Source organism: Actinomadura sp. DC4, from assembly GCF_030406325.1.
In the GTDB taxonomy this organism is placed as follows: domain Bacteria; phylum Actinomycetota; class Actinomycetes; order Streptosporangiales; family Streptosporangiaceae; genus Actinoallomurus.
Genome location: NZ_JAUEQY010000049.1, coordinates 1 through 57,671, shown reverse-complemented (window position 1 = coordinate 57,671; position 57,671 = coordinate 1). Strand labels below are relative to the sequence as shown.

Annotated in this window: 30 protein-coding genes (1 of these 30 running past the window's edge); 10 read left to right on the top strand and 20 right to left on the bottom strand. The window is 70.3% G+C overall.

The features are described from left to right. The 3 genes from QWU11_RS44495 to eccD (QWU11_RS44485) form a co-directional block, all read right to left on the bottom strand. Positions 1-114, bottom strand: partial view of a hypothetical protein gene (locus QWU11_RS44495; protein ID WP_290120647.1) — the beginning only. It extends 201 nt beyond the left edge of the window; only the first 114 of its 315 coding nucleotides appear in the window; its start codon is at positions 112-114; its stop codon lies off the left edge, out of view. Between the two features lie 62 nt (positions 115-176). Beyond that, on the bottom strand, positions 177-1,583 hold the full coding sequence (gene eccB, locus QWU11_RS44490; RefSeq protein ID WP_290120646.1) for a type VII secretion protein EccB: 1,407 nt from the start codon (positions 1,581-1,583) through the stop codon (positions 177-179). 36 nt (positions 1,584-1,619) lie between these two features. Then, positions 1,620-3,011 carry a type VII secretion integral membrane protein EccD gene (gene eccD, locus QWU11_RS44485; protein WP_290120645.1) on the bottom strand — a complete coding sequence of 464 codons (1,392 nt, stop codon included), beginning with the start codon at positions 3,009-3,011 and terminating at the stop codon, positions 1,620-1,622. Between the two features lie 121 nt (positions 3,012-3,132). Here eccD (QWU11_RS44485) and QWU11_RS44480 point away from each other — a divergent pair, with 121 nt between their 5' ends. After that, the gene (locus QWU11_RS44480; protein ID WP_290120644.1) at positions 3,133-5,913 is read left to right on the top strand and encodes a BTAD domain-containing putative transcriptional regulator; all 2,781 of its coding nucleotides are present in this window, start codon (positions 3,133-3,135) and stop codon (positions 5,911-5,913) included. A 21-nt stretch (positions 5,914-5,934) separates the two neighbouring features. Here the strand turns inward: QWU11_RS44480 and QWU11_RS44475 are convergent, their stop codons facing one another. After that, positions 5,935-7,485: an adenylate/guanylate cyclase domain-containing protein gene (locus QWU11_RS44475; RefSeq protein ID WP_290120643.1), complete on the bottom strand. Its 1,551-nt coding sequence runs from the start codon at positions 7,483-7,485 to the stop codon at positions 5,935-5,937. A 113-nt stretch (positions 7,486-7,598) separates the two neighbouring features. Here QWU11_RS44475 and QWU11_RS44470 point away from each other — a divergent pair, with 113 nt between their 5' ends. Then, the gene (locus tag QWU11_RS44470) at positions 7,599-9,077 is read left to right on the top strand and encodes a ricin-type beta-trefoil lectin domain protein (RefSeq protein WP_290120642.1); all 1,479 of its coding nucleotides are present in this window, start codon (positions 7,599-7,601) and stop codon (positions 9,075-9,077) included. Positions 9,078-9,095: 18 nt separating this feature from the next. Here the strand turns inward: QWU11_RS44470 and QWU11_RS44465 are convergent, their stop codons facing one another. Further along, positions 9,096-10,292, bottom strand: coding sequence for a cytochrome P450 (locus tag QWU11_RS44465; protein ID WP_290120641.1), 1,197 nt, complete (start codon positions 10,290-10,292; stop codon positions 9,096-9,098). Positions 10,293-10,398: 106 nt separating this feature from the next. Continuing rightward, positions 10,399-11,367, bottom strand: coding sequence for a hypothetical protein (locus QWU11_RS44460; protein WP_290120640.1), 969 nt, complete (start codon positions 11,365-11,367; stop codon positions 10,399-10,401). Positions 11,368-11,646: 279 nt separating this feature from the next. On the opposite strand from QWU11_RS44460, the gene QWU11_RS44455 reads away from it, so the two are divergent. Beyond that, positions 11,647-12,825, top strand: a complete 1,179-nt coding sequence (locus QWU11_RS44455; RefSeq protein WP_290120639.1) for a cytochrome P450 — start codon at positions 11,647-11,649, stop codon at positions 12,823-12,825. A gap of 38 nt (positions 12,826-12,863) precedes the next feature. Further along, positions 12,864-13,799, top strand: coding sequence for an alpha/beta hydrolase (locus QWU11_RS44450; RefSeq protein WP_290120638.1), 936 nt, complete (start codon positions 12,864-12,866; stop codon positions 13,797-13,799). A 248-nt stretch (positions 13,800-14,047) separates the two neighbouring features. Here the strand turns inward: QWU11_RS44450 and QWU11_RS44445 are convergent, their stop codons facing one another. Next, a complete protein-coding gene (locus QWU11_RS44445; RefSeq protein WP_290120637.1) occupies positions 14,048-14,983 on the bottom strand; it encodes a hypothetical protein in 936 nt (311 codons plus the stop codon). After that, positions 14,980-15,696: a class I SAM-dependent methyltransferase gene (locus QWU11_RS44440; protein WP_290120636.1), complete on the bottom strand. Its 717-nt coding sequence runs from the start codon at positions 15,694-15,696 to the stop codon at positions 14,980-14,982. Before QWU11_RS44440 ends, QWU11_RS44445 begins: the two co-directional genes overlap by 4 nt. 411 nt (positions 15,697-16,107) lie before the next feature. Between QWU11_RS44440 and QWU11_RS44435 the strand changes: the two genes are divergently transcribed. Next, complete coding sequence (locus tag QWU11_RS44435) at positions 16,108-17,178, top strand: cytochrome P450 (RefSeq protein ID WP_290120635.1); 1,071 nt, start codon at positions 16,108-16,110, stop codon at positions 17,176-17,178. Here QWU11_RS44435 and QWU11_RS44430 read toward each other — a convergent pair. Together QWU11_RS44430 and QWU11_RS44425 are read right to left on the bottom strand one after the other, a co-directional pair. Next, positions 17,175-18,074 (bottom strand): SAM-dependent methyltransferase, encoded by a 900-nt coding sequence (locus tag QWU11_RS44430; protein ID WP_290120634.1) that lies wholly within the window; start codon positions 18,072-18,074, stop codon positions 17,175-17,177. The genes QWU11_RS44435 and QWU11_RS44430 overlap by 4 nt on opposite strands. A gap of 101 nt (positions 18,075-18,175) precedes the next feature. Then, entirely contained in the window at positions 18,176-19,051 is an 876-nt protein-coding gene (locus QWU11_RS44425) for an alpha/beta fold hydrolase (protein WP_290120633.1), read from the bottom strand. Between QWU11_RS44425 and QWU11_RS44420 the strand changes: the two genes are divergently transcribed. The 5 genes from QWU11_RS44420 (at position 19,050) to QWU11_RS44400 (ending at position 25,747) form a co-directional block, all read left to right on the top strand. Next, on the top strand, positions 19,050-19,205 hold the full coding sequence (locus QWU11_RS44420; RefSeq protein ID WP_290120632.1) for a hypothetical protein: 156 nt from the start codon (positions 19,050-19,052) through the stop codon (positions 19,203-19,205). The two genes, QWU11_RS44425 and QWU11_RS44420, sit on opposite strands and share 2 nt — an antisense overlap. Positions 19,206-19,468: 263 nt before the next feature. Next, entirely contained in the window at positions 19,469-22,378 is a 2,910-nt protein-coding gene (locus tag QWU11_RS44415; protein ID WP_290120631.1) for a LuxR family transcriptional regulator, read from the top strand. 95 nt (positions 22,379-22,473) lie between these two features. Continuing rightward, positions 22,474-23,163: an alpha/beta hydrolase gene (locus QWU11_RS44410; RefSeq protein ID WP_290120630.1), complete on the top strand. Its 690-nt coding sequence runs from the start codon at positions 22,474-22,476 to the stop codon at positions 23,161-23,163. Positions 23,164-23,250: 87 nt separating this feature from the next. Further along, positions 23,251-24,879 (top strand): IS701 family transposase, encoded by a 1,629-nt coding sequence (locus QWU11_RS44405; protein ID WP_290120629.1) that lies wholly within the window; start codon positions 23,251-23,253, stop codon positions 24,877-24,879. A gap of 544 nt (positions 24,880-25,423) precedes the next feature. Next, positions 25,424-25,747 (top strand): hypothetical protein, encoded by a 324-nt coding sequence (locus QWU11_RS44400; protein ID WP_290120628.1) that lies wholly within the window; start codon positions 25,424-25,426, stop codon positions 25,745-25,747. Positions 25,748-26,242: 495 nt separating this feature from the next. Here QWU11_RS44400 and QWU11_RS44395 read toward each other — a convergent pair whose 3' ends face one another. The 10 genes from QWU11_RS44395 to eccD (QWU11_RS44350) all read right to left on the bottom strand — a co-directional run bounded on the left by QWU11_RS44395 (position 26,243) and on the right by eccD (QWU11_RS44350) (position 57,416). Continuing rightward, complete coding sequence (locus QWU11_RS44395; protein WP_290120627.1) at positions 26,243-29,119, bottom strand: toxin glutamine deamidase domain-containing protein; 2,877 nt, start codon at positions 29,117-29,119, stop codon at positions 26,243-26,245. Continuing rightward, the gene (locus QWU11_RS44390; RefSeq protein ID WP_290120626.1) at positions 29,116-50,298 is read right to left on the bottom strand and encodes a hypothetical protein; all 21,183 of its coding nucleotides are present in this window, start codon (positions 50,296-50,298) and stop codon (positions 29,116-29,118) included. The genes QWU11_RS44395 and QWU11_RS44390 overlap by 4 nt, the downstream gene beginning before the upstream one ends. A gap of 4 nt (positions 50,299-50,302) precedes the next feature. After that, positions 50,303-50,641, bottom strand: coding sequence for a hypothetical protein (locus QWU11_RS44385; RefSeq protein WP_290120625.1), 339 nt, complete (start codon positions 50,639-50,641; stop codon positions 50,303-50,305). Then, positions 50,634-51,041, bottom strand: coding sequence for a YbaB/EbfC family nucleoid-associated protein (locus QWU11_RS44380; RefSeq protein ID WP_290120624.1), 408 nt, complete (start codon positions 51,039-51,041; stop codon positions 50,634-50,636). The genes QWU11_RS44385 and QWU11_RS44380 overlap by 8 nt, the downstream gene beginning before the upstream one ends. A 66-nt stretch (positions 51,042-51,107) precedes the next feature. Beyond that, positions 51,108-53,294, bottom strand: a complete 2,187-nt coding sequence (locus QWU11_RS44375; RefSeq protein ID WP_290120623.1) for a hypothetical protein — start codon at positions 53,292-53,294, stop codon at positions 51,108-51,110. A gap of 50 nt (positions 53,295-53,344) precedes the next feature. Next, positions 53,345-53,737: a hypothetical protein gene (locus QWU11_RS44370; protein WP_290120622.1), complete on the bottom strand. Its 393-nt coding sequence runs from the start codon at positions 53,735-53,737 to the stop codon at positions 53,345-53,347. 115 nt (positions 53,738-53,852) lie between these two features. After that, positions 53,853-54,143 carry a hypothetical protein gene (locus QWU11_RS44365; RefSeq protein WP_290120621.1) on the bottom strand — a complete coding sequence of 97 codons (291 nt, stop codon included), beginning with the start codon at positions 54,141-54,143 and terminating at the stop codon, positions 53,853-53,855. 26 nt (positions 54,144-54,169) lie between these two features. Next, positions 54,170-54,484 (bottom strand): hypothetical protein, encoded by a 315-nt coding sequence (locus QWU11_RS44360; RefSeq protein WP_290120620.1) that lies wholly within the window; start codon positions 54,482-54,484, stop codon positions 54,170-54,172. A gap of 61 nt (positions 54,485-54,545) precedes the next feature. Further along, positions 54,546-55,958 (bottom strand): type VII secretion protein EccB, encoded by a 1,413-nt coding sequence (gene eccB, locus QWU11_RS44355; protein ID WP_290120619.1) that lies wholly within the window; start codon positions 55,956-55,958, stop codon positions 54,546-54,548. Between the two features lie 51 nt (positions 55,959-56,009). Next, entirely contained in the window at positions 56,010-57,416 is a 1,407-nt protein-coding gene (gene eccD / locus QWU11_RS44350) for a type VII secretion integral membrane protein EccD (protein WP_290120618.1), read from the bottom strand. Positions 57,417-57,671 lie beyond the last annotated feature (255 nt).

Here is a 57,671-nt window from a genome sequence, read left to right as displayed (position 1 = left end):
GTTGAGCTGGTTCATCTCGTTGATCGCGTCCTGGGTCTTGGTGATGATCTGGACCAGGTCCGGGTCGCTGAAGTGGAACGTCGAGGGGTCGAAGGCTCCGAACTGACCCGCCATGGGGTTCTCCTGTCGGTGAGAGGTCGTGCTGATCAGGTGGTACGCGTGCGGGAGGGGCGTGACTAGCCGGCATCACCTCCCGTCCCGAGGGCGTGGAGCACGGGTCCGGTGGGGAGCAGCGCCAGCAGGTCGGCCGGCACCGCGGTGGCGGAGGAGATCGGGTGGCCGAGGGCGGTCGCCGCGGCTTCGTCCTGGACGGGGAACCTGGTGCCGTCCTCGGTGACCAGGAAGAGCCCTGCGCCGGGCACTCCGGGGGCGGGCAGCGTACGGGCGAGCAGGCCGGCCCCCGGAGCGACGGTGATCTGGTCGGCGATCCGGTTCGCGGCCGGGTTCGCCTCGGCCGCCGCCGTGGGCACGGCGTTCGCGGCGACGGGCGCGCCGGGCACCGTGACGAGCGAGGTCGTGACGTGGGCTCCGCCCGGGACCGTCCGGACGCATGGCATCCGGCCGCCGCTCGTGGCGTCGAGGCGTGGCGGCGCGGCGGGCAGTCCCGCCTGCCAGTCCGGGGCGGGCAAGGCCCTGGTCGAGGCGAGGGCGGCGGGGCCGAGGTCGCGGGCGGTGGCGCGGCCGCCGGGGTAGGCCCTGGCGGTCGCGGGGTCGCCGAGGATGAGCGAGGCCGCGGTCTGGCTGATCGGCCGCAACCCGCCGGGGGCGAGCAGGTAGAACCGCCGGCTCCCGTCCGTACCGCGTGCGGCGAAGACCTCGCCGACTCTGGACGGCGATCCGTCGAGGGCCGGTCCGGGCGTCCCGAGGCCGGGCGTCGCCGGGGCGGGAAGGTCCGGCCCCGCGGGCAGGGTGTCGATCCAGGCGTCCCGCACGCCGATCGCGGCGTCGTCGGGCATCCCCAGGGAGCGCGTCACCCATGGTTCGGTGACCCGCAGCCGCCGGCCGTCCGCGACCAGGTACGTCGTGCCGTCCGGGGTCCGTACGAGCACCGCCTGCCCCGGTGGCAGCGGCCGTTCCCCCTCCGCCGGGCCGATGACGAGGGACAGCGCGGGGCGGGAGCCGATCGAACCGGCGCAGGCGAGCCACGGGGCGGCCGGCCCGGCCGGATCGGGCAGGGAGTCGGGGGCGCCGTCGATGCCGACCGGCCCGCCGCGCGGCATGTCCTTCAGCGCCTTCGTCGCCACGGTGCGTACGGCCGGCCTGGCGCCGAGGAGGAGCCGGGCGGAGGCGTAGTTGAGGACCGGGTGGAGACGCCCGCCCGCCAGGACGTACCGGGTGCCCGTCCCCCGGTCGAGGATCAGCGTGCCGGGCGCGCGCCAGCCCGCGGCGCTGCCGGGTGAGATCAGGGCGAACACCGCGAACCCGGTGACGGCCAGCGCGGCCACGAGCGCGCCGATGATCAGTCCTCCCCACGACCGGCGCAGCGGTGGAACGGCGAGGTCCGGCTCGGCGCGCAGCAGCGCGGAGACGAGCCGCCCGACCATGAACCCATGCGCGTTTACCTGGTCACGACGGTTGTGCATCACGTATCTCCGATCTCCGCCGAGGCCCCGGCCCGCTCACGCCCAGCCGGTGCGGGCCCGGGCGTAGAGGCCGGCGACGGCGAGCACGAGGGGGATGACCGCGATGGCGGTGGCGGTGTGGGACAGGTCCGCGATCCGCCCCCAGTGCGGCAGCACCCGCCGTCCCGGCAGCACCCGGGCGATGGCGAGCAGCGGGCCGGCGGCGAGCAGCAGCCCGGCCACGGCCGCCGGCCGTACGGCGGCGGGCTGGTCGAGGGTCAGGTCGACCAGGACGGCGGCCAGGCCGGCCACGCCGGGCACGAACACCGCGAGCCGGGCCCGTACGCCGAGCAGGTCACGGCCGTGCAGGAGCGACAGCACCGAGGCGACGACGGCGAGGGCCCGCGCGCTGACGCCCGGGGTCGTCCCGAGCACCAGCAGACAGCCGGCCGCGACGGCGCCGAGCCCGGCGTACAGCGACCCGATGTGCTCGTGCGCGCGGGCGGTGCGGTCGAGCACGACACGGCTGGGTTCGGGGTCGATGCCCTGCTGGAACTCGTCCGCGCTGGTCGGCAGCGGGACGATCCGCAGGCCGGCGAGCCTCGACGCGATGACCGGGACCGCGGCGCCGACCGCCAGCACGACCGCCAGCACGACCGCCGCCGCGCCGGCCGTGGTCACGACGCCGAGACAGACCAGGAGCCCGGCCAGGCCCATGAGGACGGACGCGAGCGCCGCCGCGACGAAGCCGGTGAGCGCGCCGCCCACCGCCGGCCTCGCGAGCGCGGCGACGGTGGCCGCCCACGCCCCCGCCGCCAGCAGACCGGACGCGCTGACCGGGCCGTCCCCGGCCACCGGCAGTACGAGTCCGGCCACGCCGGCGAAGGCGACCGACCCGCTCGCGAGCAGGATGCCGGCGGCGCGGTCGCCGAGCGCATGGGATGCGGCGGCCGCGCCGAGCAGCAGGACGAGACTCGCGGCACCGGCCACCAGGGCGGCCTCCGGTCCCGTACCGCTCAGTGGGGCGACCGCGGCCCCCAGCCCGAGCACCACGCCGACCAGCGCGAGCAGGAACCGGCGCGTGGTCTCGGGCCGCCACCGGTCGGTGCGCGCCGCCGTCGCCGTGGCCACGCCGTCGACCAGGTCGTCGAAGTCGACCGGCGGGAGCTGGTCGGCACGCGGTCGCAGCTGAAGGACGTCGCCGTCGCACAGCCCGAGCGCGGCCGTACCGAGGTCCTCGTCGAGCGGGAGGTCGCCCAGCCGCTGCAGCACCCATCCGTCGTGCGTGAAACCCGAGGTGGCCAGCTCGGGGTCGAGGTGATCCAGGAACGTCGGGAGCAGGTCGGCCACCGGCACGTGCGCGGGCACCGCCAGCTCGATCCGGGAGGCCGGACCGCAAATCATCAGCCGGCACATCTCGCCGGATCCCAGCGTCTGCGGAATTGACATGACCCAGATGACGGGACCCGGCCGTCGCGGGGTTCACTGGCGAGGTCCGTCCCGGGCGCTCGTGGCGGATGCGTCGATACACTCGACGCGGCTTCGCGCGAGAGGTCGGAGACGGGAACACATGCGGATACGGTTGCTGGGCCCGATCGAGCTTCGCGGCGATGACGGGACCCGTGTCGCGGTGTCCGGGCCGAAGCGCCGCGCCGTTCTGGCCCTGCTCTCGCTCGAACTCGGCCGGGCGGTGCCCCTGGGCCGGTTCTTCGAACTGCTGTGGGGCGACCTCCCGCCCGCACAGGCCCGGCCCGCGCTGCAGGGGCATGTCGCCGCGCTCCGCAAGGCCTTCGACGGGTCGTCGTTCACCCTGCTCACCCGCTCGCCCGGCTACGAGCTCACCGGCAGCGCGGACGCCGTCGACGCGCTGCGCTTCGACGCCCTCACCGCCCAGGCGGCCCGGCTCGACGACGCGGGCGCGGTGGCCGTGCTGGAGGAGGCGCTCGGGCTGTGGAACGGCTCGGCCCTCGCCGACCTGCCCGACACCGAGCTGCGCGCCGCGCTCGCCGACCGCCTCGACGGCGCCCGCACCCGCGCCATGCGCGACTGGGCCGAACGCCGGCTGCGCCTGGGCCAGGGACCGGTGGCGATCCCTGCGCTCGAACAGAACCTACGAGCGGACGGCCTCAACGAGCCGATGGCCGCGCTGCTCATGCGCTGTCTCCACCAGGCCGGCCGGACCGCCGACGCGGTCGCCGTCCACCAGCACACACAGGCCAGACTCGACGAGGACCTCGGCGTCCCGCCCGGACCCGTCCTCCAGGAGGCGCTCGCGTTCGTCACCGCCCGGGACCGCGAGCCCGTGTCGGGCCCAGCCGAAAAGGCGGCTCCTGCCTCGGCGGCGATCCCACGGGTCCGCGGCAGTGGGCTCCCCCGCCCCCCGGCCGGCTTCGTCGGACGGATCGAGGAGTCACGCTGGCTCGACCGCGAGTGCGGACCCGACCGGACGGGCGGCGGCCTGGCCGTCGTGGTCGGACCGGCGGGCGCGGGCAAGTCCGCCACCGTCATCCGCTGGGCGCACACCGCCACCTCCGGTTTCGCCGACGGCCACCTCTTCGCCGACCTGCGCGGCTTCGACCCGGCCGGCCCGGGCGATCCGGCCGAGGCCCTCGGCTCCTTCCTGCGGACGCTCGGCGTACCCGAGAACGCCATCCCCGAGGACCCCGGCGCCCGATGCGACCTGTTCCGTGAACAGACGCGAGAGCGCCGGCTGCTCGTGATCCTCGACGGCGCGCGCGCCGCCCAGGACGTCATGCCCCTGCTGCCGGCCGGGCCCGGCTGCGCCACCGTCATCACCAGCCGCAACCGGCTGGAGGACCTGCTCGTCACCGACGCCGCGGCCTCGCTGCAGCTCGGCGCCCTGCCCTCCGGCGACGCGCTCGGGCTGCTCCGGCGGCTGCTGACCGAAGACCGCGTGGCCGCCGAGGAGGAGGCCGCCGGACGCCTGGTCGAGCTGTGCGAGCGGCTCCCCCTGGCGCTCCGGATCGCCGCGGCGCGTCTGGTGGCCCGGCCGGCCTGGGCGCTCGCGGACCTGGTCGAGGAGCTGGCCGACGAGCGCAACCGGCTGCCGACCCTCGACACTCAGGGCGCCATGAGCGTTCGCGGCGCGCTCAGCATGACCCACCGCCACCTGCCGCTGCCGGCCGCACGGCTCCTCGCGCTGCTGGCCGTCCATCCGGGAACCGAGGTGGACCTGTCCTCCGCGGCGGCGCTGCTCGACGCGGACCTCCCCCGCGCCCGGCAGGCGCTGGGCTCGCTGGCCGCCTATCACCTGCTCACCGAGAGCGCGCCCGGCCGGTACGCCCGGCACGACCTGATCCGCCTGTACGGAGAGGAGCTCCTGTCCGAGCTGGGCGCCGGGACGCGCGCCGACGCGCTCGCCCGGCTGCTCGACCACCACCTGGCGGCGACCCACGCCGCCGTACGCCGGGTGCAGCCGTTCTACGCGGCGTCCCGGCCGCTCGCGTACGAGCCGCGCTCGCTCACGCCGACGCCCGACGTACGGTCGGCCCTGGCCTGGTTCCGCGCCCAGGAGCCGGTGATCCGCGGTCTGGTCGCCCTGGCGGCCGAGGGCGGCGAGCACGAACGCGCCTGGCGGCTCGCGTGGTCCGCCAACCCCCTCTACTACGGTGCGGGACAGCTCACCGACCGGCTGCGCTGTCTGCGGGCGGGGCTGCGCGCGGCCCGGCTCAGCGGTACCGCCCGCGCCCTCGCCGCGATGGAGGCGGCCACCGCGAGCGCGCTCAGCGGGAGCGGCCGCCTCACGGAGGCGCTGGAGCTCGTCGCCCGTGCGCTGGCGCGCACCGGGCCGGACGACGGTGACCTGTACGTCTATGTCCTGGGTGTGCAGGCCCTCGCCACGGGCCTCTCCGGCGACCTCACGACGGCCGGCCGGATCTCCGAGACGGCCCTCGACCTGATCCGTACGGGCGGCTTCCAGCAGCACGCGGACTCGGCGCTGAGCAACGCCGCCGCGCTGAAGGGCATGGCGGGCGAGGCCGAGGCGGCCCTGCGCTACGCGCGCGAGGCCCGCGAGCTGCTCAGCGAGCATCCCGCCGCCACGTTCGGGCTATCGGCCATGGTCAACGAGGCGCAGGCACTCCATGTCCTGGGCCGCTCGCGGGAGGCCGGAGAGGTCTGGCGCGAGGCGCTCGAACTCTGCCGGACGGTCGGCTCGCTGCAGATGCACGCGCTCGCCGAGCACCAGTACGCGCAGTTCAACCTGGAGCTCGGCCGGACCGATGACGCGATCCAGCATCTGCGGGCCGCGATCGAGCTGTACTCCTCCCGCGGTGAGTCCGCCCTGGCCGAACGCCTCGGCCGTCAGCTCTCGGCGCTCGAACACGGGTGAGGTGTTCTCCCGCCTCGCCCGTCACTCGTCCGTGGCGGTGCGGGGTACGGCCAGGCGCGTGGGCTCGATCCGGCCGCGCACGGTCGTCTCCCCGTGCGACCGCCAGCGGGCGGCCTCCGCCTCATCGGCCGCGTCCAGGGCGTCGCCCGAGGCCAGGACCCGTCCCGGGAACTCCTTGGCGAGTTCGCTCAGCCGGGCGGCCTCGTTGACCGGGTCGCCGATGACGGTGTACTCGAACCGTTTCTCGGCTCCGATGTGGCCCGCGACCGCTCCCCCGGCCGACACCCCGACCGCGGCGTGCACCTCGGGCACCTCACGTTCGAGCCGCCGGGCCAGCTCGCGGGCCGCGGACAGGGCGGCGGTACGGGCGTCCGGCAGGTCCACCGGAGCGCCGAAGACGGCCAGTGCCGCGTCGCCTTCGAACTTGTTGATCCAGCCGCCGTACCGGCCGACCACGCTGACGACGACCGCGAAGAAGTCGTTGAGGACCGAGACCACCTCCATGGGCGGTCGTGTGGCGGCCAGGCGGGTGGACCCGACGAGGTCCACGAAGATGACGGCGACCTGGCGGAGCTCGCCGCCCAGTTCGACGCCGCGTTCCAGAGCGATCCTGGCGACGTCCTCGCCGACCTGCCGGCCGAACAGGTCCTGCAGCCGCGCCCGCTCCCGCAACCCGGCGACCATGTGGTTGAAGCCCGCCTGCAACTGGCCGATCTCGCTGCCGTCATAGACCGGCACCTCGGCCCGCAGGTCCTGCCGTTCGACCCGGGCGAGGGCCCGGCGGAGCGAGTCGATCGGGTCGGCCATCGCTCGCGCGGCCAGAAGGGTGACCGACAGGCCGACGGCCAGGGCGATGCCGCCGAGGACCAGCATCACCCACATCAGCTGGCGCGCCGACACGTGTCCGGTGGCCGCCGCGACCCCGCCGGTGACGACCACTCCCAGAACCGGCACCCCGCTGCCCAGCACCCAGGCCAGGACGGAACGGCCGACCACGCTGGGCGTGCCCGCCCGCGACGGAACCTCCGTGCTCAGGACGTCGGCCACGGCCGCTCTGAAGATCCGCTCGGTCAGCAGGTAGACGATGGTGCAGGTGGTCAGCCCCGCGAGAAGGACGGTCAGGCCGAGCTTGAACGCCAGCAGCGGCGAGAAGAAGACATTGACGGCCGCCCAGCAGACGCTCGCCGCCCCCCACAGCGCGCCGTGCACCCGCATCATCCGCAGCGGGGCACGCAGCACCAGACGCTGCTCGTCCTCGTCCAGCGGCCGCTCGGTGCGGAACAACGCGCGGACGGGCGCGAAGGAACGCCCTCCCGCGCCGACGCCCACCAGGATCGCCGCCGACGCGTAGACGAAGAACAACACCTCGTTCAGCCCGCGGACCGAGTGCCCGGCCGGCCCGCCCGGATCGGGGATGACGACCACCGCCAGCAGGTACACCACCAGCGCGCCGCCGACGTTGGACAGGACGGCCGCCGGATACAGCAACCAGACCACGCGCCGCGCGATCTGGGCACGGCTCGCCCGCGGGGACCCGTCGAACAACCGCCGCAGCACGCCCGTCTCGGTCATGACCGACGACCCTACTGGCCGGTTCTCGTCCGGCCGCCCGTTGAGACGGAACGCCGGTGACAGCCGTGTCATTACTGATCGAGATTCGCCCGGCGACTCCGGAGGTACCGACGATGATCAACGGTGACTTACTCGCGATCGCTCCGACGACGCCGCAGGATCCGGACCGCGTCGGGCCCTTCCGGCTGGTCGGCCGGCTCGGCGCGAGCGGGATGGGCGTCGTCTACGCGGGGTTGGACGCCGGGGGCCGCCGTGCCGCGGTCAGGCCGGTCCGCCCCGAGCTCGCGTCCGACCCGGACTTCCGCCACCGGTTCTCCCGCGAGGTGTCGCTCCTGCACCGGGTGTCCGGCCGGTGCGTCGCCCGCGTCGTGGCGGCCGACCCGAGCGGCTCGCCGCCGTGGTTCGCCACCGAGTACGTCCCCGGACCGACGCTCGGGCGGCGCGTCGAACGCCTCGGGCCCCTGTCCGGGGACGAGTTGTACGGGCTGGCCGCCGGGCTGGCCGAGGCTCTCGTTTCCCTGCACTCGCGGGCGGTCGTACACCGTGACCTCAGACCGGCGAACCTGATCCTGGCCCCGGACGGGCCGAAGGTGGTGGACCTCGGCATCGCCCTCGACGAGACCTCGATGACCCGGACCGGTGTCAGCAGGGGCTCCCCGGGCTGGATCAGCCCCGAGCGCTGTCGCGGCGAGGAGGTCGGCCCGGCCGCCGACGTGTACGCCTGGGGGCTGATCGTCTGCTACGCGGCGACCGGCCGCCCGCCGTACGGCGACGGCCGCCCCGAGGTCGTCGCCGCACGCGTGCTGAACACCTCGCCCGACCTGGCCGGGGTCCCGGATCACCACCGGGAGACGGTCGAGCGGGCTCTGTCCACGGACCCGGACGACCGGCCGACCGCGCCGGAGCTGCTCGCGGTCCTCACCGCGCCGCTCGGCCGCGGTGACCCGGTGAGGGTCGCGACGAGATTCCTCGACCGCACCTGGGTCATGCCGCCCGTGCACGACGATCCCGCCTGGACGGTGCCCGTACGCCGTACGCCGCGGGAGAAGGCGTACCTGGCCGGCGGCGGGACCGCCCTGGCGGTGGCGACCGTCCTGGCCGCCGCCCTGCTCGGCTACCTGCCCTCCCATGTGTTCGGCGCGCACGCGCCGGCGCCGTCCGGGGCGAAGCCGCCGACCGGCGACCAGGCTCCGCCGGTGTCGGACTCCGGGCCGGTCACCTCCGGGATCGGTGGGAAGTGCCTGGACGTGAGAGGCGGCGGCAGGACGAACGGCACGGCGGTGCGGACACACGCCTGCGACTCCACCGGCGCGCAGGTGTGGACTCTGCCCGGCGACAGGACGCTGAGGGCGTTCGGGAAGTGCCTGGACGTGTCGAACGGCGGCACGGCGGACGGCACCAGGATCCAGCTGTACGGCTGCAACGGCTCCGCCGCCCAGCAGTGGATCTACGGCGCGCCCACCGGGTCACTGACCAACGTCAGGTCGGGGAAGTGCCTGGACGTCACCGGCAGCGACCCGGCCGACGACACCCGGCTGCAGATCTACTCCTGCAACGGGACCGCCGCCCAGCGGTGGACGCTGCCGAACTGACGGTCGCACGGACCGTGGTCAGCGGATGCCGATCGTCAGCCGCACCGGGCCCCGCGCGACCCAGCCCCTCCCCCAGTCGATGTCGAAGACGTCCCAGTCGGGGATCTCGTCCAGGACCCGGTTGAGCCAGATCGCCATTTCGAGTCGCGCCAGGTTGATGCCCAGGCAGTGGTGCATGCCGAAACCGAAGCCGAGATGGGAGCGCGGCGTACGGCGGACGTCCAGGACGTCGGGGTTCTCCCACCGCGCCGGGTCCCTGTTCGCCGCGCCCTGCAACACCAGAATCGTCTCGCCGTCCGGGATCCGCACTCCCGAGATCAGTCCTTTTCCATCGCGCGCCACCCGCCAGCCGACGTGGATCACCGACATCCAGCGGTGGATCTCCTCCAGAGCACGCGGAATGAGGTCGCGGTTCTCCCGCAGAAGGCGTCGCTGATCCGGGAATCGCGCCAGCGCGTACAACGTCGTCGCCATGAGTTTGGCGGTCGTCTCGTTGCCGGCGAACACCAGCTGCGCGGCCGAGGCCGTCATCTCCTGGGCGGTCATCTTGTCCGACAGCGGCGAGTCGACCATCTGGCTGACGAGGTCGGCGGGACAGCCCGACTTACGGCCCCAGGACATCATGGCGCCGAGGTACTCGTTGAGGGCGGCGGTGGCCTCCATGCCCAGGCGCAGGTTCTCAGCGCCCTGCGGGCTGGCGTCCGTCGCCCCCTCGGCGGCCTTGACCATGCCATCGCTCCAGTCGCTGAACTGCGGATGATCCGTCGTCGGAATGCCGAGCAGACGGGCGATGACCAGGGTGGGGACCGGCCGGGTCATCTCCGCCACCATGTCGACCCGCTCGCCCGAACGCAGGCGTTCGGCCACCGTCCCCAGGCACGTGTCGACCACCTCGGTGATCATGTCCCGCTGTGGGGCGATGCCGCGCCGGGTGAAGTTCTCCGCCCAGATGCTGCGGGTCTCGTCGTGGCGGTCGACGTCCATGCTCATGATCGTTTCGCCGCCGAACATCGAGCGGAAGAACTCCGGCGGAGAGAAGTACGCGTGGGAGTCCGAGAACACCGTCAGGCACTCGTCGTAGTGCGAGACGATGTACTGCTGAAGGTCCTCGTGATAGACGACCCGGCCTAATTCCTGCAAAGCGTGCAGCGACGGATAAGGGTCGTCGATAAAGCCTTGTTGCTGGAAGTCGACCCTGGTCCCGGGTACGTCCATCGCGAGCTCCCTTCGTGACCCCGCAGGGCCGGATAAAGCCGTTGTCTTCATCGTTCGCGGTGACCGGCCCCATGTCACCGGCCACCGCGAACCTCGGCGACGCTTTCTACTTCGCGGTGCCGGTGTGCCAGAGCACCGCGCCGCCCTGGGTGATCGCCATGTCGCCGTTGGCCCGGAGAACGAGGACGGCCCCGTCGTGGCCGTCGGTGCGCGTGCTCCACAGCGTCGCGTTCGTGCTGGAGTACAGCACGAGATTCCCGTCGGCCTGGAAGACGACGTGAGTGCCCGAGGCGTGCGTGCCGGTCGACCAGACGACCTTGCCGTGCTCGTCGCTGAGCACGAGGTCGCCGTCGGTGCGCAGCGACAGGCGCATGCGGTTGCTGTGCACGTTCTGGCCCGGCTGGAGGACGTACGTGCCCTGGATCGAACGCGCCTGCCAGTTCGGGGTGGCCGGCTTCGCCTCCTCCTGGGGGGCCGGCCGTGCTCGCCGGACCGGTTTCGCCTCCGCCGTCACGTGGTTTCGCTTCGGTTCGGGAGTGGCGCTCGGACTGGAGTCGGAGCCGGAGCCGGTGTCCGCCGGGCTCCGCGCCGGATCGGGCTCTCCGCCGGATGCCGGGTCCGCCTTCGGCGGATCGGACGGCGACCCCCAGGGATCGGGCGAGTCCGCCGGGGCCGGGACCACGGGAGACGCCGGCTGAGACGGCAGCGTGGGCGGCTGCTGAGACGAGCCCTGGCCCCTCCATCCGGGCGCGGGAATGACCACCTCCTTCTTGTCGGTCGCGGTGTTGCCGCCCGCCGGCTTCTGATGCGTCTTGGCCGGCGACGACGCGGACTCACTGGTCAAATGCGCCTGGGGAGCCACCATCGCGAACGGCGCGGCGGCCAGGGCCACCACGCCCGTCGCCGTGACGACCGCGATGCCCGTCCGCCGGCGCCGGTTGCCGGGCGCGGCCGGTTCCCGCGGCTGCGTCTCCTCCCGGAGCACGGTGATGGGCGCCGCGTCCAGCACGCCGCCGCTCGCGCTGGGCGCGGCCAGGGCGTTCTCCTCGCCGGGGGCCGGTTCATGCACGGACACGGACACCACCTCCGTACTCGCCATATCGCCTGGTCACCTTTGTCATGCCGTCCTTTCGATCACCGTCGGCACCGGCAACGGTGTGCCGGAGTACGGGGCCGTCCCGCCGGAGTCCGTCCTTGACGAACTCCTCCATGGGTACTTACGGCCGGTACTCCCCGCCGGGACCAATCCGTATTTGTGCGGCAGAGCGGCGGCACCGCGAACCCTTCCGGTCCTCCGGCACGTATTCAGAACATGAGACCTCAATGTCCCGTTCTCGACCTCACAGCCCGTGCTGTGCACGCGGAGGCCGCCGCGTTGCGCGCCCAGGGGCCGGCGGTGCTCGTCGAGCTCCCCGGGCCCGTCTACGCGTGGTCGGTCACCCGGCACGACGTCATCCAGGCACTGACCAGCGACCCGCGCGTCTCACGCGACCCCCGCCGGCACTGGCCCGGCCTGGCCGACGTACCCGAAGGCTGGGCGCTGGCCCCCATCGTCTTGCCGCAGCACTTCTTGAACGCCTATGGCGAGGAACACCACAGGCTCCGGCGCCGCATCGCCCCGTCGTTCTCGCCGCGACGGGTCGAGGGAATGCGCCCGCTGGTCCAGGCGGCCGCTGACCGCCTGGTCGACGCACTCGCCGCCCTCCCGCCCGGGACGTCCGCCGACGTACGGGAGCACCTGGCGCTCCCGCTGTCCCTGACCGTCGTCTGCGACCTGTTCGGCATCCCCGACCACCTGCGCGATGGGCTCGGCTCCGTGATCGACGCCGTTCTGGATCCGTCGGCCGGCCCGGAGCGCGCGCTGGCCATTCAGGCCGAGCTGCACGAGCGGCTCACCGGGTTACTGCGTTACAAGAGGGAGAATCCGGCCGCCGATCTCACCAGCGACCTGCTCCTGTCGCCCCAGCCCGGACAGGAGCCGCTGCCGGAACCCGCGCTGCTCGACACCCTCTTCCTCGTCGTCGGCGCGGGCTACGAGACCTCCGTCAGCCTCATCACCAACGCCATCGGTGCCCTCCTCGCCCAGCCCGAGATCCTCACCCAGGTCCGCGAGGGAGCCATCGGCTGGCGGGACGTCATCGAGGAGACGCTGCGGTTCGAGGGCCCGGTCATGTACCTCCCGATGCGTTTCGCCATCGAGGACATCGACCTCGGCGAGGGCGTCGTCATCGGCGAGGGCGACCCGATCGTCATCGGCTTCGCCGCCGCCGGACGCGACCCGGAACTCCACCCCGGCTGCCCGGAACGCTTCGACCCCACACGGGCCAGCAAAGAGCACCTCGCGTTCGGCCACGGACCCCACTTCTGCCTCGGCGCGCACCTCGCGCGGCTGGAGGCCGAAGTCGCTCTGGACACGCTGTTCAAGCGGCTGCCCGACCTCGCCCTCACCCACCCCGGGGAGCGGCCCGCCCGCGTGCCGTCGTTCGTCGCCAACGGCATCGAACGTCTGGAGATCATTCCCCGTCCGGCCTGACCCAACGTTCCGCCGCTCTCCCCAAGGGGGCACAGTCCATGATCGATCGGACCGAGGTGCGCATCGGCTGCACCTCTCCTCAAGGCGACGAATGGTCGGTGGCCGGATGGCTCACCGTCCCCGAGCACGCCGTCCGCGGCGAACTCCAGATCCTCCTGCACGGTGCCGGCTACGACCACCGGTACTGGGACTGGCCGCTGGACCGTGACACCTACTCCTACGTCGAGCACTGCCGCCGTACGGGCCACGCCACCCTGGCCATCGACCGGGTCGGATCGGGCGCCAGCTCCAGGCCGCCGGGCCGCCTCAACACCTCGTACGCGCAGGCCGACGCCCTGCACCAGATCGTCACCGCGGCCCGCGACGGCCGCCTGGCCGGCATCGCCTTCGACCGCGTCGTCCTGGTGGGTCACTCGTTCGGCTCGGGCGTGGCCGGCGCGGAGGCCGGCCGGCACCGGGATGTCGACGCCGTGGTCTTCACCGGCCATGTGGGCATCGACTCCGGCGCCCAGGACGACGACCCCCGCGCCGCCATCCTGTTCCACGACGTCGCGGGCGACCCGGCAGTGGCCCACCTGCGCGGCCTCGTCGACGACGCGTACCTCACGCCCAGGCCGGAGGCCCGGATCCCCACGTTCTACGTGCCCGAAGGCGCCGACCCGCGGATCATCGACCTGGACGAGAAGATCAAGGGCGTCATGACGCTGGGTGAACTGTCCGACATGGGCACCGCCGCCGACGCGTGGAGACTCATCGACGTGCCCGTGCTCGCCGTGGTCGGAGAGAACGACGTGATGATGTTCGACCACGAGACCGAGATCGACACCTATCAGGCCGTCAACCGGGTGAAGGAGAAGGCTCCCGCACACTTCACCTTCGAGGTCGTCCCGGCCACCGGTCACAACATCAACCTCCACCGGAACGCCCGCACCGGTTACGGAGTCATCCTTCGCTGGCTCGCCTCCCTCGGCTGACGCCGAAACGGCCGCGGACGGCGCTCCGTGCCGTCCGCGGCCGTTCATGTGGCGGGCCACCTCATGAACGCGCCCCCGTTGACGTCGAAGCTCGAAATTGACACTGAACCACCTCTCCGTGCCGGAGTTCCGCGCCTGGTTTCGTCTCCGCGTGGTTGAATAGGGGACGGTCACGCATTAAATTCCGTCCCTCACCACTCATACGGGTGTGCGCGCGAGAACAGTTCTCCGGACCCCTGTCGATCGGCTCAGACGGCGAGCACGTCGTCGCACTGGTACGCGTGCCGGCGTATCACGTCCGCGGCATGGTGTAGCGCATATCCGTCATGCTGCGCCAGCCGCCATTCATGGACCTGTGACACGGGGTCCGCGCCGATGGTGATCGGTACACCGATGGCGACGCCGTCGATGTCGTATTCGCCGTGAAGCGGCACCGCGGCGCACCAGTCCGACGGTGTACGCGAGGCGAGGCCGTGAACCATGCCTGCCAGGCCGGTCGCCGTGGTCCACGCGGTCGTACGGGAGACGCCGAGCGCCACCCAGCGGGCGTACCAGCTCATGGTCTCGGCGCGTACGGTCCGCTCCTGCTCCGGAGACAGCCGCACGGGCGCCCCTCCGACGCGAATGCGGTCGAACAGCGGAACGCACCCGTCGCCGTGCTCGCCGATCACCCAGCCGACGACCTCGGAGGCGGGTGCGCCGAGCACCTGCCCGACGGCGATTCGCAGGCGGAGGCTGTCGTTCCAGGAGTAGCCCAGGAGACGGTGCCGGTCGATCCGCGCGGAGTGGCCCAGCCAGGTGGTCAGGGGGTCGACGGGATTGGTCACGACGATGACGTGGCCGGGCCAGTCCGCGGGCAGTTCGGCGAGCGCGCGGAAGTACGGGCGCAGGATCTCGATGTTGCGCGGCAGGAACTCCCGGCGCGAGGCCGGGGATCCGAAGGGAACTGACGCGGTGATCACCACCACGTCGCTGTCCGCGAAGTCGTCGATGTCGCCGCTCCGTACCGTCGTGCGCCTGAACGGCGTTATCCCGTCCAGATCCATCAGCTGGCAGGTGACGTACTGGCTGCGACGCCCGAGCAGCACCACGCCGCAGGGATCGGCCGAGGTCAGCAGGGTGTAGGCGAGAGCCGATCCGACACCCCCGTAGCCGCCGACGATGGTGACCTTCGCGGGTCTCATGGAGCGCCTCCCTTACACGCGCCGGGCGCGCGTCGTCCGGACACCGCGATCCAGCCGAGTGAGCACATCAACGCGTCCGGGTCGGCCGACGCTTCGTGGAACGCGGCGACGAGGCCGGGGTCGATCGCGTCGCCCAACCGCGGGCCGGCCGCGTCGACGGTCTGTGAGTAGAACTCCGCCCACGCGGATCCACCGTGGTAGAAGGGTACTTCCATCACGGTGTCGGCGACGTCGAGGCCGGCGGCGTGCATCGCGCCCGGCAGCTTGTGGCCGAGCCGGAAGTCGATGCCTTCGCGGCGGCCCCATCGGCACCACGCCGACCAGAAGCGCTGGTGCGGTGGTACGACGTTGAGCATGCCGCTGGTCGCGTCGGGCTCGACCACCACCAGCGTGCCGCCGGGTTTCAGGGCGTGGCCGCACTTCTTCACCACCTGCCGCCATTCGGGCAGGTGATGGAGCAGGGCACGGACGGTGATCAGGTCGAACGCCGACTCCGGCAGCGGATCGTGCACCGCGTCGAGCCGCTCGACGGTCATGTTGTCCGGGTGGCTCACCTGGGACAGGAACCTGGTGTTCAGGTCGGTGGCCAGCACGTGACCCGCCGGTCCGGTTCGATGGGCGAGCCAGGCGGACATGGTGCCCAGCCCCGCGCCGAGTTCGAGGGCATGCCACCTGGAATCGATTTCCAGAGCCTCCAGTGCCCTACGGTGCATGGGGTCGAGCAGACGCGCCAGACACCGCAGACGGTGGCGCTCACGGTCGTCATTACTGGCGAACACATAAGAAGGCATAAGCCGCACCGCCTAAACGACACCGCAAGGAAGGCGCTTTCTGGACGTCCGTTCCTGCTTTTAAGGACAGGGAACATCAAACACAGACAGAAGTCAAGGCTTCTTTTGGACAAGACCACGGCCGGGCGAGATGGCCGAATTCGGCCCGGGTTTCGATGAACCATTTTACAAAAGGCCGGATCTTACAAATGCCGCCTTGAACCATCGCATACACCGTGATAGGCCCGGCGCATGGCTGCAATATCTGGTGAATGGGAATTCGATCACCTCGATCCGTGGCTGGCGCCGCGTATGCACGAGGTGCTCGCGGAGGTCCGGGAAGGCTGTCCGGTCGTGCACAGCGACAGGCACGGAGGGTTCTGGGCGGCGCTGACTCACGAGGCCGTCAAGGAGGCGGCCGGCGATCCCAAGACCTACAGCAGCGCCGATGGCGTCTCGATCCCCAGAGCCCATGGCATCCTGTCGCCGCCGATCGCCTTCGACCCGCCCGAGCACACCGCCTACCGCAGGATCATCCAGCGGCAGTTCACCCGGCGGGGCGCGGCGCGCTACGAACCCCTTCTGCGCCGGCTGGTACGGGACCGCCTCGCCGAACTGGTCGAGCAGGGCAGCGCCGACGTCGTTCCCGCGCTGTCCCGCTACCTGGCGCCGATCGCGATCGCCGTGATTCTCGGGCTGCCGCCCGAGGACGGGACGAGGTTCGTGGAGTGGACGGCCCGGATCCTCATGACGGCGGCCGCGGGCGACCGCGCGGAGAACCAGCGGTTGACGGAGGAGTTCGCGGCCTACATCTCCGGCCACCTCGACCGCGGGTGCGACGAGGAGGCCGTCATCAGTGTGATCGGCACAGGCCGGATCGACGGGCGACCGCTCACCCTCGAGGAGCGACTCGGCATGATCTTACTGCTGGTCATGGCGGGGCATGAGACCACCGTTCACAGCATCAGCACGATGATCTACCACGTGGCCACCGTGGACGGCCTCAGGGATCGGCTGATCGCCGACCCGGCGCTCATCCCGAGCATGATCGACGAAAGCCTGCGCCTGGAGGCTCCGGTGGTCGCCCTGTCTCGCACCGTACGCGGGGGCGCGGAGCTGGGCGGACGGACACTGGAAGACGGGGAACGTACGCTGCTCGTGTTCGGCTCCGCCAACCACGACCCGGCCGTGTTCGACCGGCCCGAGGAGTTCGTCTGCCCCCGGGACCGCAACCCGCACGTGGCGTTCGGCTCCGGCATCCACCGCTGCATCGGCGAACACCTCGCCCGGCTGGAGATGCGCATCGTCGCCGAAGAGCTTCTCGCCCTGGCGCCGGAATACCGCATCGCCGACGGCTACCGGCCCGAGTGGAGGAGCGGTCCGATCACCCGCGGTCTCACCACCCTCCCGGTCGTCTTCCCTTAGCCCGCCGGCAGGCCGCCGACGAAAAGCCACAGCCGTGTCGCGCCGAGCCGGGCGAATTCGCTGGGGACAGGCCGGCCGGTTCGCCTCCCGACCTCGGCGAGCGTGGTGACCTCCTGTTGCGCCCAACCGTGCGACGAGAGCCACTCACCGGGCCGATCGGCGACCGGGCCGTAGCGGAGCTCCCGCAGCAGCAGGTCCCACGCGGCCCGGTCCTGGGTCTCGAGCGTCTCGTACTCGATGTCAGCGTTCTCCCAGCGGCAACTGAAGTACTCGCCGACGATCCGGCTTCCGGGCGCGGACAGGGCGGTGATCTCGTCGAGAAGCCCGTCCGCCTCGTCGCGGGAGAAGTACATCAGCAGTCCTTCGGCCACCCACGCCGTCGGTACGGCGGGATCGAAACCGGCGGACAGCAGGGGTTGCGACAGGCCTTTCGTGATGTCAGCGACCACCGGTACCCGGACGCACGTAGGAACGGCCCCGTGCCGATCGAGAACCTCTTGTTTGAACGCGTGCACGGGAGCCTGATCGACCTCGAAGGCCGTGATGTCCTCGAGCATTCCGAGCCGGAACGCGCGGCTGTCCAGCCCCGCTCCGAGAAAGACCACCTGCGCGCAGCCGTCCCTGACCGCGGCCAACGTACGACGGTCATAGAAGGGCGTGCGGTGGGTCAAGAAGAAACGGAAACCGTTCCAGAACACGGATGAGCCGTCATCCTTCGCGGGGCCGAGCCGGGGAAGGTCCGGCCTCCCGCCGGCCTCGGCGCCGTGCACCGCCGCGACGAACGCCGCCGCGAGGGGATCTTCGAACAGACGTCCGGCCTCCCGTGACTCCTGAGCGCGGCTGTACGCCGTCAGAAGTGCCGTCCATCCGACTCCTGGCGGTATCTCACCGACCATCGTGGCATTCCTCTCGTAGCCATAAACCAGTACATAGTGGTAAACGGCTGCTGAAACGGTCCCGGGCTTGAGGGAGAAAACGCCGACGCGGGTGAACCTTTTCAGCCGGTCGGGAACCGGCTCTCCAGCCAGGCGAGCTCAGCCCTGAACCCATCGACGTTGTTCAGTTCGAGCGCCACGTCGTGCCCGGCGCCGGGTTGGACGTGAACCTCGGCCCCGGCGGGGAACAGTGCCGGCGCGAGCCGGGCCAGCCCGTTCCGGGTGCAGGGAAGCGGGTTGCAGATCACGTTGTCGTACTGCCCGATGACCCTCAGAGTCGGGACACCGATGCGGGTGGTGAGACCTGCCGCCTCCGGAAGGAGATAGGTCGTCTCGGACAGGGAAGCGGTGTCCTTGGTCGCCTCGTCGGCGGCGATCACCGCCGGATCCGTGTCAGCCCTGCGGTAGAAGAACCCCCGGGTGCCCGGCCGGGTCGTGACATAGGTGGGGTCGGCGATCGTGCCGAAGAACCGGGCGTCGATCGCCGCGGGCCACAGGATCGCGACGATGCCGGCGACTCCCAGCGCGGTCGGCTGCTGGAACCAGCCGGTTCCGATCACGCCGTCGACATCGTGATAGGTGGCCGCAGTCAGATCCGAAACGAAGGTGCCGTAGGAGTGCCCGGTGAGAACGATCCTGTCGTAGCTCCGGCCCTCGAGCCCGTTCGACCGCACCGCGCCGACGACCTGACGCAGAGCGTCCGCGTTGGAGAAGGCGTTCACCAGCACGCCGCCGGGCGGCCGGGTCGACCGTCCCATTCCCAGGCGGTCGATGGCCAGGGTGTCATAGCCGCGGTCGTTCATGAACCTGGTGTAGGAGTACCGGCCTTCGAACCCGGGGAAGTCGAAATAGGAATGCGTATAGGTGATTCCGGGGACCAGGATCTGCAGGGCCTTGCTGGTCGGCCGCGCGCTGCGGCAGTAACGTCCGAAGATCATGCCGTTCGGCACACCTGGCACCGAGATCGGCGTACTGACGTCCGTGCAGGTGACGGCACTGTCCGCCCGTGCGGGCGCCGATACGGCGGTCAGCACGAAAAACGCCGAGGCAATGGTCGTGAAGGACTTGGATAACATCTGCCGTGCCTCCTGAGCGTCGCCTGCGACCGCGTGTACCGGTCATCGGACCGGCCTCGCGATTCCGGGGTGAAACTTAGCGCCGCCCGCCGGGCCGGCGGCATCTGTCATTTGACTGGACCCGGCCGATATGCCGGTCGATCGACGCGGTCAGGCGAGGCCGCCTGCTTGCCTTGGCCGGTCCGCCATCGGTTCAGGCCGGGAGGCCGGTACGACACGTGCCGGATGGACTGCCCGATGACGTAGACGATTCGCCCGCTAAAGACGACTATGACGGACATGCGTGGTGACCGGGCGGACGACGTGGCCGAGATCAAGGACGCCGGCGGCGGCGAGGTGATCCGGCCCGAGGGCCCCCGGTCCGCGAACGATGCCCCCGCGACGGGCGTACCGCCGCGTACGACGGCATCCGCCCAGCCCGGCGAAACGGTGCGGTTGGTGGGGCGGGACGAGGACGTCGCGGCGGTGCGCGCGTTCGTCGACCAGGCCGCGGCTCAGGGTGGCGCGATGGTGATCTGCGGTGACGCCGGCGTCGGCAAGTCCGCGCTGGTCGACGCGGCCGGCGCCTACGCCGTCTCGGCCGGGTTGCAGCTGTTGCGCGCGGCCGGTGCGCAGTTCGAGGCGAACGTGAGCTTCGCCGGCCTGCACCAGTTGCTGTTCCCGCTGCTGGGCAGCCACCTCGACCAGTTGGACGACGTGCAGCGTACGGCGCTGCGCAGTGCCCTCGGACTGCACAAGGGCGTGGCCCCGGATCGGATGACGATCTCCCACGCGGCGCTGGAACTGCTCACGCTGGCCGCCCGCACCACGCCGATCCTGATCGTCGTCGACGACCTGCCATGGCTGGACCAGGTGAGTCGCCTGGTGCTGGCATTCGTCGCGCGCAGGACGTCCGGCACGAACGTGGGATTCCTCGCCACCGAACGCACCGGCGAGGACGGTTTCTTAGACCACTCCGGCATCCGCGTACAGGACCTCCGGCCGCTGTCCGACGCCTCGTCAGAAGCTCTCCTCGACAACCGATACCCGGCACTCAGCCTCCGTGCGCGACGCCGGCTGCTGGACGATGCCCAAGGCAACCCTCTGGCCCTGCTGGAGCTGCCGATCGCGTTGACCTCACAGCCCGCCGACCGGACGGTCACCGGCACGCTGCCGCTGACGCGCCGTCTCCAGACGATGTTCGCCGCGCGTATCCGCGGCCTGCCGACGCGTACCCGCCACGCGCTCCTGCTCGCCGTCCTGGACGGGACCGGTGACCTGTACGTCCTGCGGTACGGCGAGCAGGGATCGGAGGCGGGCGACCTGGTGGCGGCCGATCGAGCCCACGTCATCGCCCTTGACGGCGCCGCCGCCCGGGTGTCGTTCCGTCACCCGCTGATCCGGTCGGCCGTCGTGGAGCTCGCCACCGACGAGGAGCGCCGGCGCGCCCACCAGATCCTCGCCGAGCGGCGCGCGGACGAACCGGCCCGGCGGGCCTGGCACCTCGCGGAGGCGTGCACCGGGCCGGACGAGGAGGTGGCCGCTCTCCTGCAGGAGGTCGCCCACACGAACCTGTTCCGCGGCGACTCGCTGAGCGCCATCACCGAGTTGCTCAGGGCGGCCGACATCAGCCCGGCCGGCACCGACCGCTCCAGCCGCCTGGCGGAGGCCGCCTATCTGGGCGCCATCGTCACCGGCGATCTGCGCGAGGTGCCGACTCTGATGGACGCGGCGCGCCGCGCCGATCCACAACACGGGGGCTCGCTCGCCGGAGCCGTCGCCGGCGCGTACCATCTGCTGAACGAGACCGGCGACATCGACAACGCACACCGCCTGCTCGTCGGCGCCATCGAGGCACTGCCGGAGCCTGGCGACGCCCACAACAAGCCGCTGATCGAGGGCCTCTACACCCTGCTCATGGTGGCGTTCTTCGGCGGACGTACGGAGCTGTGGCCGGCGTTCCACACCGCCGTCGACCGGCTGCGGCCGCAGACGCCGCACCTTCTGTCGATCCTGGCCAACACCTTCAGTGACCCGGCCCGGCGCGCCCGGCCCGTGCTCGGTCAGCTGGACGCCCTGATCGGCCGATTGCACACGGAGACGAGCCCGGCGCGCATCGTGCGCACCGCCATCGCCGGCAGTTACCTCGACCGCGTCGGCGACTGCCGCGAGCCGCTGTGGCGCGCGGTACGCCACGGCCGTGAGGGCGGCGCGGTGACGTCCGCCATCGAAGCGCTGTTCCTGCTCGGCAACGACGCCTACTTCGCCGGACGGTGGGACGACGTCCAGGTGCTGACGGACGAGGGCATCGCCCTGTGCAAGACCCACAACTACTCGCTGCTGCAGTGGGTCGGCCAGTTCACGCGAGCCCTGGTCGCCACCGCCTGCGGCGATCATGCCACGAGCCGGTCCCTGACCGAGGAGATGAGCCGGTGGGCGGCACCCCGCCGGGCCGGCCTCGTGTCCGCGTACGCGTGGCACGTCAAAACCCTGGCCGCCCTGTCCGAGGACGACTTCGACGAGGCGTACCGGTGCGCCGTCGCCGTCAGCCCCGCCGGGGAACTTGCCTCGCACGTTCCCAACGCCCTGTGGCTGATCATGGAGCTGGTGGAGGCGGCGGCACGGTCCGGCCGGCCTGACGAGGCCGCCGCCCACGTCGCGGCCGCGCGGCGAGCGCGCCTCGGCGAGCTGTCGCCCCGCCTCGCTCTCACCGTCGCCGGCGCCGCCGCCCTGGCGGCGGCCGACGGTGACCACCGGGACCTGTTCGAACAGGCACTGCGCACACCGGACGCCGATCGGTGGCCCTTCGACCTGGCGCGCGTCCGCCTGGCCTACGGCGAACGACTCCGGCGCACCAAGTCCCCCTCCGACGCCCGCGTCCATCTCAGCGCCGCCGCGGACGCCTTCGAACACCTCGGTGCCCGTCCATGGGCGACACGGGCCGCGCGCGAGCTGCGTGCCACCGGCGTCCAGCGCGAGAAGCCCGCCGCCACGAACAGCGCGGACCTCACCGGGCAGCAGCGCCAGATCGCCCAGCTGGCGGCCGCGGGCCTGTCGAACAAGCAGATCGGCGAGCGGCTGTTCCTGTCCTCGCGCACCGTCGGCTACCACCTGTACCAGATCTTCCCCAAGCTCGGCATCACCTCCCGCGCCGCACTGCGCGACGCGCTCGCCGACCTGCCCGACACCGGCACCACCCCGCCGGGTTGACCAGTCGGCGACCAGTCATTCGACAGACGCCAGCCACCGGCCCTCGCTTCTAACGTCGTATCCAGTTCCACCCATCGATCGAACTGGAGAAAGCGATGACCACGGCGCGCAACGTCGTCCTCGTGCACGGCGGTTTCGTCGACGGCTCCGGCTGGCAGAGGGTCTACCAGCTGCTACGCCAGGACGGCTTCAACGTCAGCATCGTGCAGAATCCGACGCTGTCCCTCGAGGACGACGCCGCGGTCACCCGCCGCGTCCTGCAGCGCCAGGACGGTCCCACTGTGCTGGTCGGGCACTCCTACGGCGGAGCGGTCATCAGCGAGGCCGGCACCCATCCCGCCGTCGCGGCACTGGTCTACGTCGCCGCCTTCGCCCCGGACAAGGGCGAGTCGGTGAACACGCTCATCGCCGACCCGCCGCCCGGGGCACCGGTACCCCCGATCCTGCCGCCCCAGGACGGCTTCCTCTATCTCGACCGCGAGAAGTTCCCCGCCTCCTTCGCCGGTGACCTGCCGCTGCCGGAGGCGGAGTTCATGGCCGACTCGCAGGTCCCCTGGGGCATGGACGCCCTCGCCGGCGCGGTCAGCGAACCCGCCTGGCGCCAGAAGCACAGCTGGTACCTGGTCGCCACCGACGACCGGATGATCCCCCCGCCCGCGCAGCACGCCATGGCCGAACGCGCCGGCGCCACCGTGGCCGAGACACACGCCAGCCACTCCGTCTACCTGTCCCAGCCGCAGGCGGTCGCCGATCTGATCAGGCAGGCCGCCGCGGCGACCCGCTGACCCCCCGCTGGCGGCATCCGGGCGACGGGTACCGCCGGCACGCCCCCATGACGTCACGAAAGACCGGAATGGAAAGAGCGCCGTGAAATGTACAGTCAAGTTCTCGAACGTGACGTATCCCCGGCGGACCCCGCGTGCTCGGCCGAGCCGGACCCGAGCCACGTCGTCAGCTCGCTCTACGTCCAGTACCGCCCGGTGCTCCTCGCGTACGTCACGAAGATGCTGTCCGATCCGCACCAGGCCGAAGACGTCGTCCAGGAGACCATGGTGCGGGCCTGGCGGAACGCCGACCGGCTCGCGCCCGAGCGCGGCTCCATCTCCGCCTGGCTGAAACGCGTCGCGCACAACGTCGCCGTGGACAAACTCCGGGCACGCCGGGCACGGCCGCCCGAGGTCCTCGTCGCCGAGGCTCCCGCCCGGACCCTGCCCGACCACTCCGCCAACGTGGTGGACTCGATGTTCGTCAGGTGCGCCCTCGAACGCCTCCCGCCGGCCCAGCGCGCCGTGTTGCAGGAGGTCTACTTCGCCGACCGTACGGCGGCACAGGCCGCCAAGGTGCTCGGCGTACCCGTCGGAACCGTGAAGTCCCGGGTCCACCACGCCCTGCGCAACCTGCGTCTCCACCTCGAAGAGCAACTGGTGGAGTCGCTGGAACCGGTCGATCAGCAGGACGGCCAGAAGCCGGCGGAGGCCGCCGGGGACCCGCGGCCCGACACGACGCAGCGGTTGCTGAACGGCGGCGACTGGGATCCGCGGCTGCTGCGGGAGAATCTGCGCGGGTCCGTGGCCGAACGGTTCGGCGACACCGGCGGCGTTCTGGTGGTGGATGAGACCGGATCCCTCAAGAACGGCACCCGCCCGGCCGGTTTCCAGGGGCAGCACGCCGGGACGGCCGGACGGGGGGTGTTTCTGGCGTACGCGAGCGCGCGTGGCCAGGCGTTGATCGACGCGGAGTTGTACATGCCCAAGTCCTGGACCGATGACCGGGCGCGGTGCGAGCAGGCCGGCATCCCCGCGAACGTGGAGTTCGCCACCAAACCGGCGCTGGCCCAGGCGATGATCGGCCGCGCGTTGGCCGGCGGGATGACGGCCCGGTGGGTGACCGCCGACGAGACCTACGGCCAGGGCCACAAATTCCGCCGCTACCTGGAACAACGCCACCTGGGTTATGTGGTCGCCGTGCCGAGGAACCAGCCGCTGGGCGGCGGGGACGGCAACGGCCTGCGGCCCGACGAGATCACAGCGGACGCCCCGGAGCAGGCATGGAAGCGCCTGTCCACGGACGAGGGCGCGGGGGGATCGCGGCCGTACGACTGGGCCATCGCCACCTTGCCGCCCCACCCCGACGACGCCGGAGCCGGTGAGGCCTTCGCCCGGTGGCTGCTGGTCCGTCGTTCCGTCCTCTCCCGCGATGAGACCGCGGAGTCCGGTCCCGAGCTCGTCTACTACCTGTGCTCTGGACCGGCCGGCACGACCTTGGCGGAGCTGGTACGCGTCGCCGGGACGCGCTCGGCCATCGAGGACTGCTTCGCCGCGGCCAAGAGCGAGGCCGGCCTGGGCCGGCACCAGGGACTCCGCTACGACGTCTGGCATCGCAACGTCACCCTCGCGATGCTCGCCTACGCGCGCCTGGACGCCACCGCCGTCCGCGCTCCGAAGGCGCAGGCCGCGCTCGCCTCGCCCGCGCCGAGGCCCTCGGTCTCCTGGCAGACCTGACGCGGCGGCCGGGGTCGCGCCGGTCACGCTCCACCGGCGCCAGAACCCCGGGCGGGCTCGGCGACCGGGTCCGTGGGGCCCTGCATCCGCTCCAGCTGAGCGATGACCGTTCGGCCGGCGGGCGACGTCAACGACCGCGCCACGAACTCACCCGCCGTTACGGGCGGCGATCGCTCTGGTCTCCGCACTGAGGTGGCTCACCGCGTGATCCACCGGACAGGCTCTGGTGTCCGGAAACCGGGCCGCGAGCTCCCCCAGGCTGCGGCGGACGGCCGACCCGTCGGTGGCGGGTGCCTCGGCGCGCGAATGGTCGCCGCTGCCGCGCGGGCGATCTGATCTGCCGCGCCTTGTCCGCTGGCCTCGTGCCCCGAGCTCAGCCAGTCCGCTATTAACCGTAATGAACCCTTAGAAGGACTGGGGTCGTATATCAAGTAGCGGCGTATAACTCAATTCGCCGTCTATTGTCAGGAAAGTAGTCAACACAACAGGAGGCGTTGTGGGAATCACGAAGAAGACGAAGCGTATCGCTGCGCTGGCGGGTGCTGTGGGCGTAACGTCCGCCGCGCTGATCGCCGGTGCGATGGCGCCGGCGTACGCGTCCGCGATCCCCAACGGGCACGTGCAGATCTGCGCGCAGGGAGACTACGCCAGCTACATCACGTTCCCGAACCGGAGTGACTATTCGAGTACCGTGGTCTCGCCCGGCCAGTGCTGGTACCAGGAGCTGGGAGGCAACTCGTGGGAGCCGATCAACGTCTACAACGAGTGGGGCGGATACCTCGCGACCGAATGGTACAACGGGAGCTCCTCGGGGATCGGTATCGGCACCGAGGGTTCCGGCGGCTCCGAATGGGTCACGACCTGGTAATAGGCATCGCCGCCCTATCGCCTCATTAATCGCAGTGAGCGGTAACGGTCGGTGAAAGGCGTCATCACGAAATGAACGGTCGGGGACCGGCACGGTTCCGCAGCCAAACTCCGTTGCCGGCCCCGGCCCGTTGAGTTCGAATGGTAAATGGCATCGAGCCTACGGTGTCGGCGGCGATGCGGACCCGCCCGGCATCGCACACAAGGGCTCCCGCCCACCCCGTACGGCCGGAGCCGTCACGGAGAAGACGCCCGCCGGGGCCTGGCAGGTCGGCCACGGCTCGGACTCCCGGACCCGGCGTCTCCCGCGGGAGGATCACCGGGATTCCGTACGGCCCTGTCCGCGACCGGCTCCTCCGGAGCCGGTCTTCGCGCGCTTGGCGTCGGGGCGCTCTGGACCATCGTGCGGGCCGGAGGCCGTGTCCCCCTGTCGCTGACGTCGTCGTGCGCTCCCCCACCGGCGTAGCCGGAGCGCGGTACGAGCGTCGCCGGACCGTCACATGGGGCGGGAGGCGAGGTACCCTCCTGATCGGGATTGGGCGATGACCACGCGCGGCCCTCCTGCCCCGCCGAGGGTCGCGACCCGTCCGTCCGGAGTGATGATCTCGATCGTCAACCGCAGAGCGAACGCGACCTGCGCGGGATCGTCGAGCCTGCCCTGACGCCGGGCGAACTCTTCGGCCGTCCTCCGCATCATCGGCGCGTCGCCACCCAGGAGCGCCACCGACTCCAGGACCGCGTCGAGCAGGCCGCTGTGCCCGACGGCGAGCTGGACCCCGTAGCGTACGGCGGTCTCGGCCTGCCGCCGTTCTGGCACGTCCCCGAAGATGCTGGTGAAGGAAGGAAGGCCGCCGACCGGTGGAGTCTCCATCGCCGAGGGCGGTGGCACCGCCCATGGCGCCGGCACGTTCCCGAACCCGGTGCCGAAGGAGGGAAGACGGTCCATCGGCGGGCCCGCCAGCGGCGGCGGCACCTGTCCCGGCCCGTGGTGGGCATCGTACTGGGGTGGCAGGACCGAACGCCAAAGGCCTTCCAGGTGTGCCGCCGACTGTTGTGGAGAGGACTCCCATTCCACGACCTTGGCGTATTCGCGGCGTGCCATCTCGGCCAGCTCCTTGTGCTGCCGCCGGGCCGTCTCGACGTCGACACGCTCGGCTCCGAAATGCCGGATCTCGATCACCGCCTGGGGGACGATCAGCGCCCCGAGGTGATCGTCGAGGCTTCTCAGAGTGGTCGCCTTGAGCGCTTCGGCATGCTTGATGTCAGTATCGAAATCCTGCAATAGGGCATAACAAAGATAATCTTCGATGGTCTCGATATCCAGCAACGGGAGCCGCAGGCTGAGAATATCCACCTGCTCCCGCGAACCATCCATTGGATCGTCCGGATCCGAATAATTCGGATCTTCGTAATGATCTCGCCAGCGAGGGTTCCTGGCTTCGTAGTGCTCGCGGAAACTGTCGAGAACGTAACGGTTGTTCGAGTCCAGGTAGTCACGGACGTCCGGTTCGAGCCTATCCAGAATGTCGGAAAGCTCGTTCCGGGAGATCACATCGAAGTTCCGCTTGACGTTGCCTTCGGTGAAGTGGGAGTTCGCCATGCTCGCCGCGTGGGAGTAGGCGAGCGCGGCGACACCCCAGAGCGCTCTGACCTTCGGGACGACCGAGAACCGCATGGCGAGCGCGTTCGCGTCCAGGTCCGGTGCCAGTTGCCGCTGCTCTTTGTCCGCCCACCAGCGAACGAACTCGCCGGCCAGGTCCTGGCCGAACCTGTGACCGTCCGCCATCGCATCGCGGTTCACCGCGCCCGTCGCCCGCTCCGGATACGATCCCGCTCGTACGTGGTCCAGGACCTCGGCCAGCCCCGCGAGCGGGACACCGTGGGAGTGGTGGACGTGCACGCCTCCCCACTCGCCGATGGCAGGTGGACCGATCGATGACTCGCGGCCCAGGTCCGTCAGCACATAGCCGTCCCCAGGGCGGAAGATCTCGCCCAGCGGGACCGGTGAGGCTCCACTCCGACCAACACGGAGTTGCAGCTCGTCCTCGGTCCGCCGGGTCTCGTCGAAGATCGGGTCGACGGGCGGATAGCCGGTTTCCTCAGCCAGCGTCTGCAGCGGGCCGGCGACATCTTCGATGATGGCCGCCACCTCCCAGTTACCTTCGTGAACTCCCGCGCCTGCGGCCGTTTCCTGATTCAGGTAGAACTTGCCGTCCGCCCCGCGAAAATAGAGCTTCTGCTCTACTTCGATGCGGATACCAAGCCCCGGATGTTCGGCAAGAGGCCTCTTCCGACGGCTCGACACGCCTGCGCCGTTCTGAGTCGGCAGCGTGACCTGCCAGAAACGCTCGAACTCCGGCCCCGAACCTGCGAGGAGGTCATTACGCGGGCCCGGCACCACACTGACGGCGATGGTGTCACGGGGAAAGCCGTGGCTGGTAGGCAGGAACTGCAGGCTCTGGAAGCCGGCGGGCAGCTCGGCCTGGCGCCCGGTCTGGCCGTCGAGGAACACCACGCCGTTGCGATCGTCGTGGACGACGTTGAAAGCGTGGTCGAACCTCCTGCCGCCCACGCTGACCACCACGATGCCGCGCGCGCCCACGCCGGCGGCGAGTACGGCGTTGACGATCGCGTGGTAGCCGGCCACCTCGACCGGATCCCTGCCGCGGTACCTGCTCAGATTCTCCCGTACCCACGGCATCTCCGGAGGCGCCGCGAAATGCCCCATTCCGTCGCCGGCATCCCCCTGCTCTTCCAAGGTGAGATCGGTGGCGATGGCGGCGAGCACACAGTTGGTGAGGTGTCCACCGCCGTTGACCCGGCCGGGATTGACGTCACCGAGCATGGGATGACTGCTGGAGAACACGTCTTCGGACAGCTGCTCGGGCACGGCCTGTCTCGAGTCCGGCGACATCGGCTTGAACTGACCCCGCACCTCGACCACCTTGGGCCGGCCGCCGTCCGGCGAGAAACTCATCCAAGGCGACCCCCCACGCCGGCCCGAGCCGATCCGCGCCCGGTCGACCCGCGCGATCACCCTGATGCCGAGCCGCTCGACGGCGGCCCGGACGTCATCCACCTCGGCCGGCCCGACCACGATGAGCCGCTCGGCGGAGGGCCGCAGCATTTCCGGGGTCAGCCGGGCGAGATCCGCGACGTCGAAAGTGTCGGCCTTGGTGACCAGGCGATCCGGCAGGATGGCCGGAGGCATGCGCCGGGCGGCGGGCCCCGTCGTGGCCACAGGGGTGACCGTGAAAACATTGTCGACCATCTGCCCCAAGGCGACCTGGAGGCAGGCGGGAGAACCCGCGCCGGTGCTGTGGGTGGAGGTTCGCCACGCGGCCGGGCACGGACGCTCGGTGAAGGATTTCACGATCGATCGGCCCTTTTAGTGTTCCGGTACGGCTCTGTGACCTCTACGCAGAACGCGTCGCTGTAGGAGGACTTGTGCCAGTCGCGGTCCTCCTCCAGTGAGACCGGTTCGTCCAGTGAGACGGACTCGTCCGGTGAGATGGCTCCGGGCTCACGCTGTGGGCCGGTCAGCACCTGATAGACGCGCCGGGCGATGCCGCCCCCCGAGCTGCTATCGGAATCGCTCGCGAAGCCACCTGTCAGGTGCTCCGCCGGTCCACGCACCTCTCGCGACGTGGATGTGGATGCTGTCGCCGCGGTCGTAGAGCCGACCGACGACGCGCGGCCGGGTCCTTGCCCGACGAAGTCGGTGAGAGAGGCGTGGATCCGCTGGAAGAGCCGGAAGACGGAATGACCGGGATCCAGCTGCGCCAGCCCATCGGCCGGGTTGAGCAGCCTCGCGTCCGGGCCCAGATCGAGCGACAGTGCCATCGTGTGCAGCGGCCGGCCCGCAGACCGGCCGGACGGATACTCCATCCACGTGACCTGGCCGTCCAGGTTGGCCGCCACCAGCCGGTCCTCGCCGGCGGGCTGAGCGATGACCAGTGAGATCGAACCCGGACCCGCCTCGACGAGAGCCTCTTCCAGCCGCCCGACGGATGCCGCGGCCGTATCACCGGGCCACATCTGATATGCGGACCGGACCAGAGGCGCCACCGACGCATCGTCGGCCGGGCCCCCGCTCGACCGCTCAGACGAGTTGGAGCCGGCCGACCTTTTCGTCCCAGACCTCCCCGAGCCCGGCGACGACGACACCTGCTCGCCCACGCCCTCGAACACGCCCCGGCCGCTGTCCCGGTCGCTATGAGGGTCGCTGCGGTGGTCACTGTGGTGGGACTCGGCGACGTTGAGCGGCAGCCCCACCACCGGCCCGCCGGACTCTGGCATCAGATAGACGTAGGACTCGTCGGCCCACAGCACGTGCGGCACCAGCGTCTCATCGCCGAGCAGTTCCTGGTACGTCTCCTCGGCGATCGGCTTGATCCGGCCGTCCGCGCCACGCAGGGTCATCCTGGTCGCCATGTGGACGAAGTCGTCGCCGGACCGCACCCACGAGTCAGGAGAGAGTTCCCGATCATCCTCGTCGTAGAGCCGGATCGTGCCCGTCTCGCTGACGTCGTACCAGTCGTACGCGGAGGATTCCCTCGTCGCCAGCCGTTCGAGCGAGTGCCAGAGCTCCGCGCCCTTGCCCTTGCCCTTGCCGTTGTCGACGGGCGGCGTGACACCTTCCACCGCGCGGATACCGCCACGATCGGCCGGCGAGCTCGAGTGGGCGGAGGACGCTGTCCCGCCCAGCCGGGTGATGACGTTCTCGGCCGCCTGCAGCGCCGCCGCCATCTCCTCTTCGACGTCCGCGCCGAAGAGCGCGAGCTCGGCCAGACCGTCGCGGACCGTCGCCAACTCATCGGTGAGCACCTCCGCTTGCGAGCCGTCCCCGCGGAGTACGGCGGATGTCGCGCGCACGATCCGCTCCACCTGCGCCGCCGTGACGACCGAGTCCGCGTCCACCGCGCCGAACAGGACGGGATCCAGACGCCATGCCGTGGCCAGCACCGATCCGACGTCCCGCACCCAGTCGGCGCTCGTCTCGCCGAACATGGCCAGGTCCGCGGCCGTGATGGCCGCCGAGGATCCCGCCGTACGCGACGCCCTCGCGACCGTGAGGGCGTCGTCGTGCGCGCGCCTCGCCATCGCGGTGACCATCGTGTACTGGTCCCGCAGGCCCTCCAGCGTCTGACGGTGCTCGAACTCCCCGCCGAGTCTGCGCAGTTCGACCAGGACGAGGGGAAGCTCCAGCCGGCCCCTGTTGGTGTCGGGCTCGTCGAAGTGGGTGTCCACGCCGAGTGCCTGATCCTGATTGATCGACGGCTGGCCCGGCAGCAGCGCCGTGTTCAGGTACTCGCGGACGGTGTGTTCGGTCTCGTCGAGGTTTCGGAGGCTGAGCGGGTCAGTGCCCTGGAGTTTGGGTCTGCGCTGTCCCATCCGGTCGACGAGCCGTCGCTCGATGTCGGCCGCCGCGTTCTCCAGGAACTCCCGGACCGGCTCCGGCAACGTCGCGCGGATACCGGCCAGTGACGTACGTGACGCCGCCGCCGCACGCGCCTTCAACGCGATGTGCTTCTTCGGCTTACCCTGAACGATCGGGGCCACCTGCGCGTACACCAGCGACAAGAAGCCGCGCAGCGCACTGACATCCTCATGATCGGCCAGCAGATGCACCGCGTAGGACGGGATCCGTTGTCCGGTGTACTCGGCGGCGACCTCATCGCCGAAGTTCAGGCCGTCCGCGAGATGGTTCCGCGCGTCGAGGCCCGGGCTCGTCTCGTCGCGGACTCTGCTCAGGAACTCATGCATCCGGGTGATCGGAACACCCGCGGTGAAATGGGTCAGGAAATCGAACGACACGCCGCCGGGATTGGACCATACGGTGGCCCCCCGCGCCTCGTCGGAGTACGCGAACCCTTCTTCGGGGAAGAGCGTCTCAATGCTCTGCCAGCCGTTGGAGTTCTGCATGCTGTCGACCAGCTCATCGAACCTCGCGAGGACGTGGTCGCCGTCCGCCCGGCCGATATCGCCAGGAACGACCATGATGGGCGCGGTGACGATCTCTAGGACCTTCTCCTGCTTCCGCTCGGCGAGGACCTTTCCGTCCTGATTCAACGCGTCCCGGGTCATGTAGGCGGTCCCATCGGTGGCCCAGAGGTACGACCCGCTGTCGAGTACGACGGAGAAGCTCCCGTCGCGCGCGTCGATCCGGAACTGCCGCAGGCTCTCCCTGCCGACGCCCTCCCGTGGCCGGACGATGACACGAGCCTCGGCCTCGAACCCGAGCCCGGCGCCCTTCGGTCGGTCCGCCGCCCCCCAGGTCTCCTGGACCGACCGCGCCGCCTGTATGTCCTCGTGTCCCGTGTCCGAGGGCCCGGCCTGGCTGCTCTGGCGGTTCCGGGTGAGCTCCTGGACCTGTGCGGTCGCCCGCCGCATCTCGTTGATCCACTGCTGGCGCCCCAAGGTGGAGCTGTGGGTCTGGGCCGTCTCGATGAGGGCTGAGGCGCGGTCCCAGATGGCCAGGTACGCCTGCCTGTCCCCCTCGTCCGCGTTCATGTCCTCGAAGGTGTCCCAGAAGGCGGTCACGGCGCCCATCAAACGGCCGGTCTCCGATTCGATGTCCCCCGACGACGGGGAGTCATCCGTGAGCGCCCGCTCGTCGTCGTGTCCGGCCGGGTCCTGGTCCTTTGCGTCCCCGTCGTCCGGCAGACCTTCCTGGGCTTCGCGGATCGTGTCCAGAGCGCTGCCGACGGCGCGAGCGGAAGACGCACCTTGCTCGCCCGGCTCGGCGACCACGTAGGTCAGCTGCTGGTTGAGAAGCTCCTCCACCGGTCGGTCAGGGTCGGCGACGCCGAGGACACGCCTGAAGGTCCCGTCGTGCTGGAAGACGCCGGCGCCGGTGATGCCGCGACCGGAGAACCAGACGTACGTGCCCGCCGCCAGGTCCGTCCGCAGCCTGTCGGTGATCTGGGCGGGCCGTCCGGTCCATGTTCGCAGAGTCGTGGCCACCCAGTCGGGCATCGGGTCGCGATCGGCCGGCCCCAGGGATTCCAGCGTTTCCCTGAGGGATGCCAGCGCCGGGGTGAGACCGGGGTCGACCTCGATTTCCCTGATCTGGGTCTCCGGCGGCCGGCCGTGTGTGAGCCAGAGGAACGAGGACAGCTCGTACTGGCGCTGGGTCGCCTCTCTGACCGTCCCGGCCACGAACCGGATGGCGTCGATCCGCCGTTGAGGACGTTGGAACGGCGAGTGATCCGGGTGCGGGTCACTCAAGGCGAGGTCGACCTGCGTGCGGCCCACGTCCGCCACGATCTGGGGGTCGATCACGGCCGTGTTCGTCCTGCCCCCCGGCGAGTTCCGCCAGGCTTGGTCCAGGGCGCTCAGGTCGCGTTCGAATTCCGTCTGCGCCGCGTCGACCTCATGCCGCGCTCGGTCGCGGGCCTCCTGCACCGTCGAGGTCACCGCCGGCCTGATGTCGTCCCACGGGATCGACGGGACCGCGTCGTCGATCGTCTCGATACCGAGGAAGTGGTCGCGCTCGCGGACGAAATAGATCCGGGCGCCGCCGGGCGGACCCAGGTCGATGTTCCGCTGCCCGTACTGGATCAGGGTGAGGGGCAGGCCCAACTCTTGCGCGGCCAGCATCGCGACCTGCTCGCCCGCGTCATGGTCCCATTCGTTCATGGTCAGCAGCTGCTGGACCAGCACTCTCCTCCGGTCGGGCAACGAGACGCCCTCGGGCACGAAGTACGGGGCGTACCGCGTCGAGAGTTCCTCTCCATGCTCCGCCAGTTGCAGGTCGGCGTTCAGCCGTTCGGCCAGGAATCGTCGCATTGCCTGCACGTTCTCCGAGGCCCCCGCTGTGGGGGCAAGCCGTAGGAGCCGGGACAGGTACGGACGGGCGATGACCCACAGGCTGTGGTGGAAGCAGTCGCCGTCTCCGGGGACGTTGACGGTCCTCATCCCGTGGCGCGCGAGCAGTTGGTCGAGCGCCCTGCGGTTCGGCGCGTTCTCGCCGGAGAGGGTCGGCGGGGTCATCTCCCCGACCACGCCCCCGCCCGCGACGTGGGAGGCCGGGCGCGACACGGTCGACGGCGACGGAGTCCCCCGCGACGTCGTCTCGCCCAGGCCGGGCGGGCGGGGCGGCGTGTCCGAGGCCACGACGTCATCCCCACCCCCGGAGACCTCCTGCGGCCCGGCCGACCGCGACGGGGCGTCCTGCGACCCTGCCTCGTCCGAGCCGGGTGGGGAGAACGGCACATCGGAGATCGCGCGACCACCCGTACCGTCGGAGATCTGCCGCGACTCCGGCAACGGGGCCGGGATCTCCTCCGCCGGGCCGGACCCGAAGTACTCCTCCGCGTCATCAGGTAGTACGGCGACCACGAAGGTGTACGACGCCTGCCGGGTCATGTCGCGTAGCCGAGTTTCCGACAGCACGGCGGTGTTCGGCTCACCCAGAGTGTAAGTGTGGAAATACCCGCCGCCCAACGCGATGGCAGCCAGGCTCAGCCCGCCGCCGGAGCCCCAGATCAGCGTGTTCCTGGGCAGTCCTTCCGGCAACCTGCTGGTCTGCCAGACGACGCGGAGGGTGTGATGGTTCAGATGCCGGTCGACCCGGGTGGCCTCGGGCAGCCTGGGGTCCATCCTCGCGAACTCCACCGCCAGCGACAGGCCGAATCCGAATCCGGTTCCGAGCTCGGTCGGCGTGGTGACGATCTGAGCGACCGTGACCTCCGGCTCCGGCTCGTACCCGTGCCTGAGGTTCAGGAGCCAGTGGATCAGGGCGGAAGTGCCCATCGCTCCCATGTCACGCCAGTTCTCTGCGGGCAGTCCCCCGCGGCCGACACCGTGGCTGCCGTCCAGGTTCTCGTACAGATGGGCCTGGCTGATCCGCAGCCCGACCGGTACCTCCTCGGGGAGGCGGAACACGCGCACCGGTTCAAGCGCCAGGGAGACTCTGCGGTCCGCCGGCGAGGGCTGGTCCACTTGAGTTACCTGATCCGAGGCGGCCGGCCGGGCGATCACGAACGTGTGGGGGCCGGGGCCGAGCAGATTCAGCCCGCGATCGCGTGCGAGGAACGTCACTCCGCCACCGGGCACGAGATGCCGGTAGCGCCCGTCCGGCCGGACGTACACGGCTCCGGTCCGTTGGCTGCCAGTGAACCAGACCCAGGTGCTCGACGGGAGGTCCAATGGCAGGCTGTGGGTCTCTTGGACGATACGTTCCGGGTCCTCGGACTCGAAGTACGCGCGGACCGTGTCCTCAGTTCGCGCCGACCGCCTTGCCAGCTCGAAGTACAGTACGGCGCCCCATACGTCGGCTTCCACCACATCGACTGCCGTGGTCCCGTCCCCCGACCCGCCCTGCGTGACCCACGAGATGGGGGCGAACTCTCGGAACGAGCCGTCGACCCGCCAGGCCTCCTCCTCCAGGTTCGGCTCGCTGATACGGCGCTCGCTTCCGCGCCGGTACAGGTGCGGGTCGGCGGGCATCGGCGTGTCCGTCCAGACGGACGTGTCATCCGGATCGAACGCCGGTTCGGGCTCCAACCCGGTAGGAGACCCGATCTCGTCGAACCGGCCGCCGTGCCCTGGGAGCGGGCTCAAGCGCGCAGGCTCATGCGGCCGGGCGATGACGTACGTGAACGGCCGCTGGGTCAACCGGTTGACGTGCCGTTGCTGCAGTACGCCCGTGAGGTTGATGTCCGGGGCGTAGATGTTGAGGTTTCCATCGGTCAGCGCCACAGCGGCTCCGGAGTAGCCTCCACTGGATACCAGGAGCCAGGCCCCGGGGGGCAGGTTCTCCGGGAAGTCCTGAGCGTCCTCGACGAGTTCGACGTCACGGGCCGGGTGGTCGCGCAGGAACTGAAAGGCGCGGCGGATCAGGGGCACGCTGCGGTCCAGCCGGAGGAAGCGCATCGCGCCTTCGATGTCCGAGACGACCTCGGCGACCGTGACGTTCGACACCGAGTCGCCGGGTGCGAAACCGGTGAGCCGAAAGATCAAGGCGTACTCCGCGAGTGGCCCCTCGTCGGACCACTCGCGGACGTCCAGCCCGGCGATGCCCACCCCGACCTTGAGGCTCTGTCGGTTCAAGTACACGTGCGCCTGGTCGAGCCGCAGCTCGGACGGCGCGGAGTGGAAGGGGAACACGACCGCCGGCACCACCGGTTCGGCGATCACAAGGTCCGCTGAATCGCCGAGCCTGGCCCGCAGGTCCCTCAACGTGGTCTCCCGGACGCCCTCCCCGACGACGTACACGCGTGCTCGCCCGCCGGGCAGGACGACGGCGGATCCGGTGGTTCCGCGGACGGAGAACCAGATCCGGGTGTCCACCGCCAGTACGTCCGGCAGCTTGAACGCCATGTGAGGGATGTGGGTCGGCGATCGGTCGAGAGCCTGAACCGCCCGGGCGGGAAGTCCCTGGAACCGGTCGGGTGTCATGAAGAAGTCGAGTGCATGGGGCCAACCGCCGCCGACGATGTCGTTGATCGTCACCTCCCGGTTCGGCCCGCCCATTTCCTGCCAGAGGATCGCCGCGTAGTCCGCCACCGGCTCTATGCGCATCTGGGCGAAATCGTCCCTGTCGTACGGGCGTAGGTCGGCTCGACCCTCGTCGTCGACGCGCAGGTACGCCTCGGTGAGCGAAAGATCGTTGCGAGGGGCGGGTGGGCGCACCACTGACGGAAGGTGCCTCGTCTGGATCAAAGCGCCCGGCTGCCGCTGAGAGATCCGCCTCGGCGGCCGAGGATCCGAGGGTGCGGGAAAATCGTCCTCGGAGTGGGTGTGCCGATCGTCCTGGCTGCGCGCCCGCGGGCCGAACTGGACAGTGGTCCGGGCAGTCCGGGCAGTCCGGGTACGCGGTGCGCTCCGTAGCGGAGCGACGGCGGCCACGCGTGCGCGGAACTCACGGAGGAAGTGCGAATCGAGAGTCAGCTCCGGCAGCTCGCCGGCCAGGCGCACGCTCCCGTCCGGAGCCCGGGTGAGCACGCTCCCGTCGCCGGCCAGGTCCAGTGAGCGCGTGATGCTCGTCGGCCGTTCCACAGGCCGGCCCGACGGATACTCGAACCACCTGACCTCGCCACCCTCGGCCAGCGCCACCAGGAAGCCGCCGCCGAGAGGGAGCGTGACGAGCGAGAGAGAGCCCGTGCCCGCGCCCAGGAGATCCCTCTCCAACTGCTGCACCGACCAGGCCGTGCTGTCGGACCAGCTCCGCTGCGCACGGTTCAGCCGCGTCCTCTGGGCCAGCCGCAGTGGCTCCGTCAGCTGATCCAGCAGCGCGGCGACCGGCGCCGCGTCCCCGTCCTGCCAACGCCCGGCGCCTCGGGCGTCCGGGCGGAGAAACTTCTGCAGGTCGCGGAGGATCCGCGTGGCCTCGTTCACCCGATCCTGGTCGTCCGTGTACGCCATCGCCGCGGCGAGCTCCGCGTCGCCCCGTTCGTCCCACCGGCTCTCGTGTTCGGCGGGCGCGGGGGGCCGTCGGGGCCCCTGGTCCGCAGCGATCTGCGCTGTCCCGTCTCGCAGGGCCGCGATGCGCGCGTGGCGCCAGGCGACCTCACCCCGCCAGAACTCGTAGGTGTCGAAAGCCCCGCGCACCAGATCGGGAAGCCCAGGGTGCAGTACCGCCAGCTCTGACCGGCGGATGCGGATCTCCTCGGCGACGGCCTGCTCGAACGTCTGCTGGTCGGTCATCGCGGACTGGTAGAGGCCGCCCAGCTCCGCGGTGCTGATACTGAAGGCGTGGGCCTCGTCGCGGTACCACGTCGACAGCAGCCCGTTGTCATACGCGAGGTTCACGGTGAAGAGATGTTCGCCGGACTCGTCGGCGACGTGCAGCCGGTTGTGCTCGTCGACCCAGTTGCGGGACGGGTCGAAGGCATGTACCTCGCCGTCGGGGTCGATCCACCTTCGCAGCTGGGTGCCGTCGGCCCGGCGGACGTCGACGCGCACGTGCGTGTCCAGCGCGTGCGCCACGTCGCGGGCGAGGTGTACCGGGTCCCGGCCGAGTACCGAGGCCGCGCCGGGCAGCGGCGGCGGGGTGCCCAGCGGGTTGTCGGCGCGCATACCGTGCATCTGCCCGACAGCCCGGATCAGCTCGTTGACCTCGGCCGCCGAGCGCGTGGTCGGGCTGAGATACGGCGCCCCTTGCCGAGTCCGCTCGCGAGGCGGCGGCTCCCGACGCTGGTCAAGACGTTGCAGCTCAAAACCTTGCTGCTCGCTGGGCGGAGGCGGCTTCCGCAGCCGACGCCCACGACGCCGCTGCTCGACCAATCGCTGTTCACGGACCCACTGCTCGTGAACCCGCTGTTCGTAGCGCTGGTATTCGTCCAGCTCCCGCGCGTAGTCCCAGGACCTCCCCCGCAGATCTCCGCGGTTCTGTCGCAACGCGACGTCGCGCATGGGGACCATGGTCTCCACCGCCCACGGCAGCAGCGCCCGGTATGTCGCGTCGGTGAGGGCGGCCTCGTCGGCCTGGATCACGATCGGCCGGTCGGTGCCGACCTGTTCGCGGATGTCGCGCGCCACGCTCTGGTACGCCCGCTGTGCGTCGTAGCGGTCCTTCGCCGCGTCGGTCAGCAGCGTGGCGAGGTCGAACGACGGTGCGTCGTCCATCGCCGGCCAGAGGTCCGGCTCCGGCGTGGCCTCCGCGATCTTCTCTTCCAGCCGCGCGCGCAACTCGTCGATCTCGGCTTGGAACAGCTCGGCGTACACGTCGCCGGTGATCGGATCGCTGCGGTAGGTGCCCTTGAGCTTCGGCTTGCGGAAGAGGCTGTGCTCGACCTTGCGGGCGCTCAGCCGCCCGCGGAACCGGAAGCGAACGAGATAGACCGGGCCCTGTTCCTTCGCGTGCTGTTCCCTGCGGTAGTTCTCGGTGCCGGCGCTGTTCTGGTTCATCGAGGTGACACGGCTACCGGACGTGCCGAGGTCCCACGTGCGCGGCTGTTCCTGGTTCTGCCCGATCTGACCGTGGACGTCCAGGTTGTAGTCGGCTTCGAGTCGGACCTGGTTGGTGCTGGCGGACGTCGTGGTGCCACTCTGGTGCTTGTTGTAACGCCCGGTACCGGTGCCGTTCTTGATGGGAGCGATCACCTCGAGGTCGTACAGCGCGCCCTTGAGGTGGAGGTCGGCCCGCGTGTCCGAGCTGCCGGGCAGCACGAGCCCTTGCGCCACCGTGTAGGTGTCACCGCCCGTCGCCTCCCGCAGATGGTTGGTCAGGTGCAGGCGCGAGGTCAGCACGGGGAGTGACAGGCTCGAGCGGGTGCCGCGATCACCGGTCTTCGCGCCGAACGCCTTCTCGACCAGGCTGGGTTCGAACACCTTGGCGAGCATCTTCTGCGCGATCGGCAACGTGTCGTCCAGCAGGGTGCCGGCGATGAAGGAGTTGCCCGGCAGCTTCGGCAGCGGGACGAAGTTGCGAGGCGTCGACGGGCCGTGCGACACGCCGGACTCGGTGATCCCGCGCGGCACCTGCAGCACCAGCTTGCCGGGCACCGTGACGCTCGTGGTCCGGCCGTGGTGGGTGAGGCCGTCGAACATGTTCAGCAGCAGGTTGTTCAGCGGGCGGCCGGACATCTTCAGGCGCCGCACCTTCACCGTCAGCTCGTCGCTGAAGCTCGTCAGGTAGTGCCCGGACCAGTCGTAGACGGTCTGCTCGGTTACCCCCTGCTCCGCGCGGGTGGTCCCCCGGTTGTGTCCCTCGGCGACCTTCAGCCCCCCGCCGGCCGCCCCGGTGGTGGGCTGCGCGCCGCCGACGTTGAGCTTTCCGAACGTCGCCGCCTGCGAGGCGTTCCTGGAGGTCCCGACCGACGAGCTGTAGTAGCCGTGCGAATAGACCTCGATGCCGGTGCTCGGGACGAACTCCTCGATCTTCGGCTGCGAGGTGAGGACGCTGGACAGGTTGACCTCCACCACGTCCGCCAGCAGCCAGCCGACCGGATTGACCAGATAGAACGACTGGCCGTTGGTGGAGAGCAACTCTTCGAACAGGCCGATGTCCCGGCCCTTCGCCAGCATCGCCTGGAGCGCGTCGACGCTGCCGTGCGTCTCGCCGAGCAGCCTGCCCGCCCGGCTCCAGATCTGTGCCCGCGCGGCCAGTATGCCGGGCGCCACCTGCTCGATCTGCTCCCGGACGATGTCGTAGGTGGTCCGCTCGTTGTCGTGCGTGTAGGTCTGGACGCCGCTGTGCCCCAGCATCCGGCCGCCCGGATCGTCGCGGGTCAGGTACTCCGGCAGCTTCATATCCTGGAGCGGCGTCTTCGGCTCCGGCAACGGACCCGCAGGACCCATCCCGAAATGCTGGTCGAACGACTCCCTGTTACGAGGGTCCCGGATCGGCAGCCCGCCCTTGATGTGCAACTCGCGCAGGAGGCGGGCGAGTTGCGCCTGCTCGGCGGTCGGCACGTAGGTACCCGTCCAGCGCACCAGGATCTGGGCCACCATGTCGCCGCCCAACCTGAGCCGGCCGGCCTTCCAGTCGCTCATGGCCGCGCTCAGCCGCCCGGCGGGGAGGTCCGCCTCGCCCCGCACCCAGCCTTGCAGGTCCTTGGGCGTCTCGATGTGGACGAACGGATCGTGCGGCGCGCCCAGGCTCACCCGGTGTGCGAAGAAGGCGTTGTCGAACTCGTCGCGGGTGTCGCGGTTCGTCACCGGCGACACGCCCTTCCGGTGCGTGTCCACCAGGACGTGCGCGAAGCCGAGGATCCGTTGCCCGATCGTCTCGTTGGCGCCCCGCTCCGTCATCCAGCGCGTAAGGATGCCGGCGACGACGTCGTTGCTCAGCACCAGCCCGTCGTCACGGGCCGGAGCGATCAGGGTGTCCACCCAGCGGTTCATGGCGTGGTCGAGCTGGTCGTCGGAGATCGGCACGTGGCCCTGCGCGTACCGTCTCAGGGCTTCGGGCTCCGACAGCAGGAACATCGTCGTGCGCCCGTACACCTCCCGATCGACACCGTGCCGTGAACTGGTCGGCAGGAGCTTCGCCTGTTTCTCCTGCCGGCCGCTCACCGTGAAGTCCACCTGGCCGGTGAAGGCGTACGCGTGGTTGAAGTCGAGCTGGATCAGCTCCTTGCCGCCGGTGCGTCCGCGCGACTTCGAGGTGTTCCACTGCCAGTGCCGGTTGACGTCGCCCTCACCGCTCAGGCCTGCGACCCCCGCGACGCCGCCAACCGCGATGTCGAGCTGGTCCCAGGTGAGCCCGAAGGAGTTGTTGTCGGTGAGGCTGTTCTCCGAGAGCAGCAGCTTGATGTCGCCCTTGACAAACTTCTCCCTGGTCGAGCCGCTGAACCGCACATCGCGGAGCGCCCCGGAGATGTCCAGCCCGGCGAAGGTGTCGCGGAGGAAGCCGGTGTCGAAGAGCCGGTTGGTGGTGTACTCCCCCTGGAGGATCTCGCGCAGATGGGCCCGCACCGAGATCTGGTTGGTGAACGTGCTGATGCCCGAATCCGCCGTCTCGGCCGGGCCGACGAGGTCCGTCAGCACCCGGCTCGCCGCGTCCCCGAGACCCGAGGTGTCGACGAAGTAGACCAATCCCTGGTCGAGCAGATCCTTCTCCGCCTGGCCCTCCGTTTTCGGCCCGCGCTGGTCCATGGTCCCCAGCTCCAGCAGATGCGCCACGGCCGGCTGGTTCTGCAGACGGAACACCTGCGGCGGATTGCGGCGGCCCTTGCGGATCCTTCCCTGCAACCCGGAGTGCTGGTATTCGAACGTGACCATGTAGTCGCTGGTCAGCTTGAACTCGTCGACCTCGCCGGGGAACTCCAGCAGTTCCGGGCGGTTGTTGAGGAAGCTCACCGAGTCGGCGGCGCCGACGGTCTTCTGGAACGTCAGCCCCATGGCGGCGCCCCTGAGGTAACTGTAGAAACCTCTCAGCGACACACCGACGGACAGGCTGCGGGAGTGGCTGGTCGACTGGCCGGTGATGTTCATGCCCATCGCCAGGTTGACCGTGTGGTATTCGCTGGTGGTCCGGAGGTAGTCCGGCTCGGCGCTCTTCTCGGCCTTGATCGTGATCTTGACCGAGTCGACGTCGAGGTCGGTCCCGGCGATGCCGGTCCTCTTCCGGAGCGTGAAGGTCATCCCGTCCTGGTGGATCTGGTCGTAATGCGAGTCCAGGCCCTGAAGGGAGACCATCTTCTTCAGCAGATCCCAGTTGTCCAGCCGGCTGAGCAGCTCGTTCTCGTGGCTGAACCGGCGATGGCCCGCGAAGTGGTTGTTCGGGTCTTCGGGCAGGAAGCCGCGTCCGCTCACCTCGCGGACGATCGCGTTGCCGATGTCGGTGACGGTGTCGTCCGCCACCCTGACCAGGCCCATGCCGATGCCCTTGCCCTCCTTCACGTGCAGAGGGACCGACTTCGTCGGCGGGTCGGTCGGCCGGCGTCCGGTGTCCTTCACCATGTCCGGCGCGTACCGGACCCTGTCGCCGGGCGGCGGGTTCTTCAACGCGTCCCGGTCGACCGGGAACCCGTGCGCGAACGCGTCCTTCACCGGCATCCGTAGCAGCGTGCGGCTGTAGACCCCGCGCGTCCGCCCCGGCAGGTTCCCCCGGCCGCCGCGCACGTTGACCGTGGCGCGGAGCCCGAAGGTGGTCTCGTACGCGGCCGTGCGGCCCGTGTAGCGCGGCACCAGGACCCACAGTCCGACGCGGTTGGCGGAGACCGAGTCGGAGTTCGAGGAGGTGTAGGACATGGACAGACCGGCGTTGATCCCCACCCCGTCCCCGACCGGCAGCGGCGTGGTGTCGAACTCCACGCTCGGGAAGGACAGGGAACTGGACTGGCTCAGCGTGTGGCCGCCGCTCGAGCCGTCGATCGCCGTCCGGACGTCTTCCAGGTGCACCTTGTCGCTCATCGCGCCGACCAGCGTGTTCGCACCGATCCGCTCGCCGTGGAGGTTCACCGTCGCGACCGTTCGGCCCCTCGCGTCCGGGAGGTTGAACTCATAGCCGCGGTCCTCGTTGACCACGTCATCGAGGTGGGTGTTGAGGTTCCACAGCTTCTGCAGCAGCGTCTCGCGGGTCACGCCGCCGGACTCCAGGACGAGCCCCTTCGCCTCCAGCGCGCCAATGATCTCGTCGAACAGCTGCGGGATGTTGGTCATGCCCGAGGCGTGGTAGTTCCGCGGCTGCTTGTGCTTCCACGCCCTCATCTCGTCCCCGATCGCGGTGACCGTACGCGGCGCGGCCTCCCTCGTGTACGGGTCGGCCAGCCACAGCAGCAGGGCCTCTTTGCCCGACTCGGGGATGGAGGTGGGTGCGATGTCTTGCCACGGCTGCGCCGGCCGGCCCTTCTGCTGCTCGCGGGCCTTGAAGGAGATGTTCACCTTCGGATACGCAATGAGATGCGCCTGGATCCGGGCGTCCTCCACCTTCCCGCGTTCGGCGTCCGCGACATGGGTCGCGCTCAGGCTCGACTGGTTGGTGGTGCCGGAGAGGGCCGCGCCGACGCCCACGACGTTCAGCGGGGTCAGGGGCACGCCGATCCCGAACGTCGCCGCGAGCCTGCCGCGCGTCGCGCCGGCCTGCCCGCTCATGGTCTGTGTGTGCGCGCCCGTCTGGTAGACGGCGTTGATGGTGTCGACGGCGGAGAACTCACCGTCGGGAGCCGGCAGCGTCGACGGCGCGATGTACGAGCCGGCCGGATTGCGGTTGACCTTGTGCGGATCCTGGGGGTCGAAGGTGATCAGAAATTCCATCGACCCGAGCGGCACCATCAACCCGCTGGTGTTGTCGTTCCGGCTGTTGCCGAGGAGATAGGGGAAATTGGCCAGCAGCCGCTGCACCAGGTCGGACTTGTCCTTGTCGGAGAACGTCTTGCCCCGAGCGAACATCTCCCACTGGATGCCGGCGAGCAGTTCTCGCATGTACGGCAGGCCGGCGCGGGGCACGCCGACCGAACGCGCCATGGCATTGATCTCGGGGGCGGGCACCAGCACGGGCGCGCCGGGGGGCAGCGGCAGGGGCGGCGGCTTGTCGTCCGGGATGAACGTTCCGGAGTAGACACCACGCAGTGATGATCGCCCGGGATACGAGGTGGTCGACAGGCCGGTGCCGTTCAGCGCCGAGTGCTCCGCCTGCGGGAGGTCCGGCGTCCCCGGCCGCGACGGTTCCTCGACCCGGATCGTCGGTACCCCGCCCGAATCGGCCATCTCGTGCTGCCGTTCGCCGTCGACGGTCAGCGACGTGGCGATCGGCAGGCCCTGCGGATCGCCGGGCTCGTACAGCCGGTACGCCTCTTCCGCCGGATCCCCGTCCCGGCCGTGCCCGCTGAACGACAGGCGGGTCTTCCCCGGTTCGAACCGCATGACGTCCGGGGCCGCGAGCACCGGCCCGTCGAACAGCCGCGCCAGCGGCTCCGCCAGCGTCGAAGCGCCGGGAATCAGCAGGAACGGCTGCAGACCGGGGGCCTTCGCGGCGATGGTGGCGTGCAGTGCCTCCACCGAGACCGGCCGGTCACCGACCATCACCTTGCCGTCGCGTTCCGCGCCGAGCACGAACACGGTCTGCGGCGGCACCAGGGCGCCCAGCTGCTCGATGGCGTCGGGGCCCAGCATCTCGTCGGGTGCCCCCGGCAGCCAGATCGCCGCCGGCCGGCCGTCGAGCGTCACGCCGACGTGAGTGTCGGCGAGCATGTCCTCGATCGGCATCGGCAGGGACTGGTCGGACGTCAACGCCGGCGTCGCCTGATCGGCCTGCGTATCCAGTGCCGTCTCTTCGGACTCCCGGTCCGGCGTGCTCTGCTCGGCCGGTGCATCCTCCTCTGCCTTCGAGGGGTCGGGCGTCTCCGTACGGCTCTCGCTCGTGAGGGCCGGGCTCTCCTCGTCCGGGCTCTCCTGGTCCCGGCGGAGCGGATCGGCAGCGAGGTACTCCGCGAGCTCCTCGCCGGCCAGGGGTCCATAGCGGGCGATCTCGGCGGCGACCAGTTCCCGTTCCGTCTCCATGTCCCGCACGGAGCCCTCGTCCGAGGAGAGCTCACCCCGAGCATCGAGGATGTCCCGCGCCGCGTCCCTGAGCCCGCTCGCCGTGCCGCTGGACCGCACCTCGAGCGTCGTACGTGCTCGCCCCACGTCCGTACGTGCGGCGTCGGCGAACTCCGCCGTCCAGCTGGGCAGCGGGTCGTCCGTCCCCAGGCGCGGAAGGCGGACGATGTCACGCACGGCGTTCTCCGCGGCCCGATGCCCGGACCACACGATCTCGGTCGCCGCCACCATCCACACGAGCCCGAGCCACTGCTCATGTCGATCGTCGGCCGTCCTGGAGGGCGTGTACCCCGTCAGACGTTCGACGATCACCCCTGCCTCGTGACCGATGCGGGCGTACTGCTCCGGGAAGCGCCTGACCATCCGCAGCGTGGCGACGGCATCGGTCACCCGGCGGTCGTCGGGAGTGAGGCGGGACGTCAGGTCAGGACGGAGGTCGAGGACCGGGTCACGGAGAATGGGGGCGAGCTCGCGTGCGAGCGCATGGCCGGCCGCGTGAGCCGCCGCACGGTCGGCCGCACGGTCGGCCGCACGGTCGGCCGCGTGGTCGGCCGCGTGGTCGGCCGCGTGGTCGGCCGGCCCGGCGGCCCGCGCGATCTCGGCGGCCACCAGGATCCCCACCCGGTCGACCGGCGAGGGGTACCCGCCGAGGTCACGCTCGGACGGGATTTGACCGGTCAGGTCGCCGACGACCTGCTGCATCGCCTTCGTTGCCCACACGTGTTCGTCATCGTTCAGCAGATCGAGGGTGATGCGGGCGCGGTCGAGATCGATCTCCGCCTCGACCGCCGCCGACACCACCCGGTCGGTCGCCGGCACAGGTCCGGCCGCATGCGACAGGCCCAGCAGCGTCTGCACCAGGTCCATCGCGGCGCCGTGCCCGGAACGGAGAATCGTGAACGCGACCAGGTCCCGTGCCTCGTCCGGCAGCGTCGCGGGTCCGGCGTCATTCGCCGGAACGTGGCCGGTCACGTCCTCGATGATCGCCCGGGCCTCGCCGTCGACCTGGTCGTACCGGGACTCCGGCAGCTTCTCGAGTCCGCTGCGCGCCTGGTCGAGGGCGGTCCGGTCAAGTTCGAGATGAGGCACGGCCGGTTCGGTCGTCCCAGGTGCCTTCGACTCGGGCACCGTCGGGCCAGGATCGGGGTCGGCGACGTCGCTCCGGTCGGGCGTCTCCCGGCCGGACTCGGGAACCGGCGCCTCGGAGATCGTCTCCTGCGGGAGGGACTCCGCACGGGCGGGTCCACTGCCGGGGTCCTCGGTCCGGGTCTCCGTGTGCGCGGCGTCCGGGCTCGCCGGATCGGGGCTCGTACGGGACGGCGGGGTCTCCGGCCTCGGCGACTCGACCAGGGTGACCGTACCGTTGGCGTTTCTCGTCTCGGTGAACCCGCCAGGGCCCGGCTCCGAGGATCCCCGATCGCCGGCCGGCCCGTCGTCCGCGCGTATGTCGTCGATGGTGACCGGATCGTTGCCGGTGCCCTTGCCCGTACGGCGCGGTGGTCTGGCGGCGGGGCCGTCGTTCGCCGCCTTCGGGTCCTTCTGCCACGCGCTCCGGCGATCGGCGGCATCGGTGTGGTCGGCCAGGGAAAGGCCCTCGATGCCTCGGCCTCTGAGCAGGCCCTGGCTGCCTCGGTGCCACCCGCTGCCCAGCGTGCGGGTGCGCAGTGCCGCCTCGGACGGGCGCATCCGCCGGACCCGCCTGGCGCCCGCCGAGCTTCGCCGGAGCTTGGCCTTGAGGCGGTTGACCTCGCTCTCGCTGAGTCCCTTGATCCCGGGGCCCTCGCCGGTGCCGAGCTTCTCGCCGGGAGTCCGCCACGGGTCCGGGGTCTCCGCCGCCTTCGCGGCGAGCTCCGCGTGTCGCACCTCATCGAGGGTCATGGGCACGCCGTTGAAGCCACGGTCCAGGTCCGTCGCCTGAGCACGGTCGGCGGGGGCTGGACCTGGGTCGGCCGCCTCCGTCGCCGCCTGCCAGCGTGCCTTGGCGCCCTTGAGCTCCCCCTTGCTCAGCCCCGGTAGCCTCGCGTCCCTGCCGGAACCGAGCCTCTGGCTGGGAGGCGGCGACGCCTCGTCCGTGCGCGCACGTGCCCGCGCCGCCTCGCGGCGCTTCTGGGCCTCCTCCCCGAGCGCCTTGCGTTCCTCACTGGCCAGCTCCCGCACGCCGGCGGGCCTGGCGTCGTCGCCACTCGACGACCAGACGGTGCTGGACAGCACGTCCGCGCTTGCCGCCGGCGTGGCCACCGGATCCGCCGTACGGTCCCGGGCCGCCGTGCTCGCCGTCTCGTCCGTGTGCTTCCGGGTCGACGCCGCGTCGTTCCGGCGCTGCTGGGCCTCCTGCCCGAGCTTCTTCCGCTCTTCCCTGCTCAGCCCCCGCCCACCGGTGGACTTGGTGTCGCCGGTACTCGACGACCAAACGGTGCTGGACAGCGGGTCCGAGCTTTCGGCCGGCGTCTCGGTCAGCGAACTGTCGGTCGTCGACTCGCCGTCCAGGGTCGTCCGGAGTGTCGTGATCGCCTTGCCGCCCCCGGTCGCGGGAAGCGTCACGTCGCCGACCGGGCGGAACCGCAGGCCGAGACCCCGCAGGATCGAGGAGAGATCGACCGCCTCACCTGTTGTCGCGTCTCGCGCGGTGATCTTCACGCCGCCGGTTCTGAGGCCGTAGTCGACCTTGGTCGCCGGCTTCACCTGGAACGGCAGGAAGCCGTCGCCGACATCCCCCGCGCCGGAATCAGGACGTCCGCCGGAACCGGGGGCGTCGAACGGTTTCCCGCGGCCTCCCCGCCGCCTCTTCGCGCTGCCGGTGGTGGGATAGGAGGGGTCGAGGAGGGTTCGGGCGGCCGTGCTCGGGGCCGGTGCGGGCGTGATGGCCCGGCCGTCGCGAGTGGCGATCAGCACGCGAGCGTCGGCCAGCGAATACCGGCCGCCGGCGAGCCGCTTCCGCGCCGCCTCGGCGGTGTTCCCGTGCTCGCCGAGGGCCTCGTCCGGTGAGCTCGTGGCGGTGACCCGGTCGATGGTGTACTTGCCGGGGCTGGTCGGGTCGACCAGGACGACACCGTCGTCGCTGGAGTGGTAGAGCACCACGGCGTGGCCGACATCGCTGGGCCGGCCGATCATCACGAACGCGGCCGTGCCCACGTCGGCGGCTTCCACCGTGCGGATCAGGGTGTCCCAGTCATGGCCGCCGACCGCCGCCCACATCTCACGCGGCAGTCCCAGGTAACGGCGGAGCCCTCCCGTGCCGGCGTTGATCCCGATGTCCTCTTGCGCGCGCTTCGTACGGATCCCGCCGGGGATCAGCTGGCGGGTCAGCCCCTCGACCATGGTGAGGCAGTACTGGCTCCATTCCTCCCCGGCCACCGGCCCCGACTCCTGCGGGCTCTCGGCCTTCTGGGCCGCCGCCGCGGCCCGGTCGGCGGCCTTCACCACGCTCTGCTTCTCGGTGGCGATCCTGGTCGCGGTCCCGTTACGGAACGGGTTCATGTCCGCCCCGGTCCCCGTGGTACTCGGACCGGCCGGAGGCTTGGTGACCGGGCTGCTCTTGGCGCCGGAGTCCGTGTTCTGGTTCGCGGGGTTCTGGTTCGTCGCCGAGGTGGCCTGCTCGGTGATCGCCGCTTCCTTCGCCGACGTCGTACCGCCCGACGTGGACGTGGACGTGGACGTGGACGTGGATGTGGTCGTGGTCTTGGGTGGGGTCGTGGTCTCTGGCGTGGTCGTGGCCGACCGGCTGTCGTCGCGGCGGGGAGCGTCGGAGGTGGACGAGGCTTCGCGCGGCCGGTTCGCGGAGCCTCGGGCCGCCGGAGTCTCGCTTGTGGAGCCGGTGGCCGGTGTGGTCCTGCCGTTCCGCGTGACGTCCGGCTCGGAGGCGGACCGGGGGATGTCGGCACCCGCCTTCGCCTGCACGACCGGCTCGTTCGGCTTCCCGGTGTCCCGGCCGGCCGATCGGGTCGGCGTCGTTTCCGACGGAACGGGGTCGGTGTTCGTGCGGCCCTGTGAAGAGGGCAGCGAGGTGGACGACGCGGTACGGGGGGAACCCCCGCTCGTGGCCGGCGGGCGCGAGCCCGGGGTGGTGGTCGACGGTGAAGCGCCCTGGCCCTGCCTTGAAACGATCGGTGGGGCGGTCTCGGACATGGACCTCGTCACGTTCTTGGGCAGAACCGCCGGCCCGGTCCCCGAACCCGACTGCACCACACCGTCTCTGGGTGTGCCGGTCGGCTCGGTCGTGAAGCTGGACGTCGTGCTCCCGCCATCGATCTGGCTGTCCGTCCGGCTGTCCGTTTCGAACGATGTGGAGCTGGAGCTTCGGCTCGACGGCAGGAAGGCCGGCGAGTCATCGTCGGCGCGCTTGCCGTCGCCGGGGGCGCCGTCGCGGCGCGCCGGAGTCTGGGAGGGATCGACGAGCGTGCTCTGTGAGAACGAACCCAGCCCGGCCGGGCTCTTGGGGAGCAGCGGCAGCGTGTCGTCGTCCGTAGCGTCGTCCGTGCTGTGGTCGATGCCGTCGGTTTTGGTGTCGTGGGGGAGGTTGGCGGGGCCGTGGGCCGGGGGGTGGGGGCCGACGGTGAGGGCGGCGGCTTCGTGGCCGATCTTGCCGGCCACACCACCGGCCAGGCCGGAGGTGAAGGAGTAGGGGTTGAAGGAGAAGCCCTGGCCGTTGGCCTGCATCACCAGGCCTTCGGTGATGGCCTCGTGCAGGCCCTCTTCGGCCAACTCGACCAGCACCGGGATGCCGACCTGGGCGATCCGGACCCGCAGCGGCGTGTCCGCTTTCTTGACCAGGTTGTCGACGATGTGTTCGGCGATGTCGCCGGTGGTGTTCTTCTCGATGGCCGTCAGCGGCGTGTGCCCGAATTTTTGGGCTGCCTCGTTGACCGCCCGCACCACGAACGGCGTCAACTCCGACACGCTGAACTTGGCCCCCAAGATCTTGGAGAACAACTTGGTCAGCCCGGTTGAGGCCCAGTGGGCGATTATCGAGAACGGCACCGACAGGGCCCCGCCCATCGCACCGACCTCGACCGCCATGATCGTGGAATTGGTGTCCCACTTGGTCCGGGTGCCCTTGGCGAACTGAACCGCCTGAGTCAACACGTCCAAAGCGACCTGGAACGCGATCCCGAACAGCTCGGCCATCACGAACTGCAGGATCAACCGTCCCCACAGCCGTTGCAGCAAAAACCGCACGATGGCGATGCGACCGGCCGCCCACACCATGCTGGCCCCCGCCGTGTAGTACGCCGCCGCGATCGCCCAGGCGATCTGGGCGATCAGCAGCACGATCTCCTCAATCGCAATGATCTTGACGTACTCCACCTGCGTGGCGGCTTCGTCCAGGAACTTCTGCAACTGCGCGAACTGCTCCGCCGACTGCGGCAGATAATACGGCGGCTCCGCCACATACGGGCCCATCGCCTCGGCGAACTTGATCGCCGACTTCCCCGTGAAATTCTCCCTGATCTCCTGAACCACCCGCAGCAGATACGGAGCGGCCTCATTCTTCACACGATCACTGGCGATGCCCCAGGCCTCAGCGGCCTGCCGCAACGAATCCTCATTGACCGACGGCCACTTCTCGCCGGTCAGGACGAGAAACAGCCCCCGTACCCGTTCGGGCACCTCCAGAGCCATGTGATCAGTGCCTGTGACCCGGGACGCCGACCGCCTGGTTCGTGTTGTCCGTATTCATGTCGTTGAACAGGTTCCCCATGTTTCCCAGATCGTCGCTGTGGTTCTTGGCGAGCTCCTTCACATTTCTCAGGAACTCCAGACATGCGTCCTTCGGCGGTTCGTAGTTCGCCTTCAGAGACTTGCTGATGTCGTCGCCGCCGCTTTCGTCCAGGGGATTCCGGTCCAGGGTCTGGGACAGGTTCGTATAGATGTCGTTCATGATCGTGCTGAAATGCTCGATCTTGGGCGCGCCATCCAGGAGCTCAGGAATATCGGCGGAGAAGACATTTCCGTCATCAGCCATTGTCGTCCGTCCCTTCCCGTGGTGCCGTGGCCGCGGTCATGGCGGCGTCGAACATCGCCTCCAGATCCAGGTCACCGCCCACCGGCAGACCGAGCCCGTCCGGCATGAGCCCGGACAGCGTGGTCATCGCCTCGCGGGACGCGTCGTCCTGGGCCTGCTGTACCGTCGCGACGATGCTCGCGGCCAGCTCCGCGGGCGCGAGCCGGCGGTATCGCTCGCCCGCCAGTTTCAGATCGACCAGCCTTCCCTGGTGGTCGACGGTCACGGTCACCACCCGGTCCTTCGACACCGCCGAGCCGGTGATGCTCGACATGCGCTCGGTGGCCGCCTGGATGCGCGCCTGTTCGGCCCGCAGGTCTGTGATGGCGGCGTGCAGGTCGTACTCCGGTGGGTTCACCATTCGTCCTCCTCCTTGTCAGGGCCTGACTCTGTCCGTCCGGTCCGGCTCGACGGTGATCGCCGTTCGCTATGCCGAGCCGGTCGCCTCCTCGCCGGCAGGGGTCGTGCGCTCGTCGTTCGGCCGCGGGCGCCGTGGGATGTCCGCCCGTCGCTGCCGACGAGCGGGACCGGCCAGCGGGAACTCCTCGATCTCGTCCTCTCCCTCGTCGAGGCGGCCGATGGCTCCAGAGCGGACGTCGACCCGGGTGCCCCAGATCTCCTCGTCCTCTGTCAGCCAGGTCTGCCGCTCCCGCTCCTGCGGTTTCTCGCCGGCCCCACCCGCACCGCCACCGCCGCCCATCATCGGCGGGAAGAACGGGACACCGCCGCTGCCGTCGGTCGGGGACCCGGGAGCGCCGTCCGCGCCTGGAGATCCGGAATTGAGCAGGTTGGACGCACCGCCCAACCCGTTGTCGCCGTCCAGCCCGCCGGAGCCGCCAGGCCCGCCGAACGGGTTCCCGGCGCCGCCGTTCCCGAGAAGATTCGCGCCGGAGCCGAAGCCCTTTCCTGGGTCGCTGCCGAAACCACCCGGACCGAGACCCAGACCGCCGTCCGCGCCGGCGACGCCGGTCGGCGGCTTGCCGAGGTTGACGTTGCCGTCGGGACCGCCGCCGTTCGCACCGGGCGGGATGAGCGTGTTCGAATCGCCGGAGCCGGGCGGGAGCAGAGAGTTCCCGCCGCCGCCGTCGGCCGGCGGCCCGAGAAGGTTGTCGAGGCCGTTCTCGTCGAACGCACCGTCGCTGCCGGGGCCGGTTCCGTTCGGATCGTCGATGCCACCGTCGCCGTTGGCGCCACCACCGCCTGGAGGTACCAGCCCGGGGAGGAACCCGCCGCCGCCACCGCCGTTCGCGGGATCTCCACCGCCATCGGGCGAATTCAGCCCATCGGGACCCCCACCGTTGGCCAGGTCGAGCGCGTTGGGGCCTCCGCCGCCGTCGGGCGGGTTCAGCCCGTCGGCACCGGGCAGGTTCAGGCCATCCGCGCCGCCGCCATTCGCCGGTGGCAGGTCGAGATTGTCGGCACCACCGCCACCGCCCCCGCCACCGTCCGAGGGTGGCGGCAGGTTTCCGTCGCCGCCACCGCCGTCTGGGGGTGGCGGCAGGTTGCCGTCGCCGCCACCGCCGTCCGGGGGTGGCGGCAGGTTGATCTTGTCGTCGCCGCCACCGCCGCCATCTGGAGGCGGTGGCGGGTCGTCTTTGTTGTCGCCGCCGCCGTCGCCTGAATCGGTATCGGGTTTCGGTGCCGTCTCCGGCGGCGGTGCGGTGAGCTCCATGAGCGAGCTGGTCGCCATGACGTACTTGGGCGCCAGTGCCGCTATCGCGGTCTGCGCCGGGCCGTCCAGAAAACCCTTGAGGTTGTTGAGCGCATTCTGCGTGATCCGGTTACTCATGCCCGTCCAGGTGCTTTCCTGGGTCAGGTCACCGTAGGGGCTGTCGCGCAGGATATCCCGGATATACGATTCGGCGTTCGCCCGGCCGCCGTGCTTCACCTTGTCGTCAAGCTTGTACCAGTCTGTGCCATTATCATAAAGACCAGCAGCATTAAGGTAAATATTGAGCTTGGAACTCATCTGCGCGATCTGATCTGAGATCCAGGTGCGCATTTTATAGCCGTTCGCGATTTGCCAGCTCCGGGACATCGTCGTGTTGAATACCTGGAGCTGCTGGGCGGCGTCCGCGACCGAGGTGGCGATCGGCCCTCCGTGCCGGCTGGCGAGCTGCTCGTAGGTGTCCTTCAGCCCATCGCCCTCCACCTTGAGGCGCCAGTAGATCAAAAACGCGGCCTTGCCCTTGAACGAGGAGTCGTCGGAGTTCAGGCGGCCGGCCCATTGGTCAAAGCCGCCGCCGGTCGTCTGCGCCCAGTTGGTGAGATCGTTGATCGCATACGACAGCTGCGTGAGCGTCCACGAATCCATACTTCCGCGTTTTCCCCACGCGACGTCCGGCATCATCTCGTCGATCGCGTCGACCGCCGTCACCCAGGCGTTGATCGCGTCGGTGTTGAGGTTGACGCCGAAGTAGTACTTGTCCCACGCGTGGTAGCTCCACCAATCGCTCGCGCCGGGGCTGCCATTCCAGTTGAAGAAATTCGCCTTCGCGGGAGTGTGGAGGTCGACGCCCTCGCTGGTGAGCGCCTTCAGAGCCTGCTCGAACGTCCACTCATTCCAGTTGCCGTGGTTCGGAACACTCAGGCCACCGGAACCGTCGTCTGCCATCGCTCCTCCTCCTCAAGCCTTCTCGGTCTGCCGCCGGACTACCGGCCGGCTCAGGTCGTGTTCGGACTGCCGGTCACGTCGGGGTACTCCTGCCCGAACTTCGAGGCGTCGTAGGTCGCCAGGTCGTCCGTCTTACAGAAGATCTCCTCGGCGTTCTTGAGCGCCGTGAAGAAGGACCGGATGTCCGTCTCGAAGTTGGCCAGCCGGGTATGCGCCGAGCTGCCGAACGTGCTCGCCTGCGTGAGGAAGTCCTTGGCCACCGACCAGTCCTGGGAACCGGGATGGAAGCGGCTGCTCAGCGTGGGGTCGAGTTTGAGGTCGGCCGACGGGCCGAGGTACTTCGGATTGGTGTCGACGTCCTTGTCGATGCCGTTCAGATAGGTGAGCAGCTGCTCATAGTGCGCCTTGTCGAATGACGTTATGTTGCCGCTGTCGTCGGCCATGATGTTCCTCTTTCGCGTGTTCAGGTAAGGCCCTGCTATTGGTGGAGACGCGGGGCCGGAGCCGGCGAGTGACTCGCCGGCCCTGGCACCTGCGGGCATCAGCCCGTCCGAGCGGTCACATCATCGCGTTGGCACCGCGGTTGTCTCCGTCACGGAAGTTCTCAGCGACGTTGATCGACGACTGGGTGTGCGTGTTGAGCTGCATCTTCATTTCCTGGTACGACCTGTTCCACTGGGTCTGCTGCTCCTCCCACAGCGGGGTCGCCTTACCACCGCTCGCCTGAGCGATGTGGGAAAGGGTGACGTTGAGGTCGTCCATGATCGCGTCCATGCGCCCCACCTCGCTGACCAGCCCGGCGTTCACGTCGGAGTAGTTGCTGTGGTTGACCCAGAACTGATCCGGCATCTTCGATGTCCTTTTCCGTTGGGTTTCTACTTGGCCATATCGGTGGTGTTGTTACTGGTCGAGATGTTGATCTGCAGCAGCGCCTGAGCCTTGTTGTTGAGCTCGGTCAGGTTGCTCACGCAGGTGTGGAAGTCCGAGTTCCACGTAGTCAGGTGCTGGGACAGGATCTGCCCCGAGTCGGACCGGTTCGCGTCGACGAGGGAGTCGGTGTGGCCCTGCACCATGTTGTTCACGGTGTTCATCTCGCTGATCGCGTCATTGGTCTTGTTGATGATCGTCCTCAGGTCCTGCCCGCTGAAGTGATAGGACGAGGGGTCGAAGTCGCCGAACTGACCCGCCATTTGTTTCTCTCCTTAGGTTTCGCTGTTGCCGTTGGGGGTTCCGTCGCGAATAGGAGTGGGATCAACCACCTCCCGAGCCGAGCGTCTGCAGGACGGGGCCGGTCGGCAGCAGAGCCAGCAGGTCGGTCGGCACGGGGACCATGACGGAGGTGGAGTAGCCGAGGGCGGTGGCCGCCGCCACGCTCGCGACGGGGAACTTCGCCCCGTCCTCGGTCACGAGGTAGAGCCCTTCGCCCGGCACTCCGGGCGCGGGGAGCGTACGGGCGAGCATCCCCGTCCGTGGCGCGACCACGACCTGGTCGGCGATCCGGTTCCCGGTCGCCGTGGTCCCCGTCGGCGAGCCGCCGACCACGGTGGCCACCGCGTTCGCCGCGGTGACGGGCTGGGCGACCACGGTGACCAGGGCGGTCTGCGCCAGGTTCCCCGCCGGTACCGAGCGGACGCACGGCATCCGGTCGGCGTCGACGGCGTCCAGGGTCGGCGGCGCGGCGGGCAGCGAGACCGCCCAGGAGGGTGCCGCCAGCACCTTCGACGCGGCGAGCGCGGCCGGGCCGAGGTCGATGACGGACGCCGCACCGGAGTACGCCTTCGCGGTCTGCGGGTCACTGAGAACGAGCGCCGCAACGGTCTGGGTGATGGTCTGAAGACCGCCGGTGGTCAGGAGGTAGTAGCGCTGGTCCCCTCCGGCCCCGCGCGAGACGAAGACCTGCCCGACCTTCGCCGGGTGCCCCTCCAGGGCCGGGGCGCCTTGGCCGATGCCCGGTGTGACGGGCTGGGGCAGGTCCGGGCCGGCCGGGATGATGTCGAGCCAGGCGTCGCGTACGCCGATCGCCGCGTTGTCGGAGAACCCCAGCGCGCGCGTCACCCAGGGGGCGGTGACCCGCAGCCGGTGCCCGCCCGTGATCAGGTACGTCGTGCCGTCGGAGGAGCGGACCAGCACCGCCTGGTGCGCCGAGATCGGGCGCTCGTCCCCCGTACGGCCGATGGAAAGGGACAGCGCGGGCCGCGAGCCGGTCGTCGTCGAGCAGGCCAGCCACGCGCTCTTCTCCGGCTTGGGGGCGGGTAGGGCGTCCGGAGCGCCGACGATGCCGACCGGGCCGCCGCGTGGCACGTTCTTCAGGGACTTGGAGCCGACGGAGGCGACGGTGAGCTTGGCGCCGAGCAGCAGCCGCGCGGACGCGTAGTTCAGCACGGGCCGCAGCCGTCCGCCGGCGAACACGTAGCGGGTGCCGGTCTGCGAGTCGATGATCAGCGTGCCGGGCTTTCGCCACACGCTCGCCCCGCCCGGTGAGACGGCCGCCAGCACCGAGAACCCGACGACCCCGAGTATCGCGATCAGGGAGCCGATGACGAGCCCGCTCCACGAACGCCGCAGCGGGGGGACGGCCAGGTCCGGTTCGCCGTGGAGGAGTGCGGAGACGAGCCGGCCGACCATGAATCCGTGTGCGTGTACCTGATCCCGCCGGTTATGCATCAGGTCCCCCTCTCCTCGGATCCGCTCGCCGGGTGCCGTTGGTCCGCTCGCTCATTGCCATCCGCCCCGGGCTCGGGCGTACAGGCCGACGACCGACAGCACGAGCGGGAGGGCCGCGATCGCGGCGCCGGTGTGGGCCAGGTCGGCGATCCGTCCCCAGTGCGGCAGCATCCGCCGCCCCGGCAGCACGCGGGCGACCGAGAGCAGGAGCCCGGCGACGACCAGCAGCCCGGCCACGATCACCGGCCGGACCAGCGCGTCCTGGTCCGACGCCAGATCCACCGTCACGGTCGCCAGCCCGGCCACACCCGGCAGGAGCACCGCCAGCCGTGCGCGTATCCCGAACAGGTCCCGGCTGTGCAGAAGCAGCAGCAGGGAGGCGACGGCCGTCAGGGCCCGCGCGCTGATGCCCGGTGTCGTGCCGAGGATCAGCAGGCAGACGCTCGCGACGGCCCCCAGTGCCGTGTAGAGCCAGCCGATGTGCTCGTGCGCGCGGGCGGTGCGGTCCAGCACGACCCGGCTGGGTTCGGGGTCGATGCCCTGCTGGAACTCCTCAGTGCTCGTCGGCAGCGGCGGGATCCGCAACTTGGCGAACCGTGAGGCGATCACCGGAACCGCGGTGCCGGCCGCGAGCGTCACCGCGAGCACGATCGCCGCCGCGGCCGTCCCGTTCACCAGCCGCAACGAGACGAGCAGGCCGCCCAGGCCCGTCAGTACCGCCGCGAGCACCGTCGCGGTGAGGCCCGCCAGTGCGCCGCCCACCGCCGAGCGGGCCACCCCCGCCGCCGTCGCCGACCACGCACCCGCGGCCAGCAGGCCGGACGCGCTCATCAGGTTCTCCGGACCCAGCGTGTGCGCGCCCGCGGGCAGGGCCAGCCCGGCCACCACTGTGAACCCGATCGCGCCGGCGGCCAGCACGATTCCCGCGGTACGGTCGCCCAGCGCGCGGGAGGCGCCCGCCGCGCCGGCCAGGAGGATCGCTCCGGCGGTACCCGCCACGAGCATGGCCTGCGTTCCCGTACCGCTCATCGGCGCGATCGCCACTCCGAGCGCGAGCACCACGCCGATGAGCGCGAGCACGAACCGCCGCGTCGTCTCCGGCCGCCACCGGTCCGGCCGCTCCGCGGTTCCGGTCGCGACCCCGTCGACCAGGTCGTCGAAGTCCACCGGAGGCAGCTGGTCCGCCCGCGGCCGCAGATGAAGAACGTCGCCGTCGTACAGGCCCAGCGCCGCGGTGGCCTGGTCCTCATCCAGCGGCGGCTCGCCGAGCCGCTGCAGCACCCAGCCGTCGTGGGAGAACCCGGCCGTCGCCAGCTCCAGGCCCAGATGGTCGAGGAACGTCGGCAGCAGGTCGGCCACCGGCACATGGGCCGGCACGGCCAACTCGATCTGCGAGGACGGGCCGCAGATCGTCAGCCGGCACATCTCGCCAGCGCCCAAAGCATGCGAAGTAGACATGCCCCACATACTGTTTCCGGCCGCCAGAGGGTTCAGATGCCGGAGTGCGCGAAGGCCGCAACCCTATTGACCCCGGGAGCCGTAGCTAGGGGGGAAATCACGGGACGCCCCGGGAAAGGATGTGGTCATGAGTACGACGCTGTTCCGGCGGCCGCCACGGCAGTCACCGCCTGAGATGCCCAGTGGAGAGTTGTCCCTGCAGGAGCCTCCGGTCCTGCCGGAGGCGCCGACGGGCAACATGGGCATGTTGTTGAT

Bases quoted from the DNA above. Each gene is read 5' to 3' on its own strand.
- QWU11_RS44440 (WP_290120636.1), bottom strand. From the start codon at position 15,696: ATGCACCGTAGGGCACTGGAGGCTCTGGAAATCGATTCCAGGTGGCAT.
- QWU11_RS44390 (WP_290120626.1), bottom strand. From the start codon at position 50,298: ATGGCTCTGGAGGTGCCCGAACGGGTACGGGGGCTGTTTCTCGTCCTG.
- QWU11_RS44410 (WP_290120630.1), top strand. From the start codon at position 22,474: ATGACCACGGCGCGCAACGTCGTCCTCGTGCACGGCGGTTTCGTCGAC.
- QWU11_RS44375 (WP_290120623.1), bottom strand. From the start codon at position 53,294: ATGGCAGACGACGGTTCCGGTGGCCTGAGTGTTCCGAACCACGGCAAC.
- QWU11_RS44480 (WP_290120644.1), top strand. From the start codon at position 3,133: ATGCGGATACGGTTGCTGGGCCCGATCGAGCTTCGCGGCGATGACGGG.
- QWU11_RS44385 (WP_290120625.1), bottom strand. From the start codon at position 50,641: ATGGCTGATGACGGAAATGTCTTCTCCGCCGATATTCCTGAGCTCCTG.
- eccD (WP_290120645.1), bottom strand. From the start codon at position 3,011: ATGTCAATTCCGCAGACGCTGGGATCCGGCGAGATGTGCCGGCTGATG.
- QWU11_RS44365 (WP_290120621.1), bottom strand. From the start codon at position 54,143: ATGCCGGATCAGTTCTGGGTCAACCACAGCAACTACTCCGACGTGAAC.
- eccB (WP_290120646.1), bottom strand. From the start codon at position 1,583: ATGCACAACCGTCGTGACCAGGTAAACGCGCATGGGTTCATGGTCGGG.
- QWU11_RS44370 (WP_290120622.1), bottom strand. From the start codon at position 53,737: ATGGCCGACGACAGCGGCAACATAACGTCATTCGACAAGGCGCACTAT.
- QWU11_RS44475 (WP_290120643.1), bottom strand. From the start codon at position 7,485: ATGACCGAGACGGGCGTGCTGCGGCGGTTGTTCGACGGGTCCCCGCGG.
- QWU11_RS44450 (WP_290120638.1), top strand. From the start codon at position 12,864: ATGATCGATCGGACCGAGGTGCGCATCGGCTGCACCTCTCCTCAAGGC.
- QWU11_RS44470 (WP_290120642.1), top strand. From the start codon at position 7,599: ATGATCAACGGTGACTTACTCGCGATCGCTCCGACGACGCCGCAGGAT.
- QWU11_RS44380 (WP_290120624.1), bottom strand. From the start codon at position 51,041: ATGGTGAACCCACCGGAGTACGACCTGCACGCCGCCATCACAGACCTG.
- QWU11_RS44415 (WP_290120631.1), top strand. From the start codon at position 19,469: ATGCGTGGTGACCGGGCGGACGACGTGGCCGAGATCAAGGACGCCGGC.
- eccD (WP_290120618.1), bottom strand. From the start codon at position 57,416: ATGTCTACTTCGCATGCTTTGGGCGCTGGCGAGATGTGCCGGCTGACG.
- QWU11_RS44425 (WP_290120633.1), bottom strand. From the start codon at position 19,051: ATGATCTTCGGACGTTACTGCCGCAGCGCGCGGCCGACCAGCAAGGCC.
- QWU11_RS44465 (WP_290120641.1), bottom strand. From the start codon at position 10,292: ATGGACGTACCCGGGACCAGGGTCGACTTCCAGCAACAAGGCTTTATC.
- QWU11_RS44445 (WP_290120637.1), bottom strand. From the start codon at position 14,983: ATGAGACCCGCGAAGGTCACCATCGTCGGCGGCTACGGGGGTGTCGGA.
- eccB (WP_290120619.1), bottom strand. From the start codon at position 55,958: ATGCATAACCGGCGGGATCAGGTACACGCACACGGATTCATGGTCGGC.
- QWU11_RS44405 (WP_290120629.1), top strand. From the start codon at position 23,251: ATGTACAGTCAAGTTCTCGAACGTGACGTATCCCCGGCGGACCCCGCG.
- QWU11_RS44430 (WP_290120634.1), bottom strand. From the start codon at position 18,074: ATGGTCGGTGAGATACCGCCAGGAGTCGGATGGACGGCACTTCTGACG.
- QWU11_RS44360 (WP_290120620.1), bottom strand. From the start codon at position 54,484: ATGGCGGGTCAGTTCGGCGACTTCGACCCCTCGTCCTATCACTTCAGC.
- QWU11_RS44420 (WP_290120632.1), top strand. From the start codon at position 19,050: ATGCCGTTCGGCACACCTGGCACCGAGATCGGCGTACTGACGTCCGTG.